Raw genomic sequence first — 50,474 nt, forward strand, 5'->3', positions numbered from 1 at the left:
CGAGCAGCACGAGACGGCCGGGCGGGCGCTGCGTTCGGCGCGGCTGCGGTTCGAGCAGGCCGCCGCCCTCGCCGACCGGCAGCGCCGTTACGCCGAGGCGCTCACCCTGCGCCGCACCCTCGACGAGCGGGCGGACGAGCGGGCCGACCTGCAGGCGATCCTCGACGACGCCGCCAGGGCCGACCGCGTGCTGCCCCTCATCACGGCGGCCAGGCAGCGTTCGGAGGCCGCCGGCAAAGCACGCACCATGGCCGCCGACGCCCTCGCCCGAGCGCGCCCCCTCTTGGCGCGGCAGGCAGCCGACGCCACCGGCCCCTCGGAGGGCGGTTCCCGGGCAGTGTCCGGCCGCGACGCCAGCCCTGCTGCGGGCGATTCTTCTGGGGTCGCTTCCGGCCGCGACGCCGGCCTCTCGGCGGGCGGACCCACGGCGGTTGAGTTGGCCGCGTTGGAGCGGGAGCGGCAGGCGGAGATCGCGCGCTTGTCGGAGCTGCTCACCGAAGAGGCCAGGCTCTCGGTGGTCCGGCGCGACCTGTTGCGCGTCGAGGAGGAACTGGCCGAGCTGGTCGGCGCCGATGAGGCCGTAGGAGCAAGGCTGGCCGTGCTGCCCGGGCTCATCGAACAGGCCGAGGGCAGGCTGGCCGAGGCGCGGATGGACGCCGCCAGGATCCCGGCGGCGCAGGCCGTACGGGACGCCGCCGCCCATCTGATCGAGATCGACGACGAGCTGGCCAGGCTGGCCGTGGAGCTGGACGCGCTGGCACAGCGCGAGGCCGAGGTGTCGGCCGCCGAGGCCGAGCTGCCCGGACGCATCGCCGAAGCCGGCGCGGCACTGAGCGAGGTGCAGGCACAGGCGGCGGCCATCCCGGCGGCGGCCGCGGGACTCGACGCCGCCAGGGCCGCTTTGGAGACCACTCACCGCCGCGAGGCCCTGGCCGCGGAGCTGGAGGCGGCCGTCGGCACCCACCAGGCGCTCGTGGACCACGCCCAGGCCCTGCGGGAACGCTGGCTCGACCTGCGCCAGGCCCGCATCGACGGCATGGCGGCGGAGCTGGCCCGCGACCTGTCCGAGGGCCGGCCCTGCGCGGTCTGCGGCTCCGACCACCACCCCGACCCCGCCTCTCCCGCTCCCAGCGCCCCTTCGGCCGACGACGAACACGCGGCCGAGACGGCCCACGAAGCCGCCCTGGCCGAACGCGAGGCCGCCGAACGCGCCCTCGCCTCCCTCGAGTCCCGGCACGCCGACGCGGTCGAGGCCACCGGGGGCCTGGACGTCGAAACGGCGGAGGCGCACGTTGCGGGGGCCGAGCAGGAGCTGGCCCGGCTCCAGGCCGTGGCCGACCGGGAGCCCTCGCTGGCCGCCGCTCTCGACCGCATCGAGATCGAGCGCGAACGGGTCCGGGACCAGGCCAGGGAGATCGCCGAGGCCCTCGCCGCCCATCGCGCCCACCGCGCCCACCTGGAGTCCGAACGCGCCCGGCTCCGTACCCGCCTCACACAAGCACCCGCCCAGGATCTCGGCGAAGCCGCCCCGGGCGACGGCTCCACGCAGTCGGCCCCTGCGATGGGACGCGTCAGGGCTTCTGAAGAGGTCGGCCCCGGCTCGCTCGGCCGCGCCGACCTGGCGTCCGGGGAGCTCGGCCGCGCCGACCTGGTGCTCGGGGAGCTCGGCCGCGCCGACGCGAGGCGGAATGCGCAGGGCGAGGCGCTCGCCGGAGAGGGATCCGGGCAGGCGGACCTGGACGGGCCCGCCGTGCTGGCCCGGGCCGAGGGTGAGCTGCGCAGGCTGCGCGCGTCGGCCGGCAAGGAGCCGGTGCTGGCGCGGGAGGCGGCCGCGCTCAACCGGGAACGGCTGGAGATGGAGGAGCGCGCGCGGCGGGTCGCCGCCCGGCTGGCGGCCGGCCGTACCAGGCACGAGGAGCTGAGCGGGGACGCCGGGCGGTTGAGCGCGCGGCTGGACGCGGCACGAGGCGACGACCCCACCCTGACCGCCCGCCTGTCCAGGTTGCACGACGAGGCCGAGCTGCTACGGGAGGCGCTGGAGGCCACGCAGGCGGCGCTGTCCGCCGAGGAGGAGCTGGTCAGAGCCGGTCAGGCCGCGTCCGAGGCGGCCGTCGAGGCGGGGTTCGCGGACGTGGCGGAGGCGGAGGCGGCGTTCAGGAGTCCGGGGGAGAGGGAGCGCAAGGCCGAGGCGCTGCGGCGGCTGGACGACGAGCACGCCGCCGTCACGAGCGTCCTGGCCCGGCCCGAGCTGATCGCGGCCGCCGCCGAGCCCGCGCCCGACCTGGCGGCGATCGAGGACGAGCGGGACCGGCTGGAGGCGGCGTACACGAGGCTGTCGAGCGAGCGGGACCGGGCCGTGGCCAGGGCGGAGCGGCTGGAGGAGCTGTACGGTGAGCTGAACGACCGCATCGAGCGGTGGCGTCCGGCGGCCGACCGGCACCGGCTCGCCGAGCGGATGGCGGCGCTGGCCAGCGGCACGTCCAGCGACAACCAGTGGAGCATGAGCCTGTCGTCGTTCGTGCTGGGGGAGCGGCTGCGGCAGGTGGTGGACGCCGCGAACGAACGGCTCGACCACATGTCGGCGGGACGTTACCGGCTGCGGCACGATCTGCGGAAGACGGCGGGTTCCCGTGGGCGTTCGGGCGGCGGCCTGGGCCTGCGGGTGGCCGACGGGTGGACCGGCGTCGACCGCGATCCGGCCACGCTGTCCGGCGGCGAGAGCTTCATCACCTCCCTGGCGCTGGCCCTGGGCCTGGCCGACGTGGTCACGGCCGAGGCCGGGGGCACGGAGCTCGGCACGCTGTTCGTGGACGAGGGCTTCGGCACCCTGGACGAGGACACCCTCGACGGCGTGCTGGACATCCTCGACGGGCTGCGCGACGGAGGCCGGGCCGTGGGCATCGTCAGCCACGTCGCCGAGCTCCGGTCGAGGATCACCGCCCAGCTCAAGGTCACCAAGACCCGCACCGGCTCGACCCTGGCCCTGGCCGGAGTGGGCTGAGGGCCTGTCCGACGGCGGAAACGATCTCGCGTTAGATTGCTCGCACCGAAACCGGTTAAGGAGTGGAGCACATGCGCGTCGTCGTCACCGGAGCCCACGGCAAGGTAGGCCGCGCGGCCGTCAAGGCGCTGGCCGACGCCGGTCACGAGGTGACCGGCGTTGATCTCACGCGCCCCGTCTTCGAACGGTCCGAGCCCGGTCAGCCCCGCTACCAGCAGGCCGAGCTGACCGACGCGGGGCAGGCGTTCGCCGTCGTGCGCGGGGCCGACGCGGTCGTGCACGCCGCCGCCATCCCCGACCCCACCGCCAACCCGCCGCACGTGGTCTTCCAGAACAACCTGATGGCGACGTTCAACATGATCGAGGCCGCGGTCCGCTTCGGCGTCCCCCGCTTCGTGAACATCTCCAGCGAGACCGTGCCCGGCTTCTTCTTCCCCGAGCGCCCCTTCCTGCCCGACTACGCGCCGGTGGACGAGGAGCACCCGATCCGGCCGCAGGACCCGTACGCGCTGGCCAAGCACTTCGGCGAGCAGCTCATGGACGCGGCGGTGCGCCGCTCCGACATCAGGTGCATCTCGCTGCGGCCGAGCTGGGTGCAGCACGAGGGCAACTACGAACGCAACCTCGGCCCGCAGGTGCGCGACGCGTCCGAGAGCGGCGCGGGCCTGTGGAGCTACATCGACGTGTACGACCTCGCGGACGCGATCGTCCTGGCCACCGAGTCCGACCTGCCCGGCCACGAGGTGTTCTACATCGCGTCGCCGGACAACGCGGGCGGCCACGACTTCGCCGCCGTGCTGCGCGAGCACTACGGCGACCGGATCGAGCTGCGCCCGCTCGCCCGCCAGGACGCCTCGGGCATCTCCTGCGCGAAGGCCCACCGCCTGCTCGGCTGGAACCCGAAGCGTTCCTGGCGCGACTACCTGGACGAGAACGGGCGCGCCCGGCAGAAGCGCTGATCATCCCTTGGCGAACGAGCCGATCAGGTCGGGGATCGCGGTCGGGTGGTGGAAGAGTGTGGCGCCCAGACCGGTGAGGCGGGCGGCCGGGGTGAGACCGCCGGCGAAGGCCAGGCAGCGCATGCCCGCGTTCATGGCCGCCGTCACCCCGAACGGGCTGTCCTCCACCACCACGCACCGCTCCGGCGCCACCCCCATCGTGGTCGCCGCGTGCAGGAACAGGTCCGGCGCCGGCTTGCCCCTGGCCACGTCCTCGGCGCTGAACACCCGGCCGTGGAACCGCTCGGCCAGTCCGGTCAGCTCCAGGCTGCGGCGGATCGTGGCGTGCCGCCCGTTCGAGGCCACGCAGGTCGGCACGGTCAGCTGGTCGAGCGCCTCCTCGATGCCTTCGATCACGCAGAGCTCGGCCTTGACCGCGGCCGTGTACTCGGCGATGAGCTGCTCGCGCCAGCCCGGCGGCGTCTCACCCACCGCCTCGTCCCAGTACTCGTTCGTACAGCCCACGAACCGCTCGGCGTACTCCGCCTCATCGATCGACCAGCCCAGGCGTCGCAGTGCTGCCGTGCCCACCCGTACGGAGATCGGCTCGCTGTCCACGAGCGTCCCGTCGCAGTCGAAGATGACCAGATCGACAGCCAATCCCGTTCCCTTCAGATGTGACATTTCGCAGGTGATAGCTTCTCTGTACCACTGAACAAGACGCTATTTCGCATAGTGAGACAAGTATGACAACGTCCCCCCAAGTCGCCGCACCCACCCGGTCGAGGATCGCGGCCGCCAGCCTCGTCGGCACCGCGATCGAGTTCTACGACTTCTACATTTACGGCACTGCGGCGGCTTTGGTGCTCAACACCGCGTTCTTCCCCAAATTGGACCCGGTGGCGGGCAGTCTGGCCGCGTTCGCGTCGTTCGCGGTGGCGTTCATCTCGCGTCCGCTCGGCTCGGCCGTGTTCGGGCACTGGGGGGACCGGGTCGGCCGCAAGTCGATGCTGGTCGTGTCGCTGCTGGTGATGGGGCTCTCGACGGTCGCGATCGGGCTGCTGCCCGGCTACGCGGCCATCGGCGTGGTGGCGCCGGTGCTGCTCGTGCTGCTGCGGTTCACGCAGGGCATCGGGCTCGGAGGCGAGTGGGGCGGCGCGGCGCTGCTCGCCACCGAGCACGCGCCGCCCGGCAAGCGCGGGCTCTACGCGATGTTCCCGCAGCTCGGCCCGTCGGTCGGCTTCATCCTGGCCAACGGGCTGTTCCTCGTCCTGGGCGAGGTGCTCGGCGACGGGGACTTCGGGGCATGGGGGTGGCGGCTGCCGTTCGTGGCGAGCCTGCTGCTGGTGATCGTCGGCCTGTACGTACGGCTGCAGATCTCCGAGACGCCGGTCTTCAAGGCGGCCATGGACCAGCACCGGATCGCCAAGGTGCCGTTCGCGGGCCTCATGCGGCAGCAGTGGCGGCGCGTGCTCCTCGGCGCGGGCGCCATGACCGTCGCCTACACCCTTTTCTACACAGCCACCACGTACTGCCTGGCGTACGGCACCACCACGCTGCGGATCCCGAAGACCACCATGCTGGCCCTGACCATGATCGGCATCGTGTTCATGGCCGCGGGCACGGTGGCCTCCGCGTTGGCCTCCGACCGCCTGGGCCGCCGCCGCACCCTGATCGCCGGGACGGGCGTGGCCGTCGTGTGGGGGCTGGCGATGTTCCCGCTGATGGAGACCAGGGCCGTCTTCCTCGTGGGCCTGGCGCTGGCGGGGGCGCTCGGCCTGATGGGGCTGATCTTCGGGCCGATGGGCGCGTACCTGCCGGAGCTCTTCAAGACGCAGTTCCGCTACAGCGGCGCCTCGGTGGCCTACAGCCTCGGCGGCGTGCTCGGCGGCGCGGTGCCGCCGCTGGTCGCCACCAGCATGCAGGCCAGTGGGCTGGGCGTCATGGCCGTAGGAGTGTACGTCGCGGCGATGGCCGTGCTGAGCCTGCTCTGCCTGCTGGCCCTGCCCGAGACGGGCGACGACACTCTTTAGGGGTGCTCGTAGCCGGGGAACAGCAGGGACAGCTCGCGCGGGTACGCGGCGATCAGGCGGAGCTCGTCGTCGGTGAGCGGGCGGCCGGTCATGGCGTTGCAGAGCTGCACCAGCCGGAACGCCAGGTCCTCCTCGCGGACCTCCACCCCCAGTCCGTCCATGACGTGCCGGAAACCGGCCTTCCCGCCGTACTCGCCGGTCAGCACCACCCGGCCGTCCCGCGCGTGCCAGTCCTCAGGGAACGGGCCCAGCGTGGCCTCGTCGTACAGCTCGTAGTTGCCGTGGTCCTTGAGCGCGCCGTCGGCGTGGATGCCGCTCTCGTGCGCGAACGCGTTCCGCCCCACCCCGGCCTGGTTGTACGGCAGCGGCTGCCCGAACGCGTAACTCGCCCACAACGCGAACCTGCGGGCCCACGACAGGTCGAGCGCGTCACCGATCTCGGCGTTGAGGCCGAATCCGTGCTGGAAGGCCAGGATCGTGGAGAGCAGGTCGGCGTTGCCCGAACGCTCGCCGATGCCGTTCACGCACGTGTTGATCCACGCGTCCTGTCCCACGTCGAGGTCGCCGAGGGCGCCCGAGACGGAGTTGGCCACGGCCATGCCCAGGTCGTTGTGGCAGTGGGTCTCGACCGGCATCGCGATGGCGGAGGCCAGTTTGGCGAAGCGCTCGCGGATCCTGTCGGGGGTGTCGCCGCCGATCGTGTCGCAGTAGCGCACCCGGTCGGCGCCCGCCTCCTTGGCCGCCAGCGCGAACTCCAACAGGAAGCCGTCGTCCGTCCTCGAGCCGTCCTCCGCGTTCACCCCCACGGTCTGCGCGCCCGCGGCCTTGGCCGTGCGCACGGCGGCCGTCATCTCCCTGATGATCGCGTCCCTGTCCAGCCGGCCGCGGAACTTGTTCTGGATCATGTAGTCGGACGTCGAGATGGACAGGTTGTAGTGCCTGAGCCCGAGCGGGGCGGCGTTCTCCACGTCCTGCGGCACGCCGCGGCACCATCCTGAGAGCCGCAGGCCGCCGAACGCCCCCACCTCGGCCAGCGCCACCTGTGCCTTGACGTACGGGACCTCGTGGAACAGGAACGGGAAGCCGATCTCGGACTGCGCCACCCCGAGCTTGGCCAGATAGAAGTTGACCATGGTCTTGCCGAACTTCGAGAGGCCGGTGCGCGCGGTCTGCACGCCGTCCCGGTTGGTGACGTCGAGGAAGTGAACTCTTGGCATGCCCTCACGTTGACACGTGCCTTCAACATGTATCAATATTGATTTTCATCAACATGCATCATCGGAGGAGGCCTGTCAGGGTGGAGTGGATCGACGCGGCCACCGCCGCCGAGCGGCTCGGCGTCAAACCCGCCACGCTGTACGCGTACGTGAGCCGGGGGGTGCTGCGGCGGCGGCACGGCGACGACGGGCGGCGCAGCCTCTTCTCGGCGGAGGAGATCGAGCGCCTCGCCCGGCGCGGGCGGCCCCGCAGCCAGCCGCCCGAGCTGGTGATCGAGTCGGCCATCACGGCCCTCGGCGTGGACCGACCCTACTACCGGGGGCTCGACGCGCTGGAGCTGGCGCGGACCGGCGACTTCGAAACGGTTGCCGCCTGGCTCTGGGCCGCCGACGCCGAGGACGGCAGTGAGCCGGCGCAGGCCGGTTCGGGGCCGTTCGCCGCGCAGACCCGCGCACGGATGCCCTGGCGGTGCGAGCCTGACGCGCTGGCCGCCGCCGTGGCCGCGCAGCGCGGGCTTCCCGAGGACCTCCTGCCCCTCGACCGCCTCCAGGTGATCACCACGGTTCTCGGCGCCTCCGACTCCCTCCGCCACCAGCTCGACCCCGTCTCCGTCGCCGCTACGGGCCGCCGCATGATCGCGGGCCTCGTCGACTCCCTTCCGCAGCTCAGCGAGCCCCAAGGCGAGTCGATCGTCGAGCGCCTCTGGTCCCGCCTGTGCCCGCATCCCGCAAGCCCCGCGCTCCTCGGCGTGCTCCAGGCCGCCCTGGTGCTGCTCGCCGACCATGAGCTCGCCGCCTCCACCCTGGCCGCCCGGGTCGCCGCCTCCGCCAAGGCCGACCCGTACGCCGTCGTGCTGACGGGGCTCGGCGTGCTGGGCGGCCCGCTGCACGGCGGCGCGTCGTACGGCGCGGAACGCCTCCTCGCCGAGGTCGCCGAGCCGCACCAGGCCGCACGGGTGATCGCCGAGCGGGTACGCCGTGGCGAGCGCATCCCCGGCTTCGGCCACAGCATTTACAAGAACGGCGACGGACGCGGCGGCCTCCTGCTCGACCTCATCAAGGAGGCCACGCCGGGACACGACCGGCTCGCCGCCGGAGCGGCCGTGCTGGAGGAGATGCGCCGGCGCCGCCTCCCGGAGCGGAACATGGACTTCGCCCTTGCCACCCTCACCGCCGTGAGCGGCATGGTGACCGGCGCGGGGGAGGCCGTCTTCGCGGTGGCCAGGGCGGTGGGCTGGCTGGCGCACGCGATGGAGGAGTACGGCCGAGGCACCCTCCTCCGCCTCCGCGCCTCCTACACCGGCCCGCCGCCCAGGTGACTCACGCCCGCTCACGACCGTGGCCTACATCGTCGCCCTCGCACCCTGATACCGAACGATCACCAGCGCGGTTGCCCTGTGGCGCGAGGGAGGTGCCTCCACCGCAACGAACGGGGGAGCGGCACGGGGTCGCATCGTCCGTCACCTGCGTTGCCCTCCTTCAAAGGAAAGACGCTCGACGCCGTCAGTGGCGAGGTGGGGCGCTCCTGGCTCGCCTATACCACCGCGTACAGGGCCTTGCCGGACGGTCATCTGTTCGACGGCGAGTCCTGCACCCGGTAGTCGCACCCTTTCGCGCACCCGGATGCCGCCCGGCCGCCGTGCCGGGCCCGATCCCTTTCCCGAGGGAGACCGTTGACGCGGTGTGAGGGTTCAACGCGGCGGAAGGCCGCCGGCCGCGGGTCACGATCACTACGATGGCTGCCATGGTGGGCGAGGGGAAGTGGCGGGCCTGGCTGTTATGGCTGTCCATGGTGCTCGCGCCGGTCGTGGTGTCGGTGGCCGCCAACCAGGTGCTCAACGACGGCGTGTGGAGCGGCCCTTGGCTCGCCGGCACCATCGTCGCGGCGGTGGTGGCCGGTCTGATCGTCGAACGGGCCGGGCGTGTGCTCGCCCCCGCTTCCGGGACCGTCGCCGAGACCATGCGGGAGCTCGCCCAGTTGGTCCACGACCGGTGGAGCGACGAGGTGGTGACGCGTTCCCTGGGCGATCCGCCCATCCCGGTCTCCTGGCACATGACCCGCCGAACCAAGCTCATGGATCACCCGCACCTGATCGCCGACCGTGAGCCGGCGGTGTCGGGCCGGTCGGACGACATCGCCGCGCTCGCCGTCGCCTTCCGCGCGCTGCGCCGTCGCCGCCTGGTCATCACCGGAGGTCCGGGCACAGGTAAGACCACCCTGGCCATCCAACTGATGCTGGAACTGATCCGCACGCGTGCTGACAGGGACCCGGTCCCGGTGCTCCTGCCCGTCGCCGACTGGGACATCGAGGCCCACCCTCGGTTTCAGGACTGGGTGGCCGAGCGCGTACGCACCGACTACGCCGCCTTGCGCACACCGGGCAACCAGCAGGACGGCGCCGACATCCTCGCAGCCCGTGGCTCGATTTTGGCCATTCTCGACGGCCTCGACGAACTGCCCGAGCCCGCCCGCGCCAAGGTGATCGAGAAACTGTCCGACACGCTCACGGAACGCGATCAGGTGATCATCACGTCGCGAACCACCGAGTACGGAAACGCGGTCACCGCCGCCCGGTGCCCGCTCAGGGCCGCCGCCGTCATCGCACCCAAGGCGCTGACCCCCGACATCGTGGCGAACTACCTGAGCGCCTGCTTGCCCGCGCTCTCCTCGTCCTCGGAGTGGACCAAGGTCCTGCGCGCACTCAGGGAGGGCGCCGCGCCGGCTCTTGCCGATGTCACCTCCACCGCCTTGGGCCTATGGCTGGTCCGGGCCGTCTACATCGACCAGCCAGACGCCGACCCGGCTCCGTTGGCGACCGAGTACGCCGACGACGCGCGCGCCCTGCGCGCTCACCTGCTCGACAATCTCCTCGGTGCGCTGCTGAACGCACGCGCCACGATCCGGCCGGTAGCATGGGATCCGGCCAGGATCACCGAATGGACGAACCTGCTGGCACGCCTGCAGGCCGAATCCGGCGGTCATGACCTGGCCTGGTGGCGGCTGACCGACCAGGCACTGCCCGCCTCCCGAATGCGGCGCGCGCTCGCCCGTACCTGGATCGGCTGGTTGAGCGGTCTGGTGTTCGCACTCCCGGCCGCGTTGACCGCCATGCTGACCTATGGGCCGGTCTTCGGCTCGGCCTTCGGCATCTGCCTGGGCCTGTCCGCGGTGCAGGTCGCCCCCCGTACCCCCGACTTCGCTCCGCTGCGCGTACGGCGACGGGTGCAGGATTTCACCCGCGGTCTGTTGTCCGACATGCGAATGATCTTCGTTATCATGCCGGTCGGCCTCGGCCTGCCGGCGGCGGTCTACAGCACATTGTTGGACGGCTGGAAATCGGGCCTGGCCACTCTGTTCTCAGCGCTCGGCCTCGGCTGGATGAGCCTGCGGATAATGCAGAACACGAAGCCCGGCCAACCAGAGGAGAATCGGCTCCCGCCGTTCACCGCCGCCGTCACCCCGCAGTCCACCTGGCGGGTCAACCGCAGCCTCGTGGGTCTGCAATGGATGAACGCGCTGGTCCTCGGGGCGATCGTCGGCTTCGCTTCCGATTTCATGAACGAGGCATCCATCGCGCCGCTTCACCCGTCCGCGCCCGCGTCCGTGGACGCGGGGCTGGGCATCATCAGCGGCATAGCATTCGGCATGGTGAACAAACGCCAGCACATGTGGCTGATGTCCACCATTGCCCTGGTACGCCTTGGGCCGTCGGGCCGGCTGCCGTTCCGCTTGATGAGCTTTCTGCATGATCTGCACCGCCTGGGCATCCTACGGACCGTGGGCCCCGTCTACCAGTTCCGCCATGCCGAACTACAAGATCATCTCGCTGCCGCCAAGACGACCGGTCACTCCCGCTGACCAGCGCAGCCTCTCCCGGCCGGCACACGAGTGACCGTACGTCGGCGCGGCGGCGGCCTCCTTCCGGCTCCCCGAACTGCCCGGCGACCCGCATCCCCTGCGCGGCAGGACACCTCCGACGGCGAATGACGTGGCGCCCTGGCCCTGCACGCCAGACGCGCGTCACTTGGCCGTTCTGTCGACGTACGCGGCCAGCGCCCGCACCCGTTCGGCGTGCTGGTCGTGCCCGACGATCACCGGCGGCTCGTTGTACGGCATCGCGTCCGACGAGCGCCGCAGCTTGACGTACTGGCCACAGGCGTCGATCGCGTACGGCTCCATGTCGTCCTGCAGCGCCCCGATCACGGTGATCCCGTACGTCTCCCCGATCCGCCTGAACAGCGCCACCGCCTCCCTGCGGTGCTCCTTGCCCAGGTTGCGGCCGAGCTCGTCGAGCACCAGGCACAGATGCCCGCCCCCGGACGAGGCGATGGCCGCCGCGCACACCAGTTTGACGGCCTTCTCGTCCATGAGCGCGGTGTTGGCCCGCCGGTTGTACGGCACGAACCCCTGCCCCTCGCCGCGCCGCCACTTCGGCGTCACCCGCCACTGCCAGCGCTGCTCGGGGTCGGCGGGCGCGGGCGGCACGGGGAACTCCAGCGTCGCCCCGTAACCTCCGTAAGACGTGTCCAGCTTCTCGAACTCCTCGGCCACCCGCGTGAGCCGCGCCTTGATCGCCGCGGTCAACGCCGCCCGGTGCACGGCCGTGGACTGCGCCGCCTCCTCGGCGCCGCGCGCCGCCGCCGCCAGGTCGCGCTGCCTGGTGACGACCTGGGCCTCGATCTGGCGCCGCTGGTGCCGTTCGTACTCCTCCTGGCCCCGCAGGTAGGAGGCCAGCGCCCCGCACACCGCCGCGAACGTCGCCTGCTCCCGCGCCGCGCTCCCGCCCCGCTCGCTCAGCAGGAACCGCAGCTCCTCCGGGATCTCCGCGTCCTCCTCCGGGAACGTGTCACGCAAGGCCTGGTCGAAGAGGCGCTCGGCGATCCGCCACCACTCCTCGGCCGCACGCGGCCGCTCCTCCTCGGGCAGCGCGTTCAGCCATTCGCGTGCCGTCTCGACCGTGCCGCCCCAGTCGGCGGCCAGCGCGTCGAGCTTGAGCGACTCGCGTTCGGAGGTGACCTTGGTCTCCTGGTCGCGGGCCTGCGCGCGCTCGGCCTCGTGCCGGTGGCGCCGGCCCTCCAGGCGTTCGATCTCCATGTCCCTGGTCCTGGCCCGGAAGTCCAGCGCTCCGGCCTGCCGTTCGGCCTCGGCGACCTTCGGCGCGACCTCCTCGATCGCGGCGGTCAGCCCGGCCAGCCTGGCCCGCCGCTCGGCCAGCTTCTCCTCCAGCTCGGCCAGGCGCACCCCGGCCCTGGCCCCTTCCAGCCGCCGCTGCGCCTCGGCGACGGCCTCCTCCCCATCGCGTACGGCCTGCGCCGCCGTCTCCTGCACGTCCTTCGCCCGGTGCAGCCGCTGCTCGGCGGCCTTGATCCGGGCCTCGCGCCCGGTGGCCACCCCGTCGAACGCGCCCACGACGCTCACTCCGGCCGAGCTGACCAGCACGGAACCCGGCAACGCGGCCAGCGCGACAGCGGCGGCATCGAGCTGCTCCGCGTCCACGATCACCGCATGCTCGTTCGGCCATCCCCGCAACTGGCCCAGCACCAGACCACCGGTCCCTGCACCGGTCCCGGCCATGCCCCCGCCTGCTTCGAGGCCGGTGCCCTCGCCCGCCTCGAAGTCGGCGTCCTGCGTGCTGTCTCCGCCCGACTTCAGCTCGGCGTCGTTCGTCTTCCCATAGCGAGCCTTGAGGGCGGCGCCCAACGCCTCGACGTCACGCGTCCCGCCGCCTCCGGCACCACTCGCACCGGGAGTGACCTCTCCATCGGCACCGGCAGCGGCGGCGACACCCACGCCGGCGGCGTTCCCGCGTAGTGCGCGGCCGGTGGCGGGGGATGTGTGGGCGGCGTCGCGGGCCTGCTCGGCCACGTCGAGGGCGTCGAGCAGGCCGGTCGCGCCGATGCCGGCCGCCGCCAGCGCGTTGAGCTGCGCCGCCGCAGGACCGCCCTCCGCGTCGTCCAGCGCCGCCTGAGCGGAGGCCACCTCCCGGTCCGCCACGCCCAGCGCCTTGAGCGCCTCGTTGAGGCGCAGCCGGACCTCCCCGAGCTCCCGCTCGGCCGTGGGCACGTCTCGCCCGTCCGCGAACCTGCGCGTCTCCTCCAGCGCCGGGATCAGCCCGCGCAGCTCGTCGGCGGAGTTCTCGGCCACCGCGCGATCCGCGTCCAGCTTGGCCGCCCTCGCCTGGAGTGCCGCCAGCTCCTTACGGGCCTGCGAGACCTGCCGGTCGAGGGTGTCCTCCCGCAGGGCGGCGATCTCCGCCTTGACCATGGCGATCGCCTCGGCGGCCGCCTCACCGGCCACGTGGTGCCGTTCGAGGTCGGCGGCCAGCGACTCGTCCTTGGCAGCCGCGTCGGCCAGCTTGCGCGCCTGCCGGCCCCGCCAGCACCGCAACGCGTCCGCCAGCCGTACTCTCGCCTGATCGCGCCGGTCGAACGTGGTCAGCAGCGCCTTCGACTCCGACTCGAACTCGGCCAGCCGCTCGGCCGCCTGCGCCGCGCGTACCCGCTTGGCGTGCTCGTCGCGGCGGGCCTCACGTTCCTGCTCCAGCTCGGCGTCGAGACCGGTGAGGGCGGCGATGGCCTCGAAGACGCGTTCGGGGGAGATCTCGTTGAGCGGCTGGGAGAGCAGGTTGGTGGCGACCTTGCTCCGTACGGACGTGGACAGGAACGACACGCACCTGACGCGGTCGCCGTAGAGCACCTTGGTCAGGTCGCGCGCCACCACGTCACGCCGACCGGCCGACTTGGGCAGGGATGCCCAGATCTCGTCGGCCCGCGCCACCCGCTCGGCCTCGGACGGGGACGCAGCCAGGTGCACCCCTTCCCGCCAGCGGATCTCGAGGTGCGGCGCCTCCTGGTTGACCTTGAGCCACACGGTGAGCGCCCCGCCCGAGGTGTCGGGCACCTCGAACAGCTCCCCGCCCAGCTCATCTCCGGCAACGTGATCCTCGAGAATGAGCTCACCGCCCGCCGCGCCCGGCGCCCCGCCGTCCGCTGTGACACCGTTCGCCGACGTGCCGGCCGCCGTCCCGCCGTCTCGTTCCGCGAGGCCACCGGGCGCGCCTCCGCCAACCTGGTCGGGGCCGTCCAGCGCCGGTGGCGTCGATGATCCGTCCGCGCCGGGCGGGGCGAAGCCGTCCATGCCCGGCGGGGCGAAGACGCCCACGATGTAGCCGTGGTCGGCGCTCGCCCACTGGCGGGCGCCGGCGCCGCTGGCCAGCTCGGCGTTGAAGAGCAGCTCGGACACCGCCTTGGCGCCTGAGGCGAAGCGCCACTGCTCGTCCCCGAGCAGTGCCGTGATCGAGGCGATGAACGACGACTTACCCGCGCCGTTGGAGTCCTTCGGCCCGGCGCCGGCCACGACGATGAGCGTGCCGGGGACGGTGGGCACCGGATGGGTCGAGAGCCGCGAAATGTTGACCGCCTGCACGGCGATCAGCACCCGGTCCCCGACGACGTTCTCCATCTGCGACACCTGAAACCCCCGTAGTCCTTCCATTCGTCCTGACGCTGAACCCGCCGCACCCGGCTGCGGTCACTTCGCCGATCTTCGAGCTCGTACGGCCGCCGCCAGCGGCGTGTTCGGCCCGGCCGCCAGGATCAGCTCCTCCTGCAGGCGCCGCCGGGCGGCCGGCGTGAGCCGGTGGAACTGCGGCCCCGGCACGTAACCGCCCGCCTCCTCACCCGCCTTGACCTGGCCCAACAGCCCTGAGTGCCGCAATGTCCGCAGCGCCGCCTCCAGCTCGCCGATGGGCAACTGGGTGTGGCGGCGCAGCTCGTCCACCGGCGTGGGGTGCGGTGACAGCCAGGAGTCCTCGGGCAGCAACCCTTCGGCCCTCGGGATGGCCACCGAGTGCACCAGTACGAGCGTCAGCACCGCCCGCTCGCTCACCCCCAGCCGGACGCCCGCCGAGCCGCCGCCACCTGGACCCGACGACCGGACCGCCTGCGCGGAGACCGAGGCACGGCCCGATCCGGAGGAACCGGCGACCGCACCCGCTCCACGACCACCCGCCGTGGCCGCGTCGGGCGCATCGCCGTCACCAGCGGCGTTGATCGCGCTCGCTCCGGCGGCCGCCTCCGCTGCCTCGACCGCTGCGGGCGTCGCGTCCGCGGTGTCGCTCTCATCCCTGCCCGATGGGGCTGGGCCGTGGTCCGGATGAGGCTCGTGCGTGGACTCGGTCTCGAGTGTCGTGAGCGCGGCGGCTTGGGTGTCGTCGTAGCCGGAGGTCCAGCGGTCGCGCTGCTGGATCAGCGTACGGCCGCGCCTGGCCAGCAGTTCGCCCAGCGTATGGCGGAGCGCCGGGTCGCGCAGGGCGGCGAAACGGGCCTCCTGCACCGGCTCGGCGGCGTACTCCACCGCCATGAACGCCGCCACCAGCTCCGCCCGCCGCCGCTCGTCGTAAGCCCCCAGCGCATCGTCGAACTCCGCCGAAGCGGCCTCGACCCGTCCGCCGGCGCCCTCGGGAGCCGTCTCGGCGGCGGCCACGATGTCGGCGTCGCCCACCACGGTGAGCTCGGGGCGTTCGGGGTCGGGCAGGCGGCGTACCAGCTCCTGCAGCTGCGCGTGCGACTCGACCGGCCACAGGGCGCAGCGCGGGCCGAGCGTGACCACGCCGTCGTCCATCACGATCCACGCCGAGTCGTGCAGCCGCCGCAGCGCGCCGATCGCCCAGTTGCGCATGAGGTCGTCGGTGCGGCCGATCAGCGCGCGGTACGTGTCGAGCACCAGCTCCACGGGCGCGGGCTCACCGGGCCACGGGTCCACGGACAGGTCCGTCCAGCAGCACTTGAGCACGGCCGCCAGCACCCGGCGGGTCTCCCCGGACCGCTCCACGGCGACCGGCGCCACCTGGTACTCCTCCAGCAACGACGGCGTCACCCCGTCGGGCCACACCGGCAGCGCCTGGCCCGTGGAGTCGGAACGCGTCAACCGCACCATCCCGGGCGGCGCGGGCACCCCGGCGTCCAGCCACAACGGCCCGCCCGACCGGGCCCGCACATGAGCCACGGACGCGTCCATGCCCCTCGACCGGCCCGGTGTGACGCCCTTGGACCTGGTCCCCGCATGCGCGTCGCCCGCCGCGCGCTTCCGCGCCCCACTGCCGCCCTGCTCACCGGGGCGGCGCACCGGCGCACCCGCGTGGCCGGGCTGCTCCTGGACTCGCCGGGGCGTGCCGCCCTGAACGGTCGCGACCGAAGCTGCCTGCGCGGCAGACTCCGTCGACGCAGACAGGTGGTCGTCGTCCGAGGGCTCGGGACGTTCCGCGATGGCCATCAGGTGCGCTCCAGGTAGCCGTGCGAGAGCCAGGCCGGCTCGCGGTCCGGGTCGATCGTGAGCCCGTCGGACCACGTCAACCGATAAGGCAGCTCGGGCCGCAGGTCCACGGTCGTCAGGTCGGCCAGCACGCGCCGCGCCGAGGGCCAGTCGGGCCCCAGGACGTCGGCCAGCGCCACCCGCGGGGCGTCGCCCAGCAGCGACTCCGCCACCTCGCGCAGCCGCTCCATGGCCGCGTTGGGCGAGGAGTCGAGCGAGGAGCCGGGCCCCTCGTCGGGGAGATGGGAGCGCGGGGGAGTGGGCTGGGCGGGGGCGGGGCGCGGGGCCTCGTCCACGGCGCGGGCGATGGCGGCCGGGTCGTGCCACGGCGCGGGCGCGTCGAACACGAACCCGTCGAGCACCGCCGCCAGCCGCTCCCGTGACGAGGTCTGCGCGAACGTGCGCCACGTCTCCGTGGGCAGCAAGGTCAGGTTGCGCGTGGTGCCCGCCGAGTCGGCCAGGCGGCCGGCGGCGCGGCGCGAGGCGTCGCTGTAGGAGTAGATGGCCGCCCGCAGGTCGGTGCAGACGCGGTCGAGCTCCGGCCATCGGGTGAGGATGGTGCCGTGCAGGCCCTGGGCGCGCCGCGCGATCTCCTCGGTGCCCCACAGCTTGGGCGCCTGCTCGCGCAACTCCTCGATCGTGCCCGTGGTGAGCGTGATCAGCTCCAGCGCCCAGAGCCGGAACGCCCGTGCCAGGTTGACCGCGCTCTGCCTGGCCTCCTCCATCGTCGTACGCGGATCGGCGACGTTGAGGTCTTCGAGCGCCAGCAGCCGGTGCATCTCCGACTGGCCGCCGTCGGACATCATCCGCCTGATGAACATCAGCCCGACGACACTGGTGAACGAGGCCCGGTAACGCAGCTGGTTGGGCTTGGGGAACACCTCGCGGATCGCCCCCAGCCCCTTGAGCACCCGCAGCCGGTTGTCGAACTGGTCGGTCGGATATGCCCGGCACACGAAACGCATCTGCTCGTGCGTCAGCCACTCCTCGCCCGCCTCCGCGAACGCCGAGAACAGCGTCTCGGCGATGTCGACCAGGGCCGGGTCGTCGACCACCGCGCCGCTGTCGCGCGCCAGCGCGGCGAACATGCGGCGATAGGTCGACAGGACCGCCTCGTCGGTGAGGACGGCGTCGAGGGTCAGGGGCTGTTCGGACACGGGCACTAAGGTACGGCTTCGCACCGACAGTCTCGGCACGCGACAGCAACCCCGGCGGTAACTACCAGTGAGTACGTACGCACAAGGTACCGCTGAACGCTAGTGTGATGCCCGGTAATACGGGGGCAAACGCTGTGTAATCGTACATACGGGGTGAGTTACGGGTGCGCATGCTCCGGGGTGACCGACCCACCGCGCTGATCGCCGGTGTGGTGGCCACGCTCCTGGTGGCCGCGGCGGTGTGGTTCGGCGTGGGCGTGTCCAGCGCCAACCCGAAGCTGGCCGACGTGGGCGCGTGGCTCTGGACCTCGGCCAAGGGCAAGGTCGTGCACGTCAACGGCCTGTCCGGCGAGGTCGACGGCTACCTCGACGACAAGGCCGACAGGCGGCTGCGCGTCGTGCAGGACGGCGGGAACGTGCTGCTCGTCGACGACGGCACCGGCTACGTCAGCCGCATCGAGCCCAGCCAGCTCACCGTCTCCCAGACCCGCGACTTCGGCGCGGCCGGGCTGCAGCTGGCGGTCTCGGGGACGGCCGGGTACGCCGTGGACCCGGCATCCGGCAAGATCCAGCAGATCGACCCGGTCACGCTCAACTCCGTCGGGGCCCCGATCACGCTGCCGGGCCCGCTCGGCGCGGCCCGCATCGACGGCGGCGGCCGGCTGTGGGTTCCGGTGACCGCGAAGGGCGAGGTCGTACCGGTCACCAAGGGCGTGGCGGCGAGCCCGCTCAAGGTCGGCGAGCCGGGCGAGGAGCTGGCGATCACGATCGCCGGCGGACTGCCGGTCGTGGTCAACAGCCGCGCCGCCACCGCCACGATCATCGGCTCGGACGGCGGCGTCGGCGAGATCACGCTGCCCAAGGGAGTGGCCCAGGCCGCCAAGGGCGGCGTGCTCACCCCCGCCACGACGGAGGGCTCCCTGGTCCCGATCCTGACGCCGGGCGACTCGGGGCTGCTCGTGGTGATCGACACCGCGTCGAACTCGGTGCTCAGCACCAAGTTCGAGTCGGACGACCCCACGAAGCTCGGGGTGCCGCAGGTGCTCGGCTCCAAGGTGTACGTGCCGGACCAAGGCCGCGGCTCGGTGATCATCTGGGACAGCGCGGCCGGGGGCCGGCCGAGCACCCTCCAGGTGGCCCAGGAGCCGGGACCGGTGGACGTGTTCGTCAAGGACGGCCTGCTCTGGGCCAACGACGAGAACGGCGACAAGGCCGTCGTCATCGACCCGGAGGGCCGCAAGCACGACGTCGACAAGGACGACTCCGACGTACCGGGGCCGACCAGCACGCCCAAGCCCAAGCAGACGCCGCGCCCGGAGCCCTCGAAGACCGACACCCGGCCCGATCCCGTTCCGACGCACACGGAGCCGCGTCCCACGCGGACGCGCGAGAGCGAGCCGGCCCGCGAGGAGACGCCCACCCCCACCCCGACGCCGTCCCGCGAACCCACCAGGACGCCGACCCCGACGCCCTCGGCAAGCGCGCCGTCCGCGCCCGGCGCCGTGACCGCCAGGTCCGGGCCCGGCAAGGTGACGGTGAGCTTCAGCCCGTCCGCGGGCGGGAAGGTCCAGCGCTACACGCTGAAGGCATCGTCCGGCGGCGGGAGGTCCGTGCCGCAGTCGGTGGACGCGAACGGGCCCTTCCAGTTCGAGTTCACGGGCGGGGACTGCGCGAACGAGTACACGTTCGTGGTGGTCGCGCACTGGTCGGGCGGCGAGGTCGAGTCGGAGGCGAGCGCCGGGGCCAAGCCCTGCGTGGCGCCCGGCTCGCCGACCGGCTTCGCGGCCAAGCCCAGGAACCGGGGCGCCGAGCTGAGCTGGAGCGCCCCGGCGAACGCCGACGACGGCGTCACCTACGAGCTGACCGGCGCCGCGACCAACAGCGGCATCAAGGGCACGTCGTTCACCGTGGAGGGGCTGAAGAACAACCAGAAGCACGCGTTCAAGCTCAAGGCCAAGAACGCGGCGGGGGAGAGCCCGGACGTCGCCACCGCCGAGGTGGACCTGGCGTATCCGCGGCAGCAGTACAAGAACACCAGCAACGAGGACACCAACACGGTCATCCGGCCAGGTCCCTCCAAGGCCGGAGAAGCCGGAAGAATCCCGCAGAAGGTGTACATCACCCTGACGGTGATCTGCCAGGTCAAGGGCGAGAACTACACCGACACGTCCACCGGCAAGTCCAGCGACATCTGGAACCGGATCGAGAGCCAGTACGGCAACGGCTACCTGAACGACACTCTGGTGGCGACTCCGGACGGGGGATTCCCGGAGGCGCCGCTCTTCGAGTGCACCGACTGAGAAGGGGACTCAGTTGAGCCAGTACAACTACCAGGACCAGTTCGAGCAGACCGCACAGCCGTACCAGCAGCAGTTCGAGCAGCCGTATCAGCAGCTCGAGCAGCCTTACCAGCAGCCGCAGCAGAGCGCGCAGCTCGCCGGGCAGTTCGCCCAGCGCTTCCAGTTGCTCGCCACCAACATCGAGCGCATCATCCGCGGCAAGCACGAGGCGATCGAGCTGGCCCTGATCTGCCTGTTCACCGAGGGTCACCTGCTCGTCGAGGACGTCCCGGGCACCGGCAAGACCACGCTCGCCCGCTCACTCGCGGCCAGCGTGGACGCCGAGTGGCGGCGCATCCAGTTCACCCCCGACCTGCTGCCCAGCGACATCACCGGCGTGTCGATCTTCAACCAGGCGCACCAGAAGTTCGAGTTCCACCATGGTCCCGTCTTCGCGAACATCGTCCTCGCCGACGAGATCAACCGCGCCTCCCCGAAGACCCAGGCCGCGCTGCTCGAGGTCATGGAGGAGCGCAGGGTCACGGTGGACGCGGAGCCGCACCCGGTGCCCAGGCCGTTCATGGTGGTGGCCACGCAGAACCCGGTCGACATGGACGGCACGTACCCGCTGCCCGAGGCCCAGCTCGACCGGTTCCTGATGAAGATCTCCGTCGGCTACCCGGACCACGTCTCCGAGGTGGAGGTGCTCAAGGGCATGCCGACGGGGCCCCAGGTGGAGCGGCTGCCGGTGGTGGCACGGGCGTCGGACGTGTCCGGGATGATCGACTTCGCCTCGCGGATCCACGTGGCCGATCCGGTGTACGACTACATCGTCGCGCTGTGCGCGGCCACCCGTACGAGCCCGCACCTGCGGCTCGGGGCCAGCCCGCGAGGGAGCCTGGCGTTGCTCCGCGCGGCCAGGGTCAGGGCGGCCGCCGCCGGGCGGCACTACGTGGTGCCGGAAGACGTGAAGGCGCTGGCCGAGCCCGTGCTCGCGCATCGCCTGATCCTCACCCCCGAGGCCGAGCTGCGCGAGGTCACGGCCGCGGCCGCGCTCGGCGAGATCCTCGCCGGGATGCCGGTGCCGCAGGCGGCGTAGTGCGGCCCTCGCCACCGGCCCGGCTCGCCGGGGTGCTGACCCCGCTGGGCTGGGGAACGCTCGCCGGGTCCGTCGCGCTGTACGCGGCCGGGTTCGCGCTCGGCTACCCCGAGCCCGTCGTGCTCGCCACCGGCGGCCTGCTCGCGCTGGCCGCCGCGCTCGCCTGGACCGCCCCCAGGCCCAGGCTGGAGGTGCGGCGAGAGGTCATGCCGCTGAAGGTGCCGCGCGGGGACGCCGCCGTGGCCGTCCTGAACGTCGTCAACCTCGGCCGCCGGGGCCTGTCCGGCCTGCGGGCCCAGGACCGGATCGGCGCGTCGGAGCACACCGTGGACCTGCCCAGGCTGCCGAAGGGCGGGGTGCGCACGGTGTCGTACCCGCTGCCGACGGACGTCCGCGGCGAGATCCCGGTGGGGCCGCTGCTGCTGGTCCGGGCCGACCCGTTCGGGCTCACGCGCCGCGTCAGGTCGTACGGGTCGCCCGTCACCCTCCTGGTACGGCCCCGCACGGTCGCGCTCCCCGTCCCCCCGTCCGGCAAGGCCCACCACCTGGAGGGCCCCACCAGCGACGGCGCGCCGAGCGGCACGGTCACCTTCCACACCCTGCGCGAGTACGTGGTCGGCGACGACCTGCGCCACGTCCACTGGCGCTCCAGCGCCCGCACGGGAACGCTCATGGTCCGCCAGCTCATCGACGCCAGCCTGCCCACCACCACGGTGGTCCTGGACACCCGGGACCTCACGGAGCTGGCCGTGGACGCCGCCGCCTCGGTCGCACTGGCCGCCGCCAGGGCCGGTTTCCCGGTACGCCTCCTCACCGGTGACGGCCCCGTCCCGGACGTCAAGGACCCGGAGAGCGTGCTGGACCGCCTGGCCCTGGTACGGGCGGGCACGGAAGGCGTCACGGAGCCGTTGCGGCTGGCACGTGGGGGCGGCTCCCTGGTGCTGGTCACGGTGGACCCCGAGGAGGCCGGCCGCGCGGCCGGTGCGCGCCGGCGCTTCGACCGGGTGATCTGCGTGTACGTCGGTCCCGGCGGACCGGTCGCGGTCCCGGGGGTCCGGGTCCTCCCGGTCGACTCCCTGGACGCGCTCCCGCTCACGTGGGGGGCCCGATGACCCGCCATGCTCCTGACCCGCCGGGCACGTACGGCGGGCCGCCATCGCCCCCTTGGCCGGGGACCCCGGCGGCGCCGCCGAGCGCGGCCGGTGCACCGTCCAGGGCGTCGCGGCGCGGTCGGGATGAGGCGGCGTTGTGGCGGCGGTTGGCCGGGTTGGCGTTGGTGGCGGCCATCGCGGGCACGGCAGGTTGGGGGTTCCATCGCGTCTTCCCCGGCACCGAGCTCCTGATCGCCGTCGTCCCGGCGGCCATCGCCCCCGCCGTGGTCGCCGCGCTCGTCCGCAGGCGCCCCCTGTGGCTGGCCCTGGCCCTCGACCTGGTTCTTTGGCTCGCCGGCACCGTCCCTCTCTACAAGGGCCTCCAGCCGACCGTCTTCGCCGACGTGGCGAACTCGTGGCCCGCCCTGCTCACCACCCTCCTCCCCGCCCAGCCCGAGCCGCACCTCCTCGTCCTCGTCCACACCCTGGTCTGGGCGGCCGCCACCATCGGGGCCGAGACCATGGCGAGGACCCGCACCAGGATCGCGGCCGCCGTCCCCGCCCTCCTCGTCTTCGGCGCGGCGCTGCTCCTGGGCGTGGACGGCGAGGGGTCGAACCTGCCGGTGGCGGGCGCGCTGTTCGTGCTCATTGCCGCCCTGGCGATCCTGCGCGAGGACCGCTCCCCGGTCTGGCTGCTCGCCGGGCTGCCGGCCGCCGCCGCGCTGGCCGCGCTGGCGCTGGTCGTGGGCCCGCTGCTGCCGATCGCCGCCCGCCCGTACAACCCCCGCGACGACGCCGACCTCCCCCCGCCCGCACGCGTCGACAGCGTCAGCCCGCTGGACCGGGTCTCGGCGTGGCTGCAGATTCCCGACAGGGAGCTGTTCACCGTCAAGGCCGACAAGCCACTCAACTGGCGGCTGGCCGTGCTCGACCGGTACGACGGCGTCCGGTGGACCACCGGCGCCCGCTTCCAGCCCACCGGCGGCCGGGTCCCCGAAGGCGACTGGACGGGCAAGGTGGACGTCGTACGCCAGAAGGTGACGTTCGTCGGCCTCCCGGGCACCTGGCTGCCCGCGGCCGAGCGGCCCGAGCAGGTCAGCGGCGTACGAGGGCTGGCGGTGGACCCCGAGAGCGGGGCGCTGCTGGCGGCCGAGAGACCCGCCAAGGGGACGGGCTACGAGGTGACCTCGCGTGTCCCCAAGCCGACCAAGGACGAGCTGCTCGCGGCCACGCCCGTGCACGACCCGGGCCTGACCGCGTTCCCCGCCGGACCGCAGCAGCGGCTGTTCCGCAAGCTCGCCCAGGAGGCCACCAAGGGCGCGACCACGCCGATCACGCAGGCGTACCGGCTGCAGAAGTACCTGCGCACCAACGCCGGCTACGACGTCACCGCGCCGCCCGGGCACTCGCTGAAGGGGCTGGAGTTCTTCCTGCAGACGACGCATCGGGGCACGTCGGAGCAGTTCGCGACCGCGTTCGCGCTCATGGCCAGGACGCTCGGGCTGCCCTCGCGGGTGGTGGTGGGGTTCCGGCCGGGGGAGGCGTCCGGCGGGATGTACCACGTCAAGTCGGGGCATGTGATGGCGTGGGCGGAGATCAAGTTCGACAAGCTGGGCTGGCGGCCGTTCTACCCCACGCCGGGCCGGAGCGGCGCCAAGGACGACCATGACGTCGTGTCATCGGCCATCGAGGAGAGCGAGGAGCTGGAGGGCGAGTTCACGCAGGGCGGGAGCGACCGGCCGAAGACGTCTCAGCCGCAGGCCACGGGCAACGGTGGGGAGCCCGAGAGCGGCCCGGCGACGTGGGTGGTCGTGTCGGTGGCGGGCGGGGCGCTGCTGGCGGCGTACGCGGGCGTGGTGGTGGCGCTGCCGTGGTGGCGCAGGCGCAGACGCCGCCGGGCCCAGGGGCCCGAGCAGCGGGTGCTCGGCGCGTGGCGGCAGACGTGCGACGACCTGGGCCTGAAGGGCGAGGACGCCCTGACCGCCGCAGACGTCGTCGCCCGGCAATCAGCCGAAATATCGCCACACATCTTTGCGTTGGCGGAAATTTCCAACTTCGTCAGGTACGCCCCCGACGCCGTCACCGAGGACGCCGCCACCGCGGCCTGGCAGCGCAGCGACGCCATCCGCAGGGCCGTACGCGCCAGGACGCCTCTCACCACCCGCCTGCTCAACCGCCTCCTCCTGCGATGATGCGCCCATGAGAAGCGTCGAGGCCCAGCTCCTGCACCGCCCGCCGGGCCTGGCCGCGGGCGAGGTCGTCAGGCGGCTGGGGGCGATGCAGGCCCAGGACGTCCCCGCCGCCCTGCTCGCCTTCCGCGCCCGCTCCGCCACCCTCACCAGGCAGGACGTCGAGGCCGCCTGGCACGGACGCGAGATCGTCAGGACCTGGGGCCCGCGCGGCACGCTGCACTTCGTGCACGCCGACGACCTCCCCTGGCTGCACGCCCTCACCCGGCGCGCCACGAACACCCTGCGCCGCCTCCGCGAGGAGGGCGTCACCGGCGACGACCTGCCCGCGCTCATCGGCCGCGCCCTCGAGGATCAGGGCCCGCTCACCAAGGCCGAGCTGGAGGAGCGCCTGGCAGGCCGGGCCCGCGGCCAGGGCGTCGTGCACCTGGTGGCGCTGGCCGCGTACCACGGCCTGGCCGTCCTGGGCCCGCTCCGCCGGGGCAAGCCCACGTACGTGCACGCCGCCGACTGGCTGGGCGCCCCGATCGCCCCCGAGCCCGACCGCGACCGGGCGCTCAGGGAGCTGGCCACCCGCTACCGCCGCGCCCACCACCCCGCCGAGCCCGAGGACCTGGCCGCCTGGTCGGGACTGCCGCTGGGCGAGGCCCGCGCCGCCTGGAGCCTGAGCGCCGCCGGCCCGCCGCCCGCCGAGGAGAAGCCGGTGGTACGGCTGGCGCCCGCCTTCGACGAGTACCTGATGGGCTGGCGCAGCCGCGACCCGATCCTGGCGGCCGAGCACGCACGGAAGGTGTTCCCCGGCGGGGGCGTGCTGCGGCCCGTCGTGCTGGTGGGCGGCGTGATCAGGGGCGTGTGGGGGCGGAGGGGCGCGCAGGTGAGCGTGGAGCCGTTCGACGAGCTTCCCGGAGGTCTCCTCGACGCCGAGATCGCCGCCGAGATCGCCGCCGAGGTCGCCGGCGAGATCGCCGACGTGCGCCGCTTCCTGCAATGACCGCGGCGTGAAAGTGATCCGGCGTATCGGGTGATAACAGATGACCACTGATATGTCGGAAGGTTGCACATGACGGGGGAGACGATCGCGACCCAGGTGCCCTGGGCGGCCCGCGCGCCCGGCGCCCTGGACGGGGAGGGGTTCGCCGAGGCGTTCGACGCCCACTTCGGCGAGATCCACGCCTACGTCGCCCAGCGGCTCGGCCCGGACAACGCGGAGGACGTCGTCGCCGAGACATTCCTGACGGCGTTCCGCAAACGCGGGCACTACGACCCGTCCCGCGCGAGCGTGCGAGCCTGGCTGTACGGGATCGCCACGAACCTCATCGGCAAGCACCGCCGCCTGGAGGCCCGCACCCTGCGCGCGCTCGGACGCTGCGGCCCCGAGCCGGAGTCCCCCGGGCACGAGGACTCGGTCGCGGTCCGCGTCAGCGCCCAGAGCCTGCGCCCGGAGCTGGCCGCCGCCCTGGCCGAGCTGGACCGCCGCGACCGCGACGTCCTGCTGCTCGTCGCGCTCGCCGGGCTGAGCCACGAGGAGATCGCCACCGCGCTCGGCATCCCGTACGGCACCGTCGGGTCCCGCCTGAGCCGGGCGAGGAAGAAGCTGCGCGCCCAGCTCGGGGAGGTGCTAGTCCATGGATGACCTGGAGCGCATCAGGGAGCTGTACGGCACGCCGCAGGCGGACCCGCACGCTCAGGCCAGGGTGTGGCGGCGCGTGACGGCCAGGCGCCGGCGCCGGCGGCTGTCGTGGCTGCTGGTCCCGGTCGTCGCGGCGGCCGCCGCGCTGGCGTTCGTGCTGCACCAGCCCCCCGTTCACGAGCCGCACGTCTCCGGACGCTCCGTGCTGCTGGCGGCGGCCACCAGCGCGGCCTCGGGGCCCGCCGCCGGGGGGACGTACTGGCACATCAAGAAGGTTCGGGACGGCGACGAGGTGTCCGAGCTCTGGGCCACCAGAGACGGCCGGGCATGGACGTCCGACGGGGGCCGGGTTGCGCCGGTCACCAGCGGGTCGCCGTTCAGCATGGCGGGGCGCGACCTGACGTTCGAGCAGATCCAGAGGCTTCCCGCGGACCCGGCGGCGCTCAGGGAGCGGGTGGCCGCGATGCTGCCCCCGGACGCCCAGGGCCTGCTCGCCGACGCGCTCAGCGGCCTGCTGTGGACCAAGCCGTCCCCGCCCGCGGTCCGCGCCGCCGCCTACCGCGCGCTGGCCGACCTGCCCGAGGTGCGCTACCTGGGGGCGAGCGGTCGCGGTGAGGCGTTCTCGTACGAGCTGCCCAGCGGCGTCCGGCGCACGCTCGTCATCGACCCGGAGACCTCGCAGGTGCTCTCCTGCACCGACAGCAGGCCGTCCCCGCGCAGCGAGCGCGTGATCGAGGCGGGCTGGACCGACCGAGGCCCCCGCTAGCACCTTCTGACGACGACGATGGCGGCGCGTGGGTTTCGCGCGCCCTGAAACAGGAGCCACGACGTGTTCTGGCGTGCCCGCACGACCTCAGGCAGGGCCATCTGCCTGAGCGACCAGTTTCCCGCGATCAAGGTGGAGGAGGTGATGCGAGGGCAGGTCACGTTCGTCGGCCGGCCGCCGGTCGAGCTGGGCACGGACGTCGACTGGACCGCGAACCCGCACGGCAACCGCTCCTGGGCGCTGAACCTGCACGCGCTGCGCTGGATGGGCCGCCTGGTCGCCGAGTACGAGCGCTCGGGCGATCGCGCGTACCTCGACCGGGCCTCCGACCTGGCCGAGCAGTGGATCCGCGGGAACCCGCGCGGCCGCCCCCACATCAGCCCGTGGGCGTGGGCCGAGCACGCGGTCGCGTTACGCGCCCCGGCGCTCGTGTGCCTGAGCGAGCACGTGCGGACCCCGCTGCTCTGGGAGAGCCTGGCCGAGCACGGCGAGATCCTGGCCGACTCCGCCCTCTACCGCGCGGGCCACAACCACGGGCTGGACCAGGACATCGCGCTGCTGGTGGTCGGCTGCCGGCTCGGCCGGGCGCGCTGGCGCGACCTCGCCGTCCGCAGGATGACCGCCTCGGCCGAGCTGGCCATCGACGAACAGGGCGTGCTCCAGGAGCAGGCCCCCCGCTACGGCCTGTACGTGCACCGCCGGCTCGGCGTGGCGCTGCGGGCGATCGGCGAGAGCGGCGCGGAGCCGCCTCAGGCATTGATCGCCCGGCGGAAGGCGCTGGAGGCGTACGTGGCGCACGCCACCCAGCCCGACGGCTGCCTCGCCCCCATCGGCGACAGCCCCGCCGACGCCCGCGCGGACGGCTTTCCGCACGAGGGGCCGGTGGTGCGGGTGTTCGACGGCGGGTACGTCTTCGGCAGGACCGCCTGGGACGACCCGGGCTCGGCCTTCTACTCGATCAGGTTCGGCCCCGGCCGGCGGCTGCACGGGCACGAGGACCACCTGGGCGTCACCTACAGCGCCCAGGGCCGGCGGATCCTGGTCGAGGCCGGGTTCCACTCCTACGAGCGGACCGGGTACGCGGAATGGACCCGCTCACCCGAGGCGCACAACGTGCCGATCGCGGAGGGCGTCTTCCGCCCCGGCACCCCCACGCGGCTCGTCGGCTCGTCCGTCGGGCCGTCGTGCCAGAGCTTCGAGCTGGCCGACGACGCCTACGGGCCGGAGAGGACCCGGCGCGTCCGCGTCGACCACGGGCCCGACCTGATGGCCGTGCACGACTCCGTCGCCCGTGGAACCCTGCGCAGCCTCTGGCACTTCGACCCCTCGCTCAAGGTGGTCGCGCGCCGCGACGGCGCGGTGGTGCTCGGGGCGGGGGACTGGCGGGTGACACTTCTGCAGTTCCCCGGGCCGGGGATGGCGGTGCGGCCGGGGCTGATCTCGACGGGCTACCTGCGTACCGCCGAGGTGGTGACCGTGCTGTCGCCTCCCGCGGCAGGCGTGCTCACCGTGATCGTGCCCGGCGCCGCCGACCCCCGCGTGTCGGTCTCGGACGACACGCTGACCGTCCACACCCCGGGCGGCCCCGTCACGCTCCACCGGCCGTACATCTTGTGATGTACCCCCTATGGGGTTATGGTGGGGTCATGCCAAAGATCAACGTTTACCTGCCGGACGAACTGGCGGAGGCCGTCAAGCAGGCCGGCGTGCCGGTGTCGGCCGTCTGCCAGCGAGCGCTGGAGCAGGCGGTGCGCAGGGTGACCGCCATCAGGGAGACCGTCCTGGCGGATCTCGACCTGGAGGAGCCGACGGGCGCGCTGACCCACCTGACGGGGCGGGCGCGCACCGTGCTCAAGCTCGCCGCCGAACAGGCCCGCGCCGAGGGGGCCGCGAGCGTCGGGACCGAGCACCTGCTCGGCGGAATGCTGAGCGAGGGCGCCAACCTGGCGCTGCGCGTCCTGGCCGTCATGGACATCCAGCCCGAACAGGTCAAACGCGACCTCGCGCAGCGCCACCAGGCCGCGGCGGGCACCGAGACGCCGCAGAGCTTCAGCGGCCCGGCGGCCAACGCGCTCGAGTTCGCCGTCACGGAGGCCACCTCGCTGGGCCACAACTACGTCGGCTGCGAACACCTCCTGCTGGGCCTGGTCGCCGAGCCGGACGGCACCGCCGGCCAGGTCCTGCGCGCGCTGGGCGCCGACCCCAGGCTCACGCGGCGCGCCGTGACCGCGGCCCTTGCCGGCTACGTCCACCTCCGCGCCCAGACCCAGCAGGGCGGCCCTGCCGCCCAGGGCGGGGATCAGCTCGCGGCGCTGGCCACCGTGGTCAAGAACGAGCTGCAGTCGATCGCGCAGCGCCTCGAGCGCCTGGAACGGCACGCCGGCCTCGACGGCTGAGGCGTTGTCCGGTGAACGCGTCCGCAGCTCTTCGTGTTGCCCTCGCGGCGTTGATCGTGGTGGGCCTTGTGATCGCGGCTCTGTGGTGACGTTGTTTTCGAAACACGTGCGAACAGAGAGTCATCGAGTGGTAACTTTTCGCACATGCCTTCCTCGCAGCACGAGGCGCTCCATCGCATATTCCGCGACAAACCGGAGCTTTATGCCCATGCCTTCAAAATGCTCAACATCGACTTCCCGACCCCGAGCGAAATCGCCGTAGTCGATACCGACATGACGGAGATATCGCCGATCGAGCGGCGTGCCGACTCGGTGATGATGTTCACGTCCCGATTCGGCGGCAAGCACGTCGTCATCAGCGAGTCACAGTCACAGAGCGACAACGACAAGATTTCCGCGTGGGCTTATTACATCAGCTACGCGCACATCAAGTTCGAGTGTCAGGTGACTCTCATGGTGATCTGTCAGGACCTGGCCACGGCCCGGTGGGCCCGTGAGCCGAAGCCGATCGGCCTGGCCGGCCATCCCTCCCTCGTCGTGCATCCCATCGTGCTCGGCCCTGACATCGTGCCCGCGATCACTGACACCGCCGAAGCGTGCACGGACGCGGTGCTCACCATGTACTCGGCGCTCACACACGCGCGATCTCCCAAGGTCGATGCCATACTGAAAGCCTTGGACGTCGCGCTGACCACGATCGATACCGACACCGCCAAGTACATCGCCGAACAAACGGAAATAGGTCTCGGAGACACCAACGCCCGACAGATCTGGAGACGTCTGATGGCCATGCAGAACTATCGCTTCAAGTCCGAGTTTGCCGAGATGCTCCGAGACGAGGGCAAGGCGGCGTCCGTGCTGATGATCCTGGAGGATCGCGGCGTGCCTGTCACGGAGTCGATTCGGGAGCGGATCATGGCCTGCACGGATCGTACCCTTCTGGAGAACTGGCTCCTCCGGTCCTTCAAAGTCACCACCGCTGAAGAGCTCTTCGACGGAGACGTCTGATGACCATGCGGAATTATCGGTTCAGGTCCGAGCTCGCCGAGATGTTCCGGGCCGAGGGACGGGTCGAGGCCGAGGCCCGCGGCCGGGCGCGAGCCTTGCTGACAGTTCTGGCGGCGCGGGGGCTACCCGTCACAGAGTCGGTCCGGGAGCGAATTCAGGCGTGCACGGATTGCACCGTCCTCGAAAGCTGGCTCGATCGATCGCTCGAAGCCACTACGGTCGAGGAGATTTTCGACTGACCCCAGCCCAGCGTCAGAGCCAGTTCCGCCTCTTGAAGACCAAGTAAAGCGTCAAGCAGACGGCCGCCATCAGCACGATCGCGAACGGGTACCCGAACACCCAATGCGTTTCGGGCATGAAGTCGAAGTTCATCCCATAAATGGTCCCGACCAGGGTCGGGGCGAAGAGGATGGCGGCCCAGGCGGAGATCTTCTTGACCTCCTCGCCCTGCTGGATGCTCGCCTCCGTCATCCGGGCCATCTCCGCGTTCTGCGCCTGCGTCACCAGCGTCGAGTTGACCACCAGGATGTTCTGCAGCATCGTCCGGAAGGACGAGATCCGCTCGGCCACGGTGATCGCGTGGTCGGCCACGTCACGCAGGTAGCTCTGCAGTTCGTCGTTGACGCCGTACTTGGGCGCCCCTGCGATGAGCGCGTGCAACATGCCCACCAGCGGTGCCGTGGCCCGCTGGAACTCGATCACCTCGCCGGACAGCTCGTAGACGCGCCGCGACACCGAGGGGTCGCCGCCGAAGACCTGGACCTCGATCTCCTCGATGTCCTTCTGGAGGCCGGCCACCACCGGCGCGTAGCCGTCGACCACCGCGTCGAGGATGGCGTAGAGCACCGCCTGCGGGCCCTGCTGGAGCAGCTCGGGGTCCGACTCCATGCGCTTGCGTACGGCCTGCAGGTCGGGCGCCTCCGCGTGGCGCACGGTGATCACGAAGTTGGGCCCGACGAAGACGTGGACCTCCCCGAACGCGACCTCCTCCACATCGTCCAGGTAGCGAGCGGCGCGCAGCACCACGAAGAGCGTGTCGCCGTAGCGGTCGGCCTTGGGCCGCTGGGAGCCGACGATGGCGTCCTCCAGCGCCAGCTCGTGCAGCTCGAACTCCTCGCCGAGCTTGACCAGCTCCCACTCCTTCGGCCGGTAGAGGCCGATCCAGGCCATGCTCTCCGGCATCTGCTTGAGCCGCTCGAAGGCGTCGGCGAGCGAGCCGGGGTTGTCGACGCGCTCGCCGCTCCGGTAGATCGCGTTGTCGATGACGGTCGGCCGGTACGGCCGCTCCTCTGCGGCGCGCGGGTCCATCGAGTGCTCAGGCGCCTCCTCGCGTACCTCACCGCTGCGCCTGAAGCCCTTCACCCTGGCCATGGTTCACTTCCTGGAATTACGAGAGCTCGTCGAGTCGTTGTGCGGCGCGGTCCCTGATGGTCTTGCGCCACATCGGCGTCCACCCGAACAGCAGCCCGTGCGGCCTCCCGAGCGCCATCTTCGACCAGCGCTTGAAGTCGAATTCGTCGTGATGGCGGACGATCAGATCGTCCTCGAACCTGAACAGCGCGTCGATCTCGTTCACGACCTCGCGCCCCGTGCTGGCGAACGTGTACCGCGACGTCCAGTGCGCGCTCCCGGTGTAATCGTCGGCCGTTACGTCACGATATGCGGATTTCAGCCCGTCGCGCACGCCGAGCTGGAGCCGCCACATCCTCATCACCCTGTCGCGCCCTTCGACCTCCAGGAAGATCGGATCGCCGAAGCTGACCTCAGGGTGATAGCAGCGCTCCATGGCCGCGAGGTCCGCGCGGCCCAGGGCGTCGAAGAAAGCGCGGATGAGCGCCACGTGCTGATCGTTCACCTTCCTATCAGACCACGGCCGCGCCGTTGTCCCAGCAGACTGCCCGCAACCAGTCATCCCCCAGCCCCAGCCGGGCGAGGGCGTCCAGTTGATGGGCGTAGGGGTAGGGAATTGTTGGAAAGTCAGTGCCGAGCACCACTTTCCCGGAAAGACCAAGTTCAACCAACGGCGGCCGCAATCGCGCGGGGAACGGCATACCTACCTCGGCGAAGTCGGTGAAGGCCATCGTGGTGTCCAGCATGACCCGTTCGTAGCGGGCGGCCAGCTCGAAGAACGGGTCGTACTCCGGCATCCCCAGATGCGCGATCACCACCCGCAGCCGCGGATGCCTGCGCAGCACCCCGCCGATCGGCTCCGCCCCGATGTGGCCGCCCGGCACGGGCACCGAACTGGCGTGCGTCACCACCGGCACGCCCGCGTCCGCCAGCAGCCCCCAGACCTCGTCCAGCTCGGCGGCCCGCGGGTCGAACCCGCCGACCTGCAGGTGCACCTTGAAGATCCGGGCGCCGTCCTCCAGCGCTCGGCGCACGTACGCCACGACCCCAGGCTCGGGGTAGAACGTCGCCGAAGGAAGGCATTCAGGTGTACGGCGGGCGAAATCCAGTGTCCAGGTGTTGAGGTCGGCCGCCATGTCGGGCCTGTGGGCGTAGGCGAGAGCGGGGAACTTCCGTACGCCCATCGCCCGCAGCCGCTCGACCCGCTCCTCCACCGGCCACCCGTACTCGATCTTCCAGCCGTTCCCCATCAGCGGGCCACCGTGCCGGAAGTGGTGCCACACGCGGCGCTCCATCCGCTCCGGCAGGAAGTGCACGTGCAGGTCGATCAGGCCGGGCAGGCCCAGCCCCCGCCACCAGTCCGGCACCTGGGCGTCAGAATGTTGTTCTGTGGCCACGGACGAGACTTTACCCGGATAGGGTTTCTCCTCGATGGAACAGCTCTGGGCCCACCTGATCAAGGTTCAGCCTGACCCCGACCCCTGGGTCGTGGGGGTCTCGGCTCTGGCCGCGCTCGTGCTCGTCGGCTTCCGCATGCCCTGGCAGGTGTCCAGAGGCCTGATCACGATCGCCCACGAGGGCGGCCACGCGCTGATGGCGCTGGTCACCCGGCGCAAGCTCGAAGGCATCCGCCTCCACTCCGACACCTCCGGCGTGACGCTGACCAGGGGCAGGCCCACCGGGCCCGGCATGGTGCTGACCGCGCTCGCCGGCTATCTCGCGCCGTCGCTGCTCGGGCTTGCCGCCGCCTGGCTGACCGAGAAGGGGCACATCACGCTGCTGATCTGGGGCGTGCTGCTGTTCCTGGTCTGCATGCTGCTCCTGATCCGCAACCTGTACGGCGCGCTGATCCTGCTGGCCACCGGCGGCGCCGTCTTCGCCCTGATCATGTACGCGCCGGCCGAGGTCCAGCAGGTCGTCGCGCTCGTCGCGGTCTGGTTCCTGCTGTTGGGCGGGATCAGGCCGATCATCGAGTTACAGCGCAAGCGGCGCAGGCGGCAGGCGAGAGACTCCGACGCCGACCAGCTGGCCAGGCTGACGTTCCTGCCCGGCGGGTTCTACGTGTTCTTCTTCCTGCTGGTATCGGTCGTGTCCGCGGTCTTCGGGGCGTACCTCATGAATCCCCTCTAATCTCGAAAATTCGCACTAAACTCGCCTGTAACAGGGGGGAGTGCCGTGCTGCCAGCCGAGGACGCGCCCGGCTACCGGGTACTCGATCAGGCGGGCCAGGGCGGATTCGCCGTCGTGTACCGCGCCTATCAGGAGCGCCTCGACCGGGTCGTGGCGCTCAAGGTGCTGTCGGTCGACCGGGTCGACCAGCGCACGATGCGCAGGTTCCAGCGCGAGCTGCAGCTCACGGGCCGCCTCACCGGCCACCCCAACGTCGTGACCGTCTTCGACACCGGCGTCACCCGCTCGGGCAAGCCGTACATCGCGATGGACTTCTTCGAGAACGGCTCGCTGCGGGACAAGATCCGCAAGGAGGGGCCGCTGCCGGTGCCCGACGTGCTGCGGGCCGGGGTGAAGCTCGCCGGGGCGCTGTCCGCCGTACACGAGGCGGGGGTCCTGCACGGCGACATCAAGCCGCAGAACATCCTCATCTCCCGGTACGGCGAGCTCGCCATCGCCGACTTCGGCGTGGCCAGGGTCGTCGACTCCTCGGAGGTCTCGGCCACGTCGCAGGCGTTCACCCCGCTGCACGCCGCCCCCGAGGTGCTCACCGGCCAGCCCCACTCCGCATCGACCGACATCTACTCGCTCGGCTCGACCCTCTACCACCTGCTGGCCGGCCAGCCCGCCTTCCACAACCCGACGGACCCGTCGATCGCGCCCCTCATGTACCGGGTGCTCGCCATCGAGCCGCCCCCGATCAACCGTTCCGACGTGCCGCCGCCGGTCCTCCGGACGATCCTGCGGGCGATGTCGAAGCAGCCGGAGCACCGGTACGGCTCCGCGCGCGAGCTGGCCCGGAGGCTGCAGGAGGTCCAGGCCGAGCTGGGCCTGCCGGTGACGGACCTGGTGGGTCAGGACCCCGGCCCCGGGCCGTCGCTCTCCACCCTCCCCCGGACCCGTGTCGAAGACCCGCCCACCGGCTCCTCCTCGTTCCCGGCCACCGGCAACCACCTGCCCGCCGCCGCCCGCCCGGCGCCGGACGCGTACCCGGGCACGCAGCCGCCGGCCGGCGGTGGCCCGGGGCAGCACGTACCCCAGGGGACGGGTCAGCACGGGCTCCAGGGGACGGGGCAGGTCGGGTTCCAGGGGGCGGGGCAGGGCCACATGGCGTCCGGGCAGCCGGGCGTGCCCGCGGCGGCCACCAACCGACACGTGCAGGGCGGGGAGACAGAGCCCCCCGGCGGGGCGCGCCTGCGGCGGGGTCTCGTGGTCGGCGCGGCGGTGGCGGCCGTCGTGATCGGCGGCACGGGCGCGGCGCTCTACGTCTCACTCAGGAAGCCCGAGACACCGCGGAGTGCCCAGCCGAAGACGTCCGAGCCCGTCATCGAGGACACCGGCACCACCATCGACAAGCGGTCCATAGCCGCGCTCAGGCCGCGCGGCCTCAAGGCGAAGGACGGGGGCACCCTGGTCGAGCTGACGTGGACGCTCCCGGCCGGCGCCCGCCGCTATCCCGTGGTCCTCCAGCGTTCGCCGGTCAAGAAGGGCGAGCACCCTCTGACCGCCCTGGGCCAGGGTGCCACCGAGACCCGGGTCGCGGGCCTGGACCCGGGCAAGGGCTACTGCTTCCTGGTGGGCGTGCCGCTCCAGATCTCGAAGAACTCCACGGTCGCCTGGTCCAAGCCGGTGTGCGTCCGCGGAGCCGTGGTCCGCTCATCCCAGTAGCTTGCGCGCCGCCTGCTCGATCTCGTCCTCCGACAGCAGCACGTGGTCGGCCGCCTTGCCGAGGGGGATGAAGCTGTCGGCCGAGGTCACCCGGCCGATCCGCCCGGTGAACCCGGCGTCGACCAGCTCCGCCACGATCGCCTCGGAGACGCCGCCGGTGTGCCGGGTCTCGTCGGCGATCAGCACGTTGCCGGTCAGCTCGGCGGCGCGCAGCAGGTCCTCCTTCGGCAGCGGAGCCAGCCAGCGCAGGTCGAGGACGCGGCACCCGACGTTCTCCTGGGTCAGCCGTACGGCGGCCCGCAGGCTCATCCGCACGCCGTTGCCGAACGTCACGATCGTCAGGTCGCGCCCGTCGCCGTAGGAGCGCGCCCGCCCGATGGGCACGTGCGTCTCCGCCCAGCGGCCGGGGGGCGGGTAGGGCGCGAGCCAGCCGCCGTCGCCCTCCTCGAACAGGTCACGCGTGTGGTAGAGGGCGATCGGCTCCAGGAACACGCAGACCGAGCCGCACGTACGGGCCGCCGCCAGGCAGGTGCGCAGCATGGCCGCGGCATCGTCGGGCCGCGCGGGCGAGGCGATGACCAGGCCGGGGATGTCGCGCAGCGCGGCCACCGAGTTGTCGTTGTGGAAGTGCCCGCCGAACCCCTTCTGGTAGGCGTACGCGGCCACCCGCACCACCATCGGGTTGGTGTACGAGCCGCGCGAGAAGTACGACAGCGTGGCCGCCTCCCCGCGGATCTGGTCGAGCGCGTTGTGCAGGTAGGCCAGATACTGGATCTCCGGCACGGGCAGCAGCCCCGACACGCCCGAGCCGAGCGCCAGCCCCAGGATCGCCTGCTCGTCGAGCAGCGTGTCGAACACCTGCCCCGCGCCGAACCTCTTCTGCAGCCCCCTGGTCACACCGTAGACGCCGCCCTTCTTGGCGACGTCCTCGCCGAACACGGTCATCTCGGGGTAGACGGCCAGCGCGTCGGCGAGCGTGCGGTTGATGGCCTGCGAGAGCGTCATCGGCTTGTCGTGCTCGGGCAGCTGCCCGGCGAAGGCCTTCTCCCTGGCCGCGGGCATGGCCGCCATCGGGCTGATCTTCGCGATCAGCTCGGGCCGGCGCGGCGCGAGCGGCTCCATGATCTCCTTGGCGGAGCCGAGCCGCGGGCTGCGCGTCGTCTCGAGCGCGATCCGCAGCACGTGCTCGCGCTGCGACTCGTACGTCCTGAGCAGCTCTTCCGGCGTGCTCAGCCCGGCCTCCACGAGCAGCGCCGCCGTGCGCACCAGCGGGTCGCGCTCGAGGTCGGCCCTGAGCTCCCGCTGGGTGCGGTAGGCCTGCTCGACGTCGGACCCGGCGTGTCCCATGAGCCGCACGGTGGACAGGTGGAGGAAAGCGGGGGAGCGGTGCTCGCGGACGTGCCGGACGGCGCGGACGGCGGCGTCGTACGCCTCGGCGAGGTCGCAGCCGTCGGCGGCGAAGTACTCGATGCCGGGACGCCGCGCGGCCGCCTCCACCCAGCCCTTGGGCGTCCGGACGCTGATGCCGATGCCGTTGTCCTCGCACACGAACAGGATCGGCAGCGGCTGCCCCTGGTAGGTGGCGTAGGAGGCGGTGTTGAAGCCGCTCAATGCGCTCGCGTGGTTGACCGAGGCGTCGCCGAAGCTGCACACCGTGACGGCGTCGGCCGGCTGCCAGTGGCACGGCGCGCCGAGCGCCCTGGCCCGCTCGATGGCGAACGCCACGCCCACCGACCTGGGCAGGTGGCTGGCGATCGTCGAGGTCTGGGGGATGACGGCCAGCTCGGGATGGCCGAACACCTTGTGCCTGCCGCCCGCGATCGGCTCGCCGGCCGCCGCGGTCAGGCCCATGAGCACGTCGCGGATGCCCTGCTCGGGCAGCCTGCCCGCCTGCTCCGACCTGGTCAGGTAGAACGCGCCCGAGCGGTAGTGGAGCAGCGCGGGGTCGGTGGGCCGCAGGGCGGCCGCGACGGCCGCGTTGCCCTCGTGGCCGGCCGAGCCGATCGTGTAGAAGCCCTCGTCCCGCTCGCGCAGCCAGCGGGCCGCGATGTCGAGCAGGCGGCTGTCGACCTGGCGTTGGAAGAGCTTCAGGCACTCCTCGCCGGTCAGGGACGTGCCCTCGTGGACCGGCAGCCCCGGATCTCGTGCGGGGCCCGCCTTCAGCGCCGCAACCGCTTGGGTGAAATGAGTCTCAACTGTGTCCCGCGCCACACCACCGATTATGTCTGTGTTCGGCGCCGCCGTCTGCTGGACGCCGCCCACATCTTTTGACCAGCCCGATTGCCCCTACTCATAACTTTTTGTCAGATTTCACAACTTTTAGGCAGATGCGGACGTCTACTCCCATGACATACGTGGCACCCTCAATGCCGCGTTGAACCCCTGGGGTATCCAGAAAGGAACCCGCATGTTGCAACGCATTCGCGTGGCGGCCCTCGCCGTCACGTTGGGCGCCGGGGCTCTCGTCCTGGCACCGACGGCCGCGACGGCGGCCGTGGACCCGGTCGTCACCCGGGTGGGGATCAATCCCGGTCCCCCGATCGACGTCACGAACGGCGCGGTCACGGCCACGTTCCGCTTTGCCACCAAGGGGACGGACAAGGCCGAGCTCCAGCTCAAGCCCCCGGGTGACATCAGCGTCGGCAAGCCCGTCGACCTGACGCCCACCAAGGACGGCGACTGGACCAGGTGGACCGGCACCAGGTCCTTCGACTCGGCGAACGCCGGCACGTGGAGCTGGCTCGCCATCGCCGGCGGCACCTCACGCGGCGGCACGTTCGAGGTCGTCTTCAAGAAGGCGCTCGACACCAAGATCGTCGACTTCGGCGCCAGTCCCGACGTCGTGGACAAGGGCGACCTGGTCAAGGTCTCGGGGCGGCTCCTGGCCGACGGCAAGGGGTACGGCGGGCAGGCCGTCGTGATCACCTTTCGCGAGCGCGGCACCGACGCCTACCGTCACGTCACCAAGGTGACGAGCCGCGCCGACGGCTCGTTCAGCGCCGCCGTACGGGCCGATGAGACCGGCTGGTGGCGGGCCGAGTTCACGGGCACGTCCGTGGCCAAGGGCTCGGTCAGCGACACCGACAGGGTCGACGTCAGGCGTGGCGACGTCGACAGCCGGATCGTCGGCTTCGACGCCCGGCCGGAGCCCGTGGACAAGGGCGACCGGCTCACGTTCGGCGGCGCCCTGCAGGTCGAGGGCCGCGACGGCGTCCCCGGCGAGCGCGTGTCGATCTACTTCCGGGCCGCCGGCTCGCACCGGTGGGAGTACGTCACCAGCGACGTGACCGGCAGCCACGGCCGCTTCTGGGCCTCCGCCACCGCGCAGACCTCTGGCTGGTGGCGCGCCGAGTACGCGGGCGCCCGCGGCGTGCGCGGCTCGGTCAGCGGCGCCGACTGGGTCCAGGTCGACCAGCCCGCCCCGGCGCCGGAGAAGGCGGACAGCCGGCTGATCAAGTTCAACGCGTACCCGGAGCCGGTCAAGCGCGGCAAGTACGTGAAGGTCACCGGCAAGCTCCAGATCGACGACGAGGGCACCTGGGAGGGCTACCGCGGCAAGGTGGCGCTCTACTTCAAGCGTGCCGGCTCCCACAAGTGGCAGTACGTGAAGACGACCTGGTCGAACTCGAGCGGCAGCCTTTACACCAAGGTCAAGGCGTACAACTCGGGCCGGTGGCGTTTCGTGTTCGCCGGCGACGATGACGCCTACGGCGACACCAGCGGCTCGGACTACGTCCGCGTGAAGCGCTGACCGCCTGATCGCCTGATCGACGGCTGAGGCCCGGGGACGCCATCCCCGGGCCTCAGTTCGTACGGCGGCTATTCCGCCCGCCTGAACTCCGCGATCCCGACCCCCAGCAGCGCCAGCCCCAGGGCGGCCACGACCCCGATCTCCAGCGCCACCGGCACGTGGAAGTCGAACCACCGGACGCCGGGGTTCAGCACGGCGTTCACCTGCGCGGGCACGTCCAGATACGAGAAGACCGCCTCCCGCAGCGGGTCCACCGCGTACGTCATCGGGTTGACCACGGTCAGCACGTGCAGCCACGAGGGCAGGTTGGCCAGCGGGAACATCGCCCCCGACAGGAACATCATGGGCATGATCGCCATCTGCATCAGCCCGAAGAAGGTCTGCATGTTCTTCATCCGGGCGGCCAGCATCACCCCGAAGGCCGTGATCGTGAACGCCGCCAGGAACATCTCCGCCAGCAGCGTCACGAAGAGCGGGGGCGAGTAGGGCACCCCCACCAGTCCTGCCAGGGCCAGGATGACGATGCCCTGGCCGGTGGCCACGATGGCGCCGCCCAGGCACTTGCCGATCACGATCGCGCCCCGGGAGACGGGCGCGACCAGCATCTCCCTGAGGAAGCCGAACTCGCGGTCCCACACGATGGACCCGGCCGAGAACATCGCGGTCATGATTACGGTCATGGAGATCATGCCGGGATACATGAACGTGCGGTAGTCGATCCCCGGGATCGACCCCCGCACCAGCGACCCCAGCCCGGTGCCCATGACGAACAGCCAGAGCACGGGCTGCACCAGCATCGACAGCATGCGGGTGCGGTCGTTGAGGAAGCGCAGCATCTCCCGGTGGAGCACTATCTTGATCGCCCGCAGGTCGTGCCCGGCGCTGCGCACCGGCACGCGGACGCTGATGGCCTCTGTCGCCATGGTCATCGCCTCGCCATCGCTCTCATCCACGTCATGTTGTCGGCGCCGGCCTCGGCGTCGCGGATCGTGGAGCCGGTGTACGACATGAACACGTCATCCAGGGACGGCCGCGAGACGCTCACCGACGTGATCGGCATGCCGAGCTCGGCGAACAGCCTGGGCACGAACTCCTCGCCCGAGGCCACCGCGAACGTCACCGCGCCCTCGCGCACGGCCGCCTCCAGGCCGAACCGCTCCTGCAGCGCCTTGATCGCCGCCGCGTCGTCGGCCGTCTGGATCTGCACCCGGTCCTTGCCGACGCTGGCCTTCAGCGCCTCGGGCGAGTCGATGACGACGACCTCGCCGTGGTCGATGATCGCGATCCGGTCGCAGTACTCAGCCTCGTCCATGTAGTGGGTGGTCATGAAGATGGTGATGTCCTCAAGCAGCCGCAGCTGGTTGATGTAGCCCCAGATGGCCGAGCGGGTCTGCGGGTCGAGCCCCACGGTCGGCTCGTCCAGGAAGAGCACGCGCGGCGAGTGCAGCAGGCCGCGGGCGATCTCCAGGCGCCGCTTCATGCCGCCGGAGAACGTCATCACCTTGGCGTCCTTGCGGTCCCACAGCGCGACCATCTCCATGACCTGGCGGATCCGGTCGTCGACCATGCTCTTGGGCACGCCGTACAGCTCGGCGTGGAAGCGCAGGTTCTGCTCGGCGCTCAGGTAGCCGTCGAGGGTGGGGTCCTGGAAGACCAGGCCGATGTTCCTGCGCACCTCGTCGCGCTCCCGCACCACGTCGTGGCCCGCCACGGTGGCGCTGCCGCCGGTGGGGTTCACCAGCGTGCAGAGCATGCTGATGGTGGTGGTCTTGCCTGCGCCGTTCGGGCCGAGGAAGCCGAACACCTCGCCGGGCCGTACCTCGAAGTCGACGCCCTTGACGGCCTCGACCTTCCCGTACGTCTTCTGCAGCTGGCGAACGACGATCGCCGCGTCCACGGTCATTCAGTCCTCCGCCAGGATCTGGAACATCGATCTGCGGGTCTTCTTGATCAGCTCCTTGGTCTGCGCCAGCTGACTGTCGCTGGCCGTGCGGACCAGGTGGGAGAAGGCCTCGTTGAGCTGGCCCCAGAGCACGCGCAGCTCGTGGTGGTCCTGCGGCACCGAGCGGGCGACCTCGTCCCACGGCGCCTCGTCGGCGTGCCTGGCCGCCTGCCGGCGACCCTGCTCCGTCAGGCTGTACGTACGGCTCCCGCCGGATTCGTCGCCGGTCGCCAGGCCTTCGTCCTCGAGCTGCTGGAGCGCCGGGTACACCGAGCCGGGGCTGGGTCGCCACACGCCGCGGCTGCGCTCCTCGATGTCCTGGATCATCTGGTAGCCGTTCTGCGGCCCCTCCAGGAGCAGCGCCAGCAGCGCCGCCCTGACGTCGCCGCGGCGGACCCGCGGGGCGGGCGTCTCCCAGTGCCCGGCCGGGCCGAACCCGGGACCGTGCGGGGGCGGATGGGGCGGCGCGAACGGGGGCGCGCCGAACGCGCCCGGCCCCGGCGGCGGCATAGGAGGGGGTGGTGGAGCATCCCAGAAGTCGGGATCACGCATGATTGCCTCCAACTATCGAGATATCTTGACGATATATCTAGATAGTTGGCATGAACAAGGGCGGATCGGACAGGCCCGTGAAAGTTAGTAACCGTTAACGGAGGCGCCGATCGCCGCCCGCGCCATGGCGTGCAGCAGCGGCCGCATGTCCTGTGCGGGCAGCTCGCCCGCACTGTGCGGCGTGGAGTTGAGCAGCCCGAACACGGCGTGCGTCGCGGCCCGCAGCCGCGCGGCCGGGCACGAGGGGTGCAGCTCGGCCAGCACGGTCACCCACTCCTCGACGTAGAGCCGCTGCAGCCGCCTGATCTGGCGGCGCTCGGGCTCCGGCACGTTGCCCAGCTCCCTGTCGTGCACCGTGATCAGCGCCGGCTGCTCGATCGCGAACGTGATCTGCACCTTGAGCAGCGCGTCCAGCGTCTCCTGCGGATCCCGGGAGGAGGTGACCGCCGCGACGGCCGACTCGCGCAGCCGCGAGCTGACGTCGAGCAGCATCTCCGACAGCAGCGCGTCCTTGCCGCTGAAGTGCCGGTAGAGCGCGGGGCCCGAGACGCCGACCGCGCCGCCGATGTCCTCGATCGAGACGCCGTGGAAGCCGCGCGCGGCGAACAGCCGGGCCGCCGCCTCCAGGATCTCCCCGCGCCTGTTGCGCCGATTCCGGGTAGGGGCGGTGGTGGTCACGTCTCACATGCTAGACGACTACGTTAATGATGACTAACATCTCGTGCTATGAGAGGGGAGTCATGAGCGACTGGCCGGTGCTGAAGTCGGCCGCCGATCCCGGCGGCGAGGCGTACAAACGCAACGCCGAGCTCAACGAGCGGCTCGCCGCCGAGCTGCTCGAGCGCCTGGTCGCCGCAGCCCGGGGCGGCCCCGAGCGCTCGCGCAAGCGGCATGTCGAACGCGGCAAGCTGCTGCCGCGCGACCGCGTGGACGGGCTGCTCGACCCCGGCTCACGCTTCCTGGAGCTGTCGCCGCTGGCCGCGACCGGGCTCTACGACGACCAGGCGCCCGCCGCCGGGATCATCACAGGCGTCGGCCGGGTCTCGGGCCGCGAGTGCGTGGTCGTCGCCAACGACGCCACCGTCAAGGGCGGCACGTACTATCCGATCACGGTCAAGAAGCACCTGCGCGCGCAGGAGGTGGCCCTGCACAACCACCTGCCGTGCGTCTACCTCGTGGACTCCGGCGGGGCGTTCCTGCCCAAGCAGGACGAGGTGTTCCCCGACCGCGAGCACTTCGGCCGCATCTTCTACAACCAGGCCACCATGTCGGCCCGCGGCATCCCGCAGATCGCCGCCGTGCTCGGCTCGTGCACGGCGGGCGGCGCGTACGTGCCCGCGATGAGCGACGAGGCCGTCATCGTGCGCGGCCAGGGCACGATCTTCCTGGGCGGCCCGCCCCTGGTGAAGGCGGCCACCGGCGAGGAGGTCACGGCCGAGGAGCTGGGCGGCGGCGACCTGCACGCGCGCACCAGCGGCGTCACCGACCACCTCGCCGAGGACGACGCGCACGCGCTGGCCATCGTCCGCGACATCGTCTCCACGCTCGCCCCGCGCGCCCCGCGCCCCTGGGACACGGTCGCGCCCGAGCCGCCCCGCCACGACCCGCGCGACCTGTACGGGATCGTGCCCGGCGACACGCGCCAGCCGTACGACGTGCGCGAGGTGATCGCCAGGATCGTGGACGGGTCGCGCTTCCTGGAGTTCAAGGCCGAGTACGGCTCGACGCTCGTGACCGGGTTCGCCCACCTCCACGGCCACCCCGTGGGGATCGTGGCGAACAACGGCATCCTGTTCAGCGAGTCCGCCATGAAGGGCGCGCACTTCATCGAGCTGTGCGACCAGCGGCGGATCCCCCTGGTCTTCCTGCAGAACATCAGCGGGTTCATGGTGGGCAAGGCGTACGAGGCGGGCGGCATCGCCAAGCACGGGGCCAAGATGGTCACCGCGGTCTCGTGCGCCCGGGTGCCCAAGTTCACCGTGGTCATCGGCGGCTCCTTCGGCGCGGGGAACTACGCGATGGCCGGGCGGGCGTACTCGCCCAGGTTCCTGTGGATGTGGCCGAACGCCCGCATCTCGGTCATGGGCGGCGAGCAGGCCGCCAACGTGCTCACCACCGTCGGCACCGCCGACGCCGACGCGATCAGGGCCCAGTACGAGCACCAGGGCAACCCGTACTACTCCACGGCCAGGCTGTGGGACGACGGCGTGATCGACCCGGTCGACACCCGCACCGTCCTCGGCCTGGCGCTGTCCGCGGCGGCCAACGCCCCGCTCGAGCCCGCCGGTTACGGCGTCTTCCGGATGTGACGCGATGTTGTTCGACCGTGTTCTGATCGCCAACAGGGGCGAGATCGCCGTACGTGTCATCCGCACGCTGCGCCGGCTCGGCATCACGTCGGTGGCCGTGCACACGCCGTCGGACGCCGGGGCGCGTCACGTGCTGGAGGCCGACCTGGCCCTCCAGGTGCCGAAATATCTGGATATCGAGGCGATTATCGGGGCGGCTCACGCCGCGGGCGCTCAGGCCGTCCATCCCGGATACGGGTTCCTCTCCGAGAACGCCGCGTTCGCGCGGCGGTGCGCCGAGGCCGGGCTGGTGTTCGTCGGGCCGCCCGCCGCGGCCATCGAGGCGATGGGCGACAAGATCCGCGCGAAGGCCACCGTGTCCGCGGCGGGCGTGCCCGTGGTGCCCGGCGGGGCCGAGCCCGGCGACTCGCTGGAGTCCTGGCGCGACTTCCCCGCGCTGATCAAGCCCTCCGCGGGCGGCGGGGGCAAGGGCATGGTGCTGGTGCGGTCGGCCGCCGAGCTGCCCGACGCGCTGGAGTCGGCCCGCCGTACGGCACGGGCGGCGTTCGGCGACGGGACGCTGCTGATCGAGCGGTACGTCGAGAGCCCGCGCCACATCGAGATCCAGGTCCTGGCCGACACCCACGGCGACGTCGTGCACCTGGGCGAGCGCGAGTGCAGCCTGCAGCGCAGGCACCAGAAGATCATCGAGGAGGCGCCCTCGCCCTTCGTGAGCCCCGAGACGCGCGCCCGCATGGGCTCGGCGGCGGTGGAGGCCGCGCGCGCCGTGGGGTACGTGGGGGCGGGCACGGTCGAGTTCATCGTGGACGGGACCACCGGCGCGTATCACTTCATGGAGATGAACACGCGGCTGCAGGTCGAGCACCCGGTCACAGAGCTCGTGACCGGCCTCGACCTGGTGGAGCTGCAGCTGCGGGTGGCGGCGGGGGAGCGGCTGCCGTTCGGGCAGCAGGACGTGCGCCTCGACGGGCACGCCGTCGAGGCCCGCGTCTACGCCGAGGACCCGGCGCGCGGCTTCCTGCCCACCGGCGGCCACGTGCTCGTGCTCCGCGAGCCCAGTGACGGCGTGCGGGTGGACTCGGGCCTGGTCGAAGGCGGGGTCGTGGGGAGCGAGTTCGACCCGATGCTCTCCAAGGTCGTCGCCTGGGCGCCGGACCGGGAGTCGGCGCTGAGGACGCTCGACCGCGGCCTGGCCCGCACGGCCGTCCTCGGGGTGGTCACCAACATCCCGTTCCTGCGGGCCCTCGCCGGGCACCCGGCCGTCCGAGCGGGCGAGCTGGACACCGGGCTGGTCGAGCGGGTGCTTCCCGAGCTGGTCCCGTCCGTGGAGGTGCCCGGCGAGGTGCTCGCGGCGGCGGCGCTCGCCTTCCACGCCATGCCCCAGGGCGACGACCCGTGGGAGGTCACGGACGGATGGCGGATCGGCGAGCCCGCCTGGACGACGTGGCGGCTGGAGTCCAGAGGCGGCGTGCACGCGGTCCAGGTCCGCGGCCTGCCCGGCGAGTCGGCCGAGATCCGGATGAACGACGAGACCGTCCCCGCGCGTCTCCAGCACAGCGGTGCGGACCTGACGGTCACGATCGGCGGCCGTACCGACGGCTACCTCCACGTACGCCACGCCGACACGCTCTGGCTCGGCAGGGACGGCGAGGCGTGGGCGCTCACCCGGCACCTCATCGGCGACCCCGGTGACCGGCCCGGTGCGGCGGACATGGGCGACGGCGTGGTCAGGAGCCCCATGCCCGGCACCGTTCTGGTGGTCAAGGCCCAGGTCGGGGAGCGGGTGAGGGAGGGGCAGCCGCTGGTCATCGTGGAGGCCATGAAGATGGAGCACACGGTGACCGCCCCGCGCGACGGCGTGGTCTCCGAGCTGCCGGTCCAGGCCGGCCAGCCGGTCGACATGGACGCCGTGCTGGCCGTGGTGAGCACCGGGGAGTTGTGAGATGCCGTACCACATGGAAGGTCTGCCGCAGCAGGTCACCGTCTACGAGGTCGGACCGCGCGACGGGCTGCAGAACGAGGCCGCGGTCGTGCCCGTCGAGGTGAAGGCCGAGTTCATCGACCGGCTCGCGGACGCCGGCCACAAGGTGATCGAGGCGACCAGCTTCGTGCACCCCAAGTGGGTGCCGCAGCTCGCCGACGCCGACGAGCTGGTCGGCCGGCTGCACAGGAAGCCCGGCGTGCGTTACCCGGTGCTGGTCCCCAACCAGCGCGGCCTGGACCGGGCGCTCGAACGCGGCGTGGACGAGATCGCGATCTTCGCCAGTGCCACGGAGACGTTCGCCGCCAAGAACCTGAACCGGAGCCTGGACAGCCAGTTCGACATGTTCGAGCCGGTCGTGGCCAGGGCGCTGGACAGCGGCGTGCGGGTGCGCGCGTACGTGTCGATGTGCTTCGGCGACCCGTGGGAGGGGCCGACGCCGATCGCGCAGGTCGTCTCGGTCGGCGAGCGGCTGCTCGGGCTCGGCTGCTACGAGCTGTCGCTCGGCGACACGATCGGGGTCGGCACGCCGGGGCACGTGACCGCGCTGATCGAGGCGTTCCGCCGGCCTGAGCGGCTCGCCGTGCACTTCCACGACACCTACGGCCAGGCGCTCGGCAACACCCTGGCCGCGTTGAGAGCGGGCGTGACCACGGTCGACGCCTCCACGGGCGGCATCGGGGGCTGCCCCTACGCCGAGTCCGCCACCGGCAACCTGGCCACCGAGGACCTGGTCTGGATGCTGCGGGGGCTCGGCATCGAGACCGGGCTCGACCTGGGCAAGCTCGTGGACACCAGCACCTGGCTGGCGCGGTTGCTCGGCCGGCCCAGCCCGTCCCGCGTCGTGCAGGCGCTGTCGAAAGGCTGATCATGCTCAAGGACGAGTACGAAGAGCTGCGCAAGACCGTCGAGTCGTTCGCCCGCGAGGTGGTCGCGCCGGTGATCGGCGACTACTACGAGCGCGAGGAGTTCCCGTACGACATCGTGCGGCAGATGGGCGCCATGGGGCTGTTCGGGCTGCCGTTCCCCGAGGAGTACGGCGGCATGGGCGGCGACTACTTCGCGCTGTGCCTGGCGCTGGAGGAGCTGGCCCGCGTCGACTCCAGCGTGGCGATCACGCTCGAGGCCGCGGTGTCGCTGGGCGCGATGCCGATCTACCGGTTCGGCACCGACGAGCAGCGCGGACACTGGCTGCCCAAGCTGACCTCTGGTTCGGCGATGGGCGCGTTCGGGCTGACCGAGCCGGGCGGCGGGTCCGACGTGCCGGGCGGCATGCGCACCACGGCCGTGCTCGACGGGGCCGAATGGGTGATTAACGGGACGAAGTCCTTCATCACGAACTCCGGCACCGACATCACCGCCGTCGTCGGCGTGGCCGCGCTCACCGGCGAGCGGGAGATCTCCACGATCCTCGTGCCGAGCGGCACGCCCGGGTTCCAGGTGTCGAAGAAGTACTCCAAGGTCGGCTGGAACGCCTCCGACACCCGCGAGCTGTCCTTCACCGACTGCCGCGTCCCCGCCGCGAACCTCCTGGGCGAGCGCGGCCGCGGCTACGCGCAGTTCCTGCAGACCCTCGACGAGGGCCGCATCGCCATCGCGGCGCTCAGCGTCGGGCTGGCGCAGGGCTGCGTGGACGAATGCCTCAAGTACGTCAGGGACAGGAAGGCCTTCGGCCACCCGATCGGCCACTACCAGGCCATCCAGTTCAAGATCGCCGACATGGAGGCCCGCGCGCACACCGCCCGCCTGGCCTACTACCACGCGGCCGAGAAGATGCTGGCCGGGGCGCCGTTCAAGAAGGAGGCCGCGATCGCCAAGCTGGTCTCGTCGAACGCGGCGATGGACAACTCGCGGGAGGCCACGCAGGTGTTCGGCGGGTACGGGTTCATGAACGAGTTCCCCGTCGCGCGTTTCTACCGGGACGCCAAGGTGCTGGAGATCGGTGAGGGTACGAGCGAGGTGCAGCGCATGCTCATCGCCCGCCAGCTCGGCCTGGGCGACCTCTGAGCGTCATATCGAGGGTCCGGAGGCGCCACGCGAGCGGCAGGTCCAGGGGTTTGCGTGAGGAAGGTTGAAAGATCTAGTGTCATCTTCCATGACGGCTGAAGATCTTCTCATCAGGAGGGCGGAGAAGGCGGACGCGGACGAGGTGTTCGCGCTGGCCCGCGAGTTCGGGCTGACGTTCAGGCCCGAGCGCGGGGCCTTCGACGCCGCCCTGCCCGAGCTGCTGGCGAACGAGGACGCCCTGCTGCTCACAGCCGTCGTCGGCGGGCGCGTGCACGGCTACCTGCTGGGGTTCGTCCACCTGACGCTGTTCGCGAACGGGCCGGTGGCCTGGGTCGAGGAGGCCATGGTCGGGTCCGGGTCGCGGCGGCAGGGGATCGGGCGGGCCCTCCTGGAGGAGTTCGAGCGCTGGGCGCGGTCGCGTGAGGCCAAATACGTGGCGATGGCCACGCGTCGGGCACCGGAGTTCTACCACGCGCTGGGTTACGAGGCCTCCGCCACGTTCTTCCGCAAGGTCCTCCGCTAGCCCACGGCTAGCCCCCGCCAGCCCATCGCCTCGCGTTTGCCGGGTGACCGGCGGGGGATTCTGTCGTCTCCGGATGGCATCCTTAGGGCGTGAGTATCCACGCCATCAGCCCTCGGTTCGTCGGGCGAGCGCGCGAGCTCGCCGTTCTGGGCGATGCGCTGGCCAGGGCGCGCGCCGGCGCGTCCTCCACCGTGCTCGTCGGCGGCGAGGCGGGGGTCGGCAAGACACGGCTGATCAGGGAGTTCACCGACCGGGCCGACGACGTTCTGGTGCTCGTCGGCGGGTGTCTGGAGCTGGGCACCGAGGGCCTGCCGTTCGCGCCGTTCACCGCCGTGCTGCGCGGGCTCGTGCGCGAGCTGGGCCGCGACGGCGTCGCGGCGCTCGTCCCCGGTGGCACCACGCGGGGGCTCGCGCGGCTGCTGCCGGAGTTCGGGGAGCCGGACAAGGACGGGCCCGAGGCGCGGGCGCGGCTGTTCGAGCAGGTGCTCGGGCTGCTGGAGCGGCTGGCCGAAGAGCGTCCAGCCCTGCTGATCGTCGAGGACGCGCACTGGGCCGACCGGTCCACCCGCGACCTGCTGTCGTTCCTGGTCCGCTACCAGCCCAGCGCGGCGGGCCTGCTGATCGTGGTGACATACCGCACCGACGAGCTGCACCGCACCCACCGCTGCGGCCGCCTCCTCGCCGAGCTGGGCCGGGTCGAGTGGGTGCGGTGAGGGTCCGAGCTGCGCACGGCTCACCCGCAGCGGAGGCCGTCGCGCAGGCGGCCAGCATCTGGAGCGGGAGCCGTCCCCCGCCGTTCATGGACACAGATCTACGCGCGCAGCGAGGGAAACCCGCTGTTCGTGGAGGCGCTGCTCAGCGAGGGGAACGGGGGTGGACGCGCTGCCGGAGTCGCTGCGGCGACCTGTTGCTGGCCGGCGTCGAGCGCTGCCCTGACGAGACGCAGGAGCTGCTGCGCGTGGCAGCGCCGGCGGCCAGCGCATCGAGCACGACCTGCTCTCCGCCGTCGCCGGACTCGACGAGAAGCGCGCTCTCCCGCGCGCTGCGGCCCGCGGTGGCGGGGCCAACGTGACTGGTCGCGGGTCTGCTTCTCTTCTCCCGGGCCGGCCGGGCGGGCGTCGAGCATCGCGCAGGCCGGCCTGTCGGGGATGACCGGCGGTCACGTGGCCGCCCAGGAGTGCGCGATCCGCAGATCCGCGGGGGGAGCGTCGCCTCGCTCAAGTCCTTCCACCGGGCGATGGCCGGATGCGCCGACGCTTCTGGGCCGCCCAGTTCGCGGCCGCCGGCCTGACGTACACCTCGCCCGAGGTCACGATCACGACGGGGAGCGACTCCGTCTGCGGGAAGATCACCAGCACGGGGCGCAGTACTGCCCGGGGCAGCGCACGATCGTCATCCGCATCATGAAGCAGGACCTGCGCGACCCGTTCCGCATGAACATCGCGCACTCGGTCGCCCACGAGTGGGGGCACCACGTGCAGCAGCTCATCGGCGTGCTGGACGCGCAGAACGCGCTGTTACTGGCCCGCTTCGGACAGCTCGCGGGCACTGCTGAGCCACCGGCTGGAGATGCAGGCCGAATGCTTCGCCGGCGTCTTCTACAGCTCGCCCTCGAGTCGATCAACCCGGGATCGAGTGGGACGACTGGATCGACGCCGTGCGCAGGGCGGACGAGAGCGCGATCCACGGCAAGCCCGCGCAACCTCGCCTTCTGGCAGGGACCGCGGCTACCGCGGCGGCGCCACGGGTTTCTGCAACACGTGGACGGCCATCACGTCCAAGGTCACCTGAGCGTCCCGGTCAGGCGTTGGCCCGGGCCATGGACCTCCAGAGGGTCGGCGAGGACGTGGGCGAAGGCCAGCTCAGCCCGCGCCCGCCAGCGTGGCGGCGTCCCCGAGCGAGGACGTGCGCAGCCGCAGCCTCTCCCGCTGCGGCGCCATCGCGTGCAGGACGAGCTGGGTACGCACCTGCGCCGCCGACCCGAGGTAGATCTCTCCCGCAGCATCCCCCCGAAGATCACCATTCCGGGTTGAAGATGTTCACCAGGTCGCCACGCCCAGTCCGAGCCAGTCGCCGACCTTGCTGAGCGCGGCCTGCGCCTCGAT

General features: G+C 71.8%; 39 protein-coding genes (1 of these 39 only partly in view). 25 read left to right on the forward strand and 14 right to left on the reverse strand.

The features are described from left to right. Together ABD830_RS18935 and ABD830_RS18940 are read left to right on the forward strand one after the other, a co-directional pair. On the forward strand, window positions 1–3,001 hold the 3' portion of the coding sequence (locus ABD830_RS18935; RefSeq protein ID WP_344988822.1) for an AAA family ATPase. Its footprint begins 869 nt before the window's first position; 3,001 of the gene's 3,870 nt are visible here — the last part of the coding sequence; its start codon lies off the left edge, out of view; the stop codon is at window positions 2,999–3,001. Window positions 3,002–3,072: 71 nt separating this feature from the next. After that, window positions 3,073–3,960, forward strand: coding sequence for an NAD-dependent epimerase/dehydratase family protein (locus ABD830_RS18940; RefSeq protein ID WP_344988824.1), 888 nt, complete (start codon window positions 3,073–3,075; stop codon window positions 3,958–3,960). Here the strand turns inward: ABD830_RS18940 and ABD830_RS18945 are convergent, their stop codons facing one another. Continuing rightward, window positions 3,961–4,599 carry an HAD family hydrolase gene (locus tag ABD830_RS18945; protein ID WP_344988826.1) on the reverse strand — a complete coding sequence of 213 codons (639 nt, stop codon included), beginning with the start codon at window positions 4,597–4,599 and terminating at the stop codon, window positions 3,961–3,963. 86 nt (window positions 4,600–4,685) lie between these two features. Between ABD830_RS18945 and ABD830_RS18950 the strand changes: the two genes are divergently transcribed. Beyond that, entirely contained in the window at window positions 4,686–5,972 is a 1,287-nt protein-coding gene (locus tag ABD830_RS18950) for an MFS transporter (protein WP_344988828.1), read from the forward strand. Here ABD830_RS18950 and ABD830_RS18955 read toward each other — a convergent pair. Further along, window positions 5,969–7,189: a LeuA family protein gene (locus ABD830_RS18955; protein ID WP_344988830.1), complete on the reverse strand. Its 1,221-nt coding sequence runs from the start codon at window positions 7,187–7,189 to the stop codon at window positions 5,969–5,971. The two genes, ABD830_RS18950 and ABD830_RS18955, sit on opposite strands and share 4 nt — an antisense overlap. Before the next feature lie 80 nt (window positions 7,190–7,269). Between ABD830_RS18955 and ABD830_RS18960 the strand changes: the two genes are divergently transcribed. Both ABD830_RS18960 and ABD830_RS18965 read left to right on the forward strand, forming a co-directional pair. Next, window positions 7,270–8,508: a citrate/2-methylcitrate synthase gene (locus ABD830_RS18960; protein WP_344988831.1), complete on the forward strand. Its 1,239-nt coding sequence runs from the start codon at window positions 7,270–7,272 to the stop codon at window positions 8,506–8,508. A 470-nt stretch (window positions 8,509–8,978) separates the two neighbouring features. Beyond that, window positions 8,979–11,048: an NACHT domain-containing protein gene (locus ABD830_RS18965; RefSeq protein WP_344988833.1), complete on the forward strand. Its 2,070-nt coding sequence runs from the start codon at window positions 8,979–8,981 to the stop codon at window positions 11,046–11,048. Between the two features lie 162 nt (window positions 11,049–11,210). On the opposite strand, the gene ABD830_RS18970 is transcribed toward ABD830_RS18965, so the two are convergent. The 3 genes from ABD830_RS18970 to ABD830_RS18980 form a co-directional block, all read right to left on the reverse strand. Further along, window positions 11,211–14,651: a coiled-coil domain-containing protein gene (locus ABD830_RS18970; protein WP_344988835.1), complete on the reverse strand. Its 3,441-nt coding sequence runs from the start codon at window positions 14,649–14,651 to the stop codon at window positions 11,211–11,213. Window positions 14,652–14,720: 69 nt separating this feature from the next. Then, window positions 14,721–16,463 (reverse strand): hypothetical protein, encoded by a 1,743-nt coding sequence (locus ABD830_RS18975; protein WP_344988837.1) that lies wholly within the window; start codon window positions 16,461–16,463, stop codon window positions 14,721–14,723. Further along, window positions 16,463–17,659 carry a hypothetical protein gene (locus ABD830_RS18980; RefSeq protein WP_344988838.1) on the reverse strand — a complete coding sequence of 399 codons (1,197 nt, stop codon included), beginning with the start codon at window positions 17,657–17,659 and terminating at the stop codon, window positions 16,463–16,465. Before ABD830_RS18980 ends, ABD830_RS18975 begins: the two co-directional genes overlap by 1 nt. 164 nt (window positions 17,660–17,823) lie before the next feature. Here ABD830_RS18980 and ABD830_RS18985 point away from each other — a divergent pair, with 164 nt between their 5' ends. Genes ABD830_RS18985 through ABD830_RS18995 form a run of 3 tightly spaced genes read left to right on the forward strand, consistent with a single transcriptional unit; the run spans window position 17,824 to window position 22,149 of the window. Further along, window positions 17,824–19,959 (forward strand): hypothetical protein, encoded by a 2,136-nt coding sequence (locus ABD830_RS18985; protein ID WP_344988840.1) that lies wholly within the window; start codon window positions 17,824–17,826, stop codon window positions 19,957–19,959. Between the two features lie 13 nt (window positions 19,960–19,972). Then, window positions 19,973–21,037 (forward strand): AAA family ATPase, encoded by a 1,065-nt coding sequence (locus ABD830_RS18990; protein WP_344988841.1) that lies wholly within the window; start codon window positions 19,973–19,975, stop codon window positions 21,035–21,037. After that, window positions 21,037–22,149: a DUF58 domain-containing protein gene (locus ABD830_RS18995; RefSeq protein ID WP_344988843.1), complete on the forward strand. Its 1,113-nt coding sequence runs from the start codon at window positions 21,037–21,039 to the stop codon at window positions 22,147–22,149. The genes ABD830_RS18990 and ABD830_RS18995 overlap by 1 nt, the downstream gene beginning before the upstream one ends. Here ABD830_RS18995 and ABD830_RS19000 read toward each other — a convergent pair. Further along, complete coding sequence (locus ABD830_RS19000; protein ID WP_344988845.1) at window positions 22,130–22,324, reverse strand: hypothetical protein; 195 nt, start codon at window positions 22,322–22,324, stop codon at window positions 22,130–22,132. The genes ABD830_RS18995 and ABD830_RS19000 overlap by 20 nt on opposite strands. Between ABD830_RS19000 and ABD830_RS19005 the strand changes: the two genes are divergently transcribed. From ABD830_RS19005 to ABD830_RS19040, 8 genes are all read left to right on the forward strand, one after another. Continuing rightward, window positions 22,314–24,320, forward strand: a complete 2,007-nt coding sequence (locus tag ABD830_RS19005; RefSeq protein ID WP_344988847.1) for a transglutaminase TgpA family protein — start codon at window positions 22,314–22,316, stop codon at window positions 24,318–24,320. The genes ABD830_RS19000 and ABD830_RS19005 overlap by 11 nt on opposite strands. Window positions 24,321–24,327: 7 nt before the next feature. Next, window positions 24,328–25,308: a winged helix DNA-binding domain-containing protein gene (locus ABD830_RS19010; RefSeq protein WP_344988849.1), complete on the forward strand. Its 981-nt coding sequence runs from the start codon at window positions 24,328–24,330 to the stop codon at window positions 25,306–25,308. 69 nt (window positions 25,309–25,377) lie between these two features. After that, a complete protein-coding gene (locus ABD830_RS19015; RefSeq protein ID WP_344988851.1) occupies window positions 25,378–25,950 on the forward strand; it encodes an RNA polymerase sigma factor in 573 nt (190 codons plus the stop codon). Continuing rightward, complete coding sequence (locus ABD830_RS19020; protein ID WP_344988853.1) at window positions 25,943–26,713, forward strand: hypothetical protein; 771 nt, start codon at window positions 25,943–25,945, stop codon at window positions 26,711–26,713. The genes ABD830_RS19015 and ABD830_RS19020 overlap by 8 nt, the downstream gene beginning before the upstream one ends. Window positions 26,714–26,776: 63 nt before the next feature. Further along, the gene (locus ABD830_RS19025; protein WP_344988855.1) at window positions 26,777–28,330 is read left to right on the forward strand and encodes a heparinase II/III domain-containing protein; all 1,554 of its coding nucleotides are present in this window, start codon (window positions 26,777–26,779) and stop codon (window positions 28,328–28,330) included. Window positions 28,331–28,359: 29 nt separating this feature from the next. Beyond that, entirely contained in the window at window positions 28,360–29,109 is a 750-nt protein-coding gene (locus tag ABD830_RS19030; RefSeq protein WP_344988857.1) for a Clp protease N-terminal domain-containing protein, read from the forward strand. A 144-nt stretch (window positions 29,110–29,253) separates the two neighbouring features. Beyond that, window positions 29,254–30,117, forward strand: a complete 864-nt coding sequence (locus tag ABD830_RS19035) for a hypothetical protein (protein ID WP_344988859.1) — start codon at window positions 29,254–29,256, stop codon at window positions 30,115–30,117. Then, window positions 30,117–30,356 (forward strand): hypothetical protein, encoded by a 240-nt coding sequence (locus ABD830_RS19040; protein WP_344988860.1) that lies wholly within the window; start codon window positions 30,117–30,119, stop codon window positions 30,354–30,356. The genes ABD830_RS19035 and ABD830_RS19040 overlap by 1 nt, the downstream gene beginning before the upstream one ends. Window positions 30,357–30,369: 13 nt before the next feature. Here the strand turns inward: ABD830_RS19040 and corA are convergent, their stop codons facing one another. Genes corA through ABD830_RS19055 form a run of 3 tightly spaced genes read right to left on the reverse strand, consistent with a single transcriptional unit; the run spans window position 30,370 to window position 32,864 of the window. Continuing rightward, window positions 30,370–31,488: a magnesium/cobalt transporter CorA gene (gene corA, locus ABD830_RS19045; RefSeq protein ID WP_344988861.1), complete on the reverse strand. Its 1,119-nt coding sequence runs from the start codon at window positions 31,486–31,488 to the stop codon at window positions 30,370–30,372. Between the two features lie 16 nt (window positions 31,489–31,504). Continuing rightward, the gene (locus ABD830_RS19050) at window positions 31,505–31,972 is read right to left on the reverse strand and encodes a nuclear transport factor 2 family protein (protein WP_344988862.1); all 468 of its coding nucleotides are present in this window, start codon (window positions 31,970–31,972) and stop codon (window positions 31,505–31,507) included. A 7-nt stretch (window positions 31,973–31,979) separates the two neighbouring features. Then, entirely contained in the window at window positions 31,980–32,864 is an 885-nt protein-coding gene (locus tag ABD830_RS19055) for an amidohydrolase family protein (protein WP_344988863.1), read from the reverse strand. 34 nt (window positions 32,865–32,898) lie between these two features. Between ABD830_RS19055 and ABD830_RS19060 the strand changes: the two genes are divergently transcribed. Together ABD830_RS19060 and ABD830_RS19065 are read left to right on the forward strand one after the other, a co-directional pair. Continuing rightward, window positions 32,899–33,597 (forward strand): M50 family metallopeptidase, encoded by a 699-nt coding sequence (locus tag ABD830_RS19060; RefSeq protein ID WP_344988864.1) that lies wholly within the window; start codon window positions 32,899–32,901, stop codon window positions 33,595–33,597. A 45-nt stretch (window positions 33,598–33,642) separates the two neighbouring features. After that, window positions 33,643–35,304, forward strand: a complete 1,662-nt coding sequence (locus ABD830_RS19065) for a serine/threonine-protein kinase (RefSeq protein WP_344988865.1) — start codon at window positions 33,643–33,645, stop codon at window positions 35,302–35,304. Here ABD830_RS19065 and ABD830_RS19070 read toward each other — a convergent pair. Then, window positions 35,293–37,515, reverse strand: a complete 2,223-nt coding sequence (locus tag ABD830_RS19070; protein ID WP_344988866.1) for a thiamine pyrophosphate-dependent enzyme — start codon at window positions 37,513–37,515, stop codon at window positions 35,293–35,295. The two genes, ABD830_RS19065 and ABD830_RS19070, sit on opposite strands and share 12 nt — an antisense overlap. A gap of 196 nt (window positions 37,516–37,711) precedes the next feature. Between ABD830_RS19070 and ABD830_RS19075 the strand changes: the two genes are divergently transcribed. After that, window positions 37,712–39,055 carry a hypothetical protein gene (locus tag ABD830_RS19075; protein WP_344988867.1) on the forward strand — a complete coding sequence of 448 codons (1,344 nt, stop codon included), beginning with the start codon at window positions 37,712–37,714 and terminating at the stop codon, window positions 39,053–39,055. A gap of 68 nt (window positions 39,056–39,123) precedes the next feature. Here the strand turns inward: ABD830_RS19075 and ABD830_RS19080 are convergent, their stop codons facing one another. The 4 genes from ABD830_RS19080 to ABD830_RS19095 form a co-directional block, all read right to left on the reverse strand. Next, window positions 39,124–39,984 carry an ABC transporter permease gene (locus ABD830_RS19080; protein ID WP_344988868.1) on the reverse strand — a complete coding sequence of 287 codons (861 nt, stop codon included), beginning with the start codon at window positions 39,982–39,984 and terminating at the stop codon, window positions 39,124–39,126. Then, on the reverse strand, window positions 39,981–40,958 hold the full coding sequence (locus ABD830_RS19085) for an ATP-binding cassette domain-containing protein (RefSeq protein WP_344988869.1): 978 nt from the start codon (window positions 40,956–40,958) through the stop codon (window positions 39,981–39,983). Before ABD830_RS19085 ends, ABD830_RS19080 begins: the two co-directional genes overlap by 4 nt. Beyond that, window positions 40,959–41,549, reverse strand: coding sequence for a PadR family transcriptional regulator (locus ABD830_RS19090; RefSeq protein WP_344988871.1), 591 nt, complete (start codon window positions 41,547–41,549; stop codon window positions 40,959–40,961). It lies immediately after the preceding gene. An 84-nt stretch (window positions 41,550–41,633) separates the two neighbouring features. After that, complete coding sequence (locus ABD830_RS19095) at window positions 41,634–42,227, reverse strand: SACE_7040 family transcriptional regulator (RefSeq protein ID WP_344988873.1); 594 nt, start codon at window positions 42,225–42,227, stop codon at window positions 41,634–41,636. 62 nt (window positions 42,228–42,289) lie between these two features. On the opposite strand from ABD830_RS19095, the gene ABD830_RS19100 reads away from it, so the two are divergent. From ABD830_RS19100 to ABD830_RS19125, 6 genes are all read left to right on the forward strand, one after another. After that, window positions 42,290–43,858, forward strand: a complete 1,569-nt coding sequence (locus ABD830_RS19100) for a carboxyl transferase domain-containing protein (protein ID WP_344988875.1) — start codon at window positions 42,290–42,292, stop codon at window positions 43,856–43,858. A 4-nt stretch (window positions 43,859–43,862) separates the two neighbouring features. After that, window positions 43,863–45,800 (forward strand): ATP-binding protein, encoded by a 1,938-nt coding sequence (locus ABD830_RS19105; RefSeq protein WP_344988877.1) that lies wholly within the window; start codon window positions 43,863–43,865, stop codon window positions 45,798–45,800. A gap of 1 nt (window position 45,801) precedes the next feature. After that, complete coding sequence (locus tag ABD830_RS19110; RefSeq protein ID WP_344988879.1) at window positions 45,802–46,707, forward strand: hydroxymethylglutaryl-CoA lyase; 906 nt, start codon at window positions 45,802–45,804, stop codon at window positions 46,705–46,707. Window positions 46,708–46,709: 2 nt separating this feature from the next. Beyond that, a complete protein-coding gene (locus ABD830_RS19115) occupies window positions 46,710–47,846 on the forward strand; it encodes an acyl-CoA dehydrogenase family protein (RefSeq protein WP_344988881.1) in 1,137 nt (378 codons plus the stop codon). Between the two features lie 88 nt (window positions 47,847–47,934). Next, window positions 47,935–48,369 carry a GNAT family N-acetyltransferase gene (locus ABD830_RS19120; protein ID WP_344988883.1) on the forward strand — a complete coding sequence of 145 codons (435 nt, stop codon included), beginning with the start codon at window positions 47,935–47,937 and terminating at the stop codon, window positions 48,367–48,369. Between the two features lie 89 nt (window positions 48,370–48,458). Then, window positions 48,459–49,082, forward strand: a complete 624-nt coding sequence (locus tag ABD830_RS19125) for an AAA family ATPase (protein ID WP_344988885.1) — start codon at window positions 48,459–48,461, stop codon at window positions 49,080–49,082. Window positions 49,083–50,474: the final 1,392 nt, after the last annotated feature.

The organism is Nonomuraea helvata, from assembly GCF_039535785.1.
Lineage (GTDB): Bacteria > Actinomycetota > Actinomycetes > Streptosporangiales > Streptosporangiaceae > Nonomuraea > Nonomuraea helvata.

What these genes read in the sequence shown, in the direction of transcription:
- ABD830_RS18940 (WP_344988824.1), top strand. Translation starts at nt 3,073, where the DNA reads ATGCGCGTCGTCGTCACCGGAGCCCACGGCAAGGTAGGCCGCGCGGCC.
- ABD830_RS18950 (WP_344988828.1), top strand. Translation starts at nt 4,686, where the DNA reads ATGACAACGTCCCCCCAAGTCGCCGCACCCACCCGGTCGAGGATCGCG.
- ABD830_RS18955 (WP_344988830.1), bottom strand. Translation starts at nt 7,189, where the DNA reads ATGCCAAGAGTTCACTTCCTCGACGTCACCAACCGGGACGGCGTGCAG.
- ABD830_RS18965 (WP_344988833.1), top strand. Translation starts at nt 8,979, where the DNA reads ATGGTGCTCGCGCCGGTCGTGGTGTCGGTGGCCGCCAACCAGGTGCTC.
- ABD830_RS18970 (WP_344988835.1), bottom strand. Translation starts at nt 14,651, where the DNA reads ATGGAGAACGTCGTCGGGGACCGGGTGCTGATCGCCGTGCAGGCGGTC.
- ABD830_RS18975 (WP_344988837.1), bottom strand. Translation starts at nt 16,463, where the DNA reads ATGGCCATCGCGGAACGTCCCGAGCCCTCGGACGACGACCACCTGTCT.
- ABD830_RS19000 (WP_344988845.1), bottom strand. Translation starts at nt 22,324, where the DNA reads ATGGCCGCCACCAACGCCAACCCGGCCAACCGCCGCCACAACGCCGCC.
- ABD830_RS19010 (WP_344988849.1), top strand. Translation starts at nt 24,328, where the DNA reads ATGAGAAGCGTCGAGGCCCAGCTCCTGCACCGCCCGCCGGGCCTGGCC.
- ABD830_RS19015 (WP_344988851.1), top strand. Translation starts at nt 25,378, where the DNA reads ATGACGGGGGAGACGATCGCGACCCAGGTGCCCTGGGCGGCCCGCGCG.
- ABD830_RS19020 (WP_344988853.1), top strand. Translation starts at nt 25,943, where the DNA reads ATGGATGACCTGGAGCGCATCAGGGAGCTGTACGGCACGCCGCAGGCG.
- ABD830_RS19030 (WP_344988857.1), top strand. Translation starts at nt 28,360, where the DNA reads ATGCCAAAGATCAACGTTTACCTGCCGGACGAACTGGCGGAGGCCGTC.
- ABD830_RS19035 (WP_344988859.1), top strand. Translation starts at nt 29,254, where the DNA reads ATGCCTTCCTCGCAGCACGAGGCGCTCCATCGCATATTCCGCGACAAA.
- ABD830_RS19040 (WP_344988860.1), top strand. Translation starts at nt 30,117, where the DNA reads ATGACCATGCGGAATTATCGGTTCAGGTCCGAGCTCGCCGAGATGTTC.
- corA (WP_344988861.1), bottom strand. Translation starts at nt 31,488, where the DNA reads ATGGCCAGGGTGAAGGGCTTCAGGCGCAGCGGTGAGGTACGCGAGGAG.
- ABD830_RS19060 (WP_344988864.1), top strand. Translation starts at nt 32,899, where the DNA reads ATGGAACAGCTCTGGGCCCACCTGATCAAGGTTCAGCCTGACCCCGAC.
- ABD830_RS19075 (WP_344988867.1), top strand. Translation starts at nt 37,712, where the DNA reads ATGTTGCAACGCATTCGCGTGGCGGCCCTCGCCGTCACGTTGGGCGCC.
- ABD830_RS19080 (WP_344988868.1), bottom strand. Translation starts at nt 39,984, where the DNA reads ATGACCATGGCGACAGAGGCCATCAGCGTCCGCGTGCCGGTGCGCAGC.
- ABD830_RS19085 (WP_344988869.1), bottom strand. Translation starts at nt 40,958, where the DNA reads ATGACCGTGGACGCGGCGATCGTCGTTCGCCAGCTGCAGAAGACGTAC.
- ABD830_RS19090 (WP_344988871.1), bottom strand. Translation starts at nt 41,549, where the DNA reads ATGCGTGATCCCGACTTCTGGGATGCTCCACCACCCCCTCCTATGCCG.
- ABD830_RS19100 (WP_344988875.1), top strand. Translation starts at nt 42,290, where the DNA reads ATGAGCGACTGGCCGGTGCTGAAGTCGGCCGCCGATCCCGGCGGCGAG.
- ABD830_RS19105 (WP_344988877.1), top strand. Translation starts at nt 43,863, where the DNA reads ATGTTGTTCGACCGTGTTCTGATCGCCAACAGGGGCGAGATCGCCGTA.
- ABD830_RS19110 (WP_344988879.1), top strand. Translation starts at nt 45,802, where the DNA reads ATGCCGTACCACATGGAAGGTCTGCCGCAGCAGGTCACCGTCTACGAG.
- ABD830_RS19115 (WP_344988881.1), top strand. Translation starts at nt 46,710, where the DNA reads ATGCTCAAGGACGAGTACGAAGAGCTGCGCAAGACCGTCGAGTCGTTC.
- ABD830_RS19120 (WP_344988883.1), top strand. Translation starts at nt 47,935, where the DNA reads ATGACGGCTGAAGATCTTCTCATCAGGAGGGCGGAGAAGGCGGACGCG.